We start from the raw sequence: 56,646 nt of genomic DNA, 5'->3' as shown, positions 1-56,646 counted from the left end.
CGGTGCTGTTCTGGTTCCTGTTGCTGGGCCCGGCGGGCGCGCTGGGTTACCGGCTGCTGGCATTGATGGCGGAGAGCCCGATGCGTGCACGCGTGCCGGTGGAGCCGCTGGCGCTGGCGCAGCGCCTGCTGGGCTGGATCGAGTGGCCGGTGGCGCAGCTGATGGCGTTTTCGATGGCGCTGGTGGGCAACTTCGATACGGCGTGGAAGGCCTGGCGCCAGGCCCATGGCGAACGCCTGGCGGGCAACATCGGATTCCTGGGCGCGGTGGCGCGGGCCAGCGTCAACGCCGAGCTGCGCGAGGATGCGCACGATTACACCGAGGCGGGGTTGCTGCCGGTGTGGCAGCGGCTGCCGGACCTGCGCGATGCGATGAGCCTGGTGTGGCGGATGTTGCTGCTGTGGCTGGCGATCCTGGCCCTGCTGGTGATTGCAGGCTGGGTGACGTAGTTGTATTGCAGGGCTTGCAGCCCTGCACCTGCAGAGGCAACAGCAACAGCAGCTCTGGATTGCTGAGGGTTGGGTGGGGCGGTGTGGGGTTGCAGGACACGCCGTAAACCCGTCCCTGGGGGCTCGATGGCGCCATCCTTGGCGCCAACGGTCCTGCAGCCCCACACCGCCCCACCCGCGACAGATTTCCGGTGACGGTGGGTGAACTGCGATTGCCGGTAGGTGTCGACCTTGGTCGACACGGTAGATCCACGCCATGCGTGGATGCAGAGCGAAGCGATCCGCTTCCGCTTTTGATCTTCTCTTTCTTTTCCGTGGTGGACGCGCACGGAAACTGTCCGTGGCCGGGTGGGATGGGTTTGCGGGGGTGTCCGCGGCATGGATGCCGCGGCCAAGCCTCCATGGACGGATTCACGGCGTCCCCCGCAAATCCATCCCGCCCGGCCAACCCCCAGGCTTCTGCCTTCAGATACGGACCCACCACGAGGGGCCGCGCCGTTGGCTGGAAACCTAGATCGGTGCCAGCGCGGTGAACGGTGCCCACGGCAGGTTGCGCAGCAGCGCATACCCGGGCAGCACCCAGAGCCAGAACGTGGGATTGGCCAATACCCGCATCAGCGGGTCGAGCACGCGCGGACGGATGCCGGCGACGTTCAGCAGCATCAGCAGCAGGAAGGGCAGGCTGATGACCAGCAGCGGGTTCATCGCCATCGCGCCGGGCAGGTCGAAATGGACCAGCGAATACAGGCAGCGGGTGCTGCCACAACCCGGGCAGTACAGGCCGGTCAGCGCGTACAGCGGGCAGCTCGGCAAGGGATTGCCGGCGACATACGGATTGACGTTGCGCAGCACCACCGCGGCACCAGCGGCCAGGCCGGTGGCGGCCAGCAGCGGTGCCCAGCGGGCGAATCGGGAGCGGGCGGGAAGTGCGGACATTGCAGCAACGGATCCGGCGCGGGCGCCGGATCCGTCCACGCGGATCAGTAGCCGCTGTTGTTCATTGCACCCATGCCGCCGACAGCGACGATCAGGATGCCGTACAGCACGCCGACCACGACGGCGGCGATGGCCGACCAGATGGCCCACTTCTTGGCCTTGGCGGCGGAGTCCTGGGCACCGGCGATGTCGCCAGCGGCCAGCTTGCCGTTGACCTGGGCGGCGTAGACGATCGACACGATGCCGGCCGGCAGGCAGCAGAACAGGGTGCTCAGGATGGCCCAGACCAGATTGTTCGGGACCTGCGGAGTGGCGGTGTTCATGGGTTCAAGCTCCTTGATGGGTGGTGGTGGTGAATCATTGGTCGGAAAGCGCGCCCAGTACGGCCAAGCCGCCGAACAGCCCGAACCACAACAGCAACAGGACCGGCAGGGCCACGGCCGAAGCCACCGCCCACCAGCCCGCCTTGCGCGACGCGCTGTAGGCCCCCGGCAGGTCGCCGGCGGCGCGGCGGCCATCGACCTGGGAGGCATAGACGATCGACACCACGCCCAACGGCAGGCAGCAGAACAGCGTCGTCAGGATCGCCCAGACCAGATGGTTGGGGATGTAGACCGGACGGCTGAGCGGTGGCGGTTGATTCAAAGCGAGACTCCGTTCCTTGGTGGCTGGCCCCTGGTGCATTGGCCGAACCTCCCCCCTGTGGGTGCGTAATCTACCTCAACCCGCGCTGCATGTATGCGGTTACAGCCAGATACTGGCGTGTATGGCCATTGATCTGACGCATCTGACAGGCCTCTGTGATGAAACAGAGGCCGTCCTTCCAAGGGGATGGGGCTGTCGCTTGGACGCTTTAGCCGCGGCCGTGCGGTCGATCAGGCGTGATCACCACGCAGGGCCCGCACCTGGGCCTCCAGCACCGGGGCGCTGGTGGTGTGGCCATCCACGGCCGGCGCTGCCACCACCTCGACCGTGGCGCGGAAACGGCGCGGCACGCGCATGCGGCCGAGGCGGCTGTCGCGGCGGCTCCACATGCTCGACCACATGCCGCGCAGCGCCATCGGCACCACCGGCACCGGCCGTCGCTCGAGGATCTTCTCGACGCCGGACTTGAACGGCGCCATCTGCCCGTCGCGGGTCAGGGCGCCCTCGGGGAAGATGCAGACCAGTTCACCTTCGGCCAGCGCGGCGTCGATCTCATCGAACGCACGCTGCATCAGCGCCGGGTCTTCGCGCGCCCCGGCAATCGGGATCGCCTTGGCGGTCCGGAAGATCCAGCGCATCACCGGGATGTTGAAGATCTTGTAGTACATGACGAAGCGCACCGGGCGCGGGATGGTCGCCGACAGGATCAGTGCGTCCATGTAGCTGACGTGGTTGCAGACCAGCAGTGCGGCGCCTTCGTCCGGCACGTTGGCCTCGATGCCGTGCGGGCGCAGCCGGTACAGGGTGCGCACCATCAGCCAGCTGAGGAAGCGCATCAGGAATTCGGGGACGATGGTGAAGATGTAGATCGCCACCAGTGCGTTGGCGATGGCCAGCGCCAGGAACTGCTGCGGAATGGTCCAGTGCAGCAGCTTGTGGGCGGCCAGCGACAGCAGCGCCGCAGCGACGATGAAACCCGAGTTCTGGATGTTCAGTGCGGCGAACACGCGCGACATCTGCGCCTTCGGCGTGCGGCTCTGGATCAGCGCGAACAGCGGCACCACGAAGATGCCGGTGAAGAGGCCGATGCCGATCAGGTCGATGACGATGCGGATGCTGCCGGGCTGCTGCAGGAACGGCCCGATGGTCAGCCCGTGCACCGTCGCTTCGCCGCTGCGGGCAAAGTACAGGTCGAGCAGGAACGCAGTCATGCCGAACGCACCCAGCGGTACCAGGCCGATTTCCACCGTGCGGGCCGACAGCTTCTCGCACAACAGCGAGCCGACGCCGGTGCCGACCGAGAACAGGGCCAGCGCAAAGATGTACAGGGTCGGCTGGCCACCCAGGTTGGTCACCGCGTAGGCCGGCAGCTGCGAGGTCAGCACGGTGCCGACGAACCAGAACCAGGACACGCCCAGGATCGAGTTGCGCACGGCCTTCTGCTGGCGCGCCATGCGCAGCACCACCAGCGATTCCGGCAACGGATTCCAGTTGATCTTCAGGTTCGGGTCGCCGGCATCGACCTTGGGAATCAGGCGGGCGGCGATGTTGCCGCAGATCGCCAGGGCGATGATCGCGCACGCAGCCACCACTGTGCCGTGGCTGCCGGCCACGGTGAACACCAGGCCGCCGACGATCATGCCGGAGAGGATCGACATCGAAGTGCCCATCTCGACCAGGCCATTGCCGCCGGTCAGCTCTTCGGGCCTGAGCACCGACGGCAGCACCGAATACTTCACCGGCCCAAACAGGGTCGACTGCATGCCGGTACAGAACAGTGCGACCAGCAGCACCGGCAGGCTCTGGGTGAGGAAGCCGGTGGCCGCCAGCGACATGATCACGATCTCCATGGTGGTGGTGATCACGATCAGCCGCGATTTTTCCAGTTTGTCGGCGATCTGCCCGGCCAGCGCCGAGAACAGGAAGTACGGCAGGATGAAGATGGCCGGCGCCAGCGTGGCATACAGCCCCAGTTCTTCCTCCGGCACGGCCATGAACAGCAACATGCTGATGATCGCCTGCCGGTACACGTTGTCGTTGAACGCACCGAGCGCCTGGACCACGAAGAACGGCAGGAAACGGCGCTGGCGCAGCAGGGCGAACTGGTTGTGACCGGACATGGAACCTCCTTGACCGGCGCAGCCTAGCATTCCTGCCCACCCGTCGGGACCATGGCGGGATGCATCCACGCATGGCGTGGATCTACTGAAGCCCCACGACTGTGGGTGCGGACGGTTGGTCCGCACACCTGTCGGCACTCTCAGACGATATCGTCGACCACGCCGCCATCCACGCGCAGCGCAGCACCCGAGGTCGCCGAGGCCTGTGGCGAGGCCAGGTACACCACCATGTTGGCCACTTCTTCGACCGTGGCAGTGCGCTGGATCACCGAGGACGGCCGGTGCGCCATCACGAACTCGCGGCCGATCTGCTCCAGCGGCTTGCCGCTGCGCTGGCGTTCATCCTCGAACATCGCCGCGAAACCATCGGAGAGGGTCGGGCCGGGCAGCACCGCGTTGACGGTGACGCCACTGCCGGCCACGCGCTTGGCCAGGCCGCGCGACAACGACAGCTGCGCGGTCTTGCTGACCCCGTAATGGATCATGTCGGCGGGGATGTTGCGTGCCGATTCGGAGGAAATGAACAGCACGCGGCCCCAGCCGGCATCGACCATCGCCGGCAGCAGCGCACGCGACAGGCGCACGCCGGACATCACGTTGGTCTGCCAGTAGCGCTCCCAGGTCGCGTCATCGGTTTCGAAGAAGTCCTGTGGGCCGAAGATGCCGGCGTTGTTGACCAGGATGTCGACCTTGGGCAGGCCGGCCAACAGTGTTTCGACACCGGCTCCCTCAGAGAGGTCGGCGGCGATGCCGAGCACGTCGGCTCCCGGCACGGCGGCGAGCAGGTGCTGGCGGCCGCGCTCGACGCTGTCGGTGCTGCGGCCATTGAGAATGACGCGCGCACCTGCGGCAGCCAGGCCCTGGGCGATGGCCAGGCCGATGCCGGCGGTGGAGGCGGTCACCAGCGCGGTGCGACCGCTGAGTTCGATTTTCATGGCGATGATCCGGAGCGGGGGATTGCCCAGTATCCGCGTGGCCGCGTGATCGAACTGCAGCGCTGGATGCAATGCGCCGTTGCACACGGCGCAGCGGATCCACGCCATGCATGGATGGCGTGCCCGATTCAGCGATGAGGGATCAGGTCAGGCTGGTCACCGCTTCATTGGCCGCTGCCCGCACCTTCGGCAGCATCCGCAGCACCAGCGCCATCTGCGTGCGGATCAGCTGCAGCTTCGGCGGCATTGCCTCGTCGATCTGCTCCAGCTCGGCGGCCACTGCGCGGTCGGCGTCATTGTCATCTTCCGCGACCGGTTGCCGCGCGGTCAGGGCCGAAGCCAGCTGCTGCAGTGCCTTGCGCACGCGCTCGCCGGCCGCCAATGCCAGCGGGTCGCCAGCATAGCTGTCCACCTGGTCGCGATGCGCGCCCAATGCCGACAGATGGCCGAGCAGCGTGTTGGACAGCGCCAGGAAGTGGAAGCCGGCATCCAGATTGCGGCGCACATGGCCGGGTTCACGCAGCATGTTCGACAGTGCGGTGGACAGCGCGGCATCCGCGTTGTGCATGTCGCGCCGCGCGATGCGGTAGGCCAGGTCGTCTCGCATGCCGCTGCGGTACTGGCCCAGCACCGAATCCAGGTAGCGAGCCGCAGTGTCCAGCACGCGCGCCAGGACGAGATGCAGCTGCCGGCCCTGCCAGTCAGGCAGGATCAGGAATGCTGCCGCCGCTGCGATCGCGCAGCCCAGCACCGTATCGACCATGCGCGGCACGATCAGCACGAAGCCATCGCCGATCAGGTTGAAGCAGGTCAGTGCCATCACGGTGATCGCCGCCGACGCCACCAGGTAGCGGTCGGTGCGGGTGAAGAAGAACAGCAGCGCAGAGAGCAGGGCGATCAGCAGCTGCACGTGCAGCTGCGGGAACAGCTGCAGCAGCGCCCAGGTCAGTACCAGGCCGGCCAGGGTGCCGACGATGCGTTGTGCCAGGCGCTGGCGGGTCGCGCCGAAGTTGGGCCGGCACACGAACACGATGGTCAGCAGCACCCACGAACCGTTCTGCGCATTAAACAGGCGGATCGCTGCAAAGCCGGCGATCAGCGCCAGCGCCATGCGCAGGCCGTGGCGGAACAGCACCGAACCGGGCGTGAGCTGCTGGCGGATGCGCACGCCCATCTCGCGCAGGGTGTGCGGGTTGCTGTCGCGCAGGCGGGTATCGACGTTGTCCAGGCTCGCTTCGGAGCGTTCGGCATCCAGCAGGCGCCGTTCGATGCTGCGCAGGTTGTGCACCAGCAGGTCCAGCGAGCCCAGCAGGCGCTGCCATTGCGGCCGCTGCTGGTCGCGCAGGTAGGCCAGCGCATCGGCCAGGTCGCGCCCGGCCTGCTGGTTGCTTTCGCCGTATACGAACGGACGGCGCAGGCGGATCGCCTCGCCCAGGCGGGCACAGGCCTGCCCCTGCAGGTCGAGCAGGCGCTGGCAGCGATACAGCACGTCGCTGTGGAAGAACGCGTCCACCAGCGCGCCATACGGGTAGTGCGAAGAACTGGCGCGTTCGTGGAAATCCTGCGCCATGTAGTACAGGCGCAGGTACAGGCCGGAGTTCACGCCGGGGCGGCCGGAGCGGCCGAAGCGGGCCAGGATCGCGGTCTTGGCCTCGTTCAGTGCACCGACCACACGACGGTTCTGTTCGGCAAGATCAAGCTGGCGACGTTGCAGGTCGGCTTCGCGCACCGGCTCGAACAGCGCGGCCTTCAGCTGCAGGTAGCGGCCCAGTTCCTGGTAGAGCCGCGCCACGCGCTCACGTACCGGCCGGTTGGCGAACAGCGCGGTCCACAGGATCGACAGCAGGCCATACCAGACTGCGCCGGCCAGCAGGTGGCTGACCGCGTCCAGCGCGCTGTGCAGGTCGCTGGCACCGTGCTGTTCCAGGCCGATCATGGTGTAGATCGCCAGGGTCACCGTGGCCTGGGCAATGGACGCATAGCGCTCGCCGAGCGCGCCAAGCAGGGTCAGCCCGAAGGTGGACAATGCCAGCGCGCCGATGAAGATCCACGGCCACGGGAACAGCCAGATCACCGAGGCCGCAGCAATGCAGAAGCACAGCAGCGACAGCGCCACGGCCTTGGTCCGGCCCCACCAGTTGTCGTCGGTCTCGGCGATGGCGCTGGCGATGATGCCGAGGAACACGCCGGGCAGGGCGGTCAGCGCATCGAACTGCCAGCACACGGCAACGGCCGTGGCCAGCGCGATGAACACGCGCAGGCCGTAGCTGGCCTTCTCGTGGGCCCAGAGGCGGCTGAGGCGGGATTGTCGGGCGGGCATGCAGGCTCGGTGGAGGGACCTCCGACCATTATTGCGGGCTGCGCGTGAAATATGGAGGGCGGACCACCACGGTAGTGCCGGCCGCTGGCCGGCAGATTCGTTGTACGGAGGAAGCCGGCCAGCGGCCGGCTCTACCGAAGTTAGGCCCGCTGCGCGCGCTTGAGCAACTTCGCCTCGCGCCTGCGTGCGCGGCGTGCCCGCCAGCGTTCGGCCAGGCACGAGAAGATCACGTACAGCGCCGGCGTGCTGAGCAGGGTCAGGCTCTGCGAGAACAGCAGGCCGCCGATCATCGCGATGCCCAGCGGTCGGCGCAGTTCGGACCCTTCACCCAGGCCGATCGCCAGCGGCACCGCCGCCAGGATGGCCACCATCGTGGTCATCATGATCGGGCGGAAGCGCACGATGCTGGCCTCGCGCGCGGCGTCGCGCGGTGCCAGCCCATGCTCGCGCTGCGCCACCAGTGCGAAGTCGATCATCATGATCGCGTTCTTCTTGACGATGCCGATCAGCAGTACCAGCGCGATCATCGAGATCACCGACAGCTCGGTGTTGGTGCCGAACAGCGCCAGCAGCGCACCGACGCCCGCCGCCGGCAGCGTGGACAGGATGGTGACCGGGTGGATCAGGCTCTCGTAGAGCATGCCCAGCACCAGGTACACGGTCAGGATCGCGGCCAGCACCAGGATCAGCATGTCGCTGGGATCGGAATTGAAGCCGAAGCCCGCATCGTCGGCCAGGCGGATGTCGCCGGGCATGCGCATGCCGGCCACGGTGGCATCGATGATCGCCTTGGCCTCACCCATGCTCACGTTCGGAGCCAGGTTGTAGCTGAGGTCCATCGTCGTGTACTGGTTTTCGTGGGTGATCTGCGACGGAGCCAGGCCGGGCATCTGCGTGGCTACCGCGGTGATTGGCACCATGTCGCCGTTGCGCGCACGCACGTACACCTCATCCAGCGCCGCCGGGGTGGCGGTCTGCGAGGGCAGTGCATTGACCACCACGCTGTACTGGTTGATGTCCGAATAGATGGTGGAGATCTGGCGCTGGCCGAACGCACCGTACAGCGCGCCGTCGATGGCACCCACGGTGATGCCCAGGCGCGCGGCCTTGGCACGGTCGATCTGGATGTTCTGGCGCAGCCCGGCATTGTCCACGTCGGTACCGACGTCGCGCAGCTTCGGGTTCTTCTTCAGTTCCGCCTGCAGCTTGGGCAGCCATTCCTGCAGTGCGGCCAGGTCGTTGCCCTGCAGGGAAATGCGGTACTGCGCGCCCTGGCTGGAACCGCCGCCATCGTTGCTGGGCAGGTCCTGGATCGCGCGCAGGCGCAGCTGCAGGTCCGGGTAGCGATCGGCCTTGGCACTGAGTCGCGCCAACGCATGTGCGGTGGTTTCGCGGCGGCCGTCGCTGCGTGACTTCAGCTCGATGTTGAACTGTGCGCTGGAGCCCTGGCGGCCGCTACCCAGGCGGACACCCACGGTCTTCACTGCCGGGTCGGCCATCAGCATGTCGGTGATGCGGCGCTGGCGGGCGACCATGTCCTCGAAGGAGACGGTGGCGCTGGAGTTGGCGCGGCCCCAGATCAGGCCGGTGTCCTGCGGCGGGAACGCACCCTTCTTCACCGCCCCGAACAGGAACACGGTGACGCCGATCAGGATCAACGGGGTGAGCGACATCAGCAGCGCGTGGCGCAGCGAGAAATCGAGGAACACGGTGTAGATGCGCAGCATGCGCTCGTGGCCGGCATCCAGCCAGCGGCCGAAGCGCGACGGTGGCGCGCTGTGGTCGTGCGCACTGAGGAAGCGGCTGCACAGCGCCGGGGTCAGCGTCAGCGAGACGATCATCGAGACCACAATGGCCGCGACCAGGGTGACGGTGAACTCGCGGAAGAACGCGCCCATCATGCCGCTGGCGAACAGCAGCGGGATGAACACCGCCACCAGCGAGGCAGTGATCGAGACGATGGTGAAGCCGATCTCGCGGGCGCCGGTCAGTGCCGCCTGCATGCGCGGCATGCCTTCGTCGAGGTGGCGCATGATGTTCTCGATCACCACGATCGCATCGTCCACCACGAAGCCGATCGCGATCACCAGCGCCAGCAGGCTCAGGTTGTTCAGGGTGAAGCCCATCACGTACATCACCAGCGCGGCACCGGCCAGCGACAGCGGCACGGTCACCGCGGCGATCAGCGTCGGTGCCAGCCGGCGCAGGAACAGCGCCATGGTCAGCACCACCATCGCCAGGCTGATCAGCAGGGTGATCTGCACTTCATGCAGCGACGAACGGATGGTCGGCGTACGGTCGAAGTACGGCGTCATCGTGGTGCCCGGCTGCAGGTAGTCGCGCAGGGTCGGGATCTGTGCCTTGACCCGGTCCACGGTCTCCACGATGTTGGCGCCGGCACGGGTGAACACGTACATCACCACCGCCGGTTTGTGGTCGAACCATGCGGCCTGGTAGGCATCCTGCTGGCCGTCGTAGACGTTGGCGATGTCCTTCAGGCGGATCACCCGGCCGTCGCCCTGGGTCTTGACCACCAGGTCGGCGAAGTCGGCGGCACGCGCGACCGAGTCGTTGGCGATGATCGCGGTGGTGGTGTTGCCATCGCTGAGGAAACCGGTGGGCGAGGTCACGTTGGCCGCGCGTACGGCGTTGCGCAGGTCATCGGCGGTCAGGCCCAGCGCGTTCATCAGGCGCAGGTTGACGTCCACGCGCACCGCCGGCGTCGAAGCGCCAGCGATGTCGACCGAAGCAACGCCGCTGATCTGGCGGATGCGCTGTGCCAGCAGCGAATCGGCGACGTTGTACAGCTCGTCGGCGGACTGCGTCTGCGAGGTCAACGCGATGGCGATCACCGGGTCGTCGTTCGGGTTCGCCTTCTGGTACATCGGCGAGCCCATGCCCGAGGGCAGGTCGGCCTGTGCCGAGTTGATCGCCGTCTGTACGTCCAGCGCCGCCGAATCGATGTTGTGGCCGCTCTGGAAGATCATGAACACCAGCGAGCTGCCTTCCGAGCTCGACGAGCGCATGCGGTCGATGCCCGGCAGCTGGCCGAGATGGCGTTCCAGCGGCGCGGTGACCGTGGAGGCCATGGTCGCCGCGTCGGCGCCGGACTGGCTGGCATGCACGAAGATCACCGGGATCTCGATGTTCGGCAGTGCCGACACGCCCAGCCGCAGGTAGCAGATCAGGCCGACCATGAACAGGCCGATGGCCAGCAGCGCGGTGCCGATCGGGCGGCGGATGAAGGGGCCGGACAGGTTCATCGTGCGGCCCCCCGCAGCAGCGGGGCGTGGATCATGCCTGCGGCTCCTGCAGCGAACCGTTGCGCAGCGCACGCTGTTCGCGGCGGCGGGCAAGCCACTCGGAGAAGCGTTCCATGTACAGGTAGATCACCGGCGTGGTGTACAGGGTCACCAGCTGCGACAGCAGCAGGCCGCCGACGATGGCGATGCCCAGCGGGCGGCGCAGCTCCGATCCGATGCCGGTGCCCAGTGCCAGCGGCAGCGCACCGAGCATGGCCGCGGCGGTGGTCATCATGATCGGGCGGAAACGCAGCAGGCAGGCACGGCGGATCGCCTCGTGCGCGTTGGCACCGGCGCGGCGCGCCTCGATCGCGAAGTCGACCATCATGATGCCGTTCTTCTTGACGATGCCGATCAGCAGCACGATGCCGACGATGCCGTCCACCGACAGGCTCAGGCCGCACAGCATCAGCGCCAGCAGCGCGCCGACACCGGCCGGCGGCAGCGTGGAGATGATCGTGATCGGGTGGATGTAGCTCTCGTACAGCACGCCCAGCACGATGTAGATCACCACCAGCGAGGCCAGCAGCAGCCACACCACATCGGTCTGGCTGCCGGTGAATTCGGCGGCCTTGCCGATGAACTCGGCATGCAGGTGGGTCGGCATGTCCAGGCTGTCCTTGGTCTCCTGGATCGCACGCACGGCCTCGGACAGCGAATAGCCCGGCGCCACGTTGAACGACACCGTCACCGCCGGCAGCTGCTGCTGGTGGCTGACCACCAGCGGCGCACTGCTGACCTTGCCTTCGGCCAGCGCCGACAGCGGGATGATGTTGCCGGCGCCGACGGTGATGCCGGTGTTCTGCGCGCCGATGCCGGTGGCGGTCGACGAGTTCGACGAGGTGACCTGGCCGAAGCTGGTGGCATTGGTGCCGGTCAGTGCGCCGGCACCGTTGGAGGCCACGGCCAGCTGTTCCATCAGCGCGGTGCTGGTGCGGAACTCCGGCGCCACTTCCAGCACCACGCGATACTGGTTGAGCTCGGTGAAGATGGTCGAGATCTGCCGCTGGCCGAACGCATCGTAGAGCGTGTCATCGATGGTCTGCATCGGCACGCCCAGCACGCTGGCCTTGTCGCGGTCGATGTTCAGCTCCAGGGCGCGGCCCTGGTTGGACAGGTTGTTGTCGACGTCCGCCAGTTCCGGGCGCTTGCGCAGCGCTTCGGTCAGGCGCGTGGCCTGGGTGGCCACCGTCGCCGAATCCACGTCCGACAGCGAGTACTGGTACTCGGTAGCGGCCACGCGGGTATCCAGGGTCACGTCCTGCACCGGCTTCAGGTACAGCGCCACGCCCGGAATGCCGGCCACTGCCCTCTGCAGGCGCGGCAGGATCTCGTCCAGGCCATCGCGCTGGCTGCGCTCCTTCAGCACGATCGACAGCTGGCCCTGGTTGAGCGTGGGGTTCATGCTGCCGGCACCGATGAACGCCGATACGCCGGTCACATCCGGATCGTGCCGCAGTGCCTCGGCCACCTGCTTGGTGCGCTGTTCCATCTGCGGGAAGGCGATGTTCTGGTCGGCCTGGACCACGCCGGTGATCAGGCCGGTGTCCTGCTCGGGCAGCAGGCCCTTGGGAATCAGCACGTACAGCAGGACGGTCAGCACCAGTGCGCCGCCGGCCACCGCCAGGGTCAGGCGCTGGTGGCCCAGCACCCAGTCCAGGCTGTGTTCGTACAGGCCGACGGTGCGCGTCCACAGGTTCTGCTTGCCGGCCGCCGCCGCACGCTCATGCGCGTCCTCGCCCTCGGGCAGGGCGTCGGGCTTGAGCAGGTAGGCGCACATCATCGGGGTGAGCGTCAGCGAGATCAGCATCGACAGCACCACGGCGATGCTCAGCACCCACGCGAACTCGTGGAACAGGCGGCCGGTGACGCCGGGCATCAGCAGCAGCGGCAGGAACACCGCCACCAGCGAGACCGTCAGCGACAGCACAGTGAAGCCGATCTGGCGCGCGCCGATCTCGGCCGCTTCCTTGCCACTCTTGCCCTGCTCGATGTAGCGCACGATGTTCTCGATCATCACGATCGCATCGTCGACCACGAAGCCGGTGGCCACCACCAGCGCCATCAGCGAGAGGTTGTCCAGCGACATGCCGGCGAAGGCCATCACCGCGAAGGTGCCGGCCAGCGACAACGGCACCGCCACTGACGGAATGATCGTGGCCCACAACCGGCGCAGGAACACGAAGATCACCGCCACCACCAGGCCGATGGTGAGGATCAGGGTGAACTGCACTTCATGCACCGACGCGCGGATGGTCTCGGTGCGGTCGTTGAAGATCTCCAGGTGCACGTCGGCCGGCAGCACGCCCTGCAGCTGCGGCAGGATCGCGCGGATGCGCTCGACGGTCTGCACGATGTTGGCACCGGGCTGGCGGCGCACTTCCAGCAGTACCGCCGGCTTGCCGTCGGCCCAGGCGGCCAGCTGGTCATTCTCCACGCCATCGATCACCTCGGCCACGTCCGACAGCCGCACCGGGCGGCCGTTCTTGTAGCTGATGATGGTGTCGCGGTACTCGGCGGCGCTGGCCAGCTGGTCGTTGGTGCCGATGCTGTAGGACTGCGTCTTGCCGTTCAACGAACCCTTCGGCGCATTGACGTTGGCCTGGGTCAGCGCGCTGCGCAGCTGCTCAAGGGTCAGGCCCATGTTCGACAGCTGCGCCGGGTTGACCTGGATGCGCACGGCCGGTCGCACATTGCCGGCGATCGAGACCAGACCCACGCCCTGCACCTGCGACAGGCGCTGGGCCAGGATGGAATCGGCGTAATTGTTGACGTCGCGCAGCGGGCGCGTGTCAGAGGTCAGTTTCAGGGTGACGATGGCCGCGTCGGCCGGGTTCACCCGGTTGTAGACCGGCTGGTAGGGCAGCGACGAGGGCAGGGTGGCCTGGCGGATCGCCGCCTGCACGTCCTGCGCGGCGATGTCGATGTCGCGGTCCATCGAGAACTGCAGGATGATCGTGGACAACCCGGCCGACGAATCGGAGGTCATCAGCTCCAGCCCGGAAATCTGCCCGAACTGGCGCTCCAGCGGCGTGGTGACCAGCGAGGCCATGGTGGTGGCGTTGGCGCCGGGGTACTGGGTGGTGACCACCAGGCTGGGCGCATCGATTTCCGGCAGTGCCGACACCGGCAGCTTGCGGTAACCGAGGATGCCCAGCAGCAACAGGCCCGCCATCAACAGCGAGGTGGCGATCGGGCGGCGGATGAAGATCGTCGAAAAGCCCACGGACTGATCCTTGCTGGCACTTCAATGTCGGCGCCGGCAGGGTCGCCGGCGCGAGGGAGATCAGTGGCCTGCGCTCAGCGCGGGCCACCACCGCGACGGCCACCGCCGCCTGCGTTCTTCTGCTCGGCCGCCTTCAGTTCGGCCTCGGTCGGTGCGGCCGGGGTCTCGCCCGGCTTCAGCGCGGTGACCTTGCTGCCTGGCTTCAGGCGGAACTGGCCTTCACTGACCACCCGCTCGCCGCCCTTCAGGCCTTCGGCGATCTGCACCTGGCTGTCGCCCACTTCCACGCCGCTGCGCACGGTCTGCATCTTTACCGTGTTGTCGCCCTGCACGATGTAGACGTACTCGCCGTCCGGGCCACGCAGCACCGCCTGGGTGGGGATGACCACGCCACCGCCGATCGTGCGCAGCTGCATGCGCACGTTGACGAACTGGCCCGGCCACAGGCCGTTGTCGGTGTTGTCGAACAGGGCACGCGCCTTGAAGGTGCCGCTGTCGGCACTGATCAGGTTGTCGACCACGTCGAGCTTGCCGTCGCCGGACAACACGTGCGAATCGGCACGGTCCAGCGCGGCCACCGGCACCGTACCGGCGGCCTGCGCCTGGCGCACGTCGCCGAGCTGGCGCTCGGGCAGGTTGAACAGTACGTGGATCGGATGGATCTGGGTCAGCGTGACCAGTGCGGTGCCGGCGTTGACCACGTTGCCCGCATCGACCGCACGGATGCCGGCGATGCCGGTGATCGGTGCGGTGACCTTGGTGTACTGCAGCTGCACCTGTGCCGAGCGCATGCTGGCCTCGTTCGCTGCGACCGCGCTTTCGTACTGTGCCACTTGGTTTCGCTGTGTATCCAGATCGGTCTTGGCGACGTACTGGCGATACTCCGGCGCGTTCGAGCGCTGGAAGTTGGAGCGCGCGGTGGCCAGCAGGGCTTCGTTCTGGCGCTTGGCCGCGGCGGCCTGGTCATAGCTGGCCTGGGCCGTGCGCGGATCGATCACCGCCAGCACATCGCCCTGCTTCACTTCCTGGCCTTCGCGGAAATTCAGGCTCATCAGCTGGCCGCCGACCTGCGGGCTGACGGTAACGGTGTTCATCGCGGTCACCGTGCCCAGCGCGCTGGCATACACCGGCACGTCCTGGCGCGTGGCATCCACCACGGTCACCGGTACGGGACCGGCATTCGGATCCTCGCCGCCCTGGCGCGCCCCCGCAGCCGCACCACCGGCCTTGTCCTTGCCCCCGCCCATGACGCGCAGGCCGACCACGGCCAGCACCAGCACTGCCACGACCAGCAGCACGATCTTCCAAACACGTGACATTACGAGGACTCCGAGAGGGCTGGACCAGGCGGGACGCCGGGGCAATGCGCAAAGCATACCTGTGCCACATCACGTTTCCTGCATGACGGATGGGACGGGCGCTAAGACCGGATCCAGCGCCGGAGGTTCCCGTGGCGGCGGTGTTGCCCTACATTCAGCTGGAACCCTTCTGCTGTGGAGATTGCGATGCGCCGTTCGCTGCTGCTGTCCGCCCTGCTGCTGGCCCTGCCGGCCCTTGCCTACGCCCAGGACGGGCAGCGCCCGGAGGTGACCGCCGCCGCGCAGCGGCTGCAGGCCAAGGTGGTCGAATGGCGCCGGGACTTCCATCAGCATCCTGAGTTGTCCAACCGCGAGGCGCGCACCTCGGCCGAGGTCGCCAAGCGCCTGCGCGCGATGGGCCTGAAGCCGAAGACCGGCATCGCCCATCACGGCGTGGTGGCGATCATCGAGGGCGGCAGGCCAGGCCCGAAGATCGCGCTGCGCGCCGACATGGACGCGTTGCCGGTGACCGAGCAGACCGGCCTGCCGTTCGCCTCGAAGGCCACTGACCAGTACCGCGGTCAGACCGTGGGCGTGATGCATGCCTGCGGCCATGACGCGCATACCGCCACCCTGCTCGGCGTGGCCGAAGCACTGGTGGCGATGAAGAAGGACCTGCCGGGTCAGGTGATGCTGATCTTCCAGCCGGCCGAGGAGGGCGCACCGCCGCCGGAGGAGGGTGGTGCCGCGTTGATGCTCAAGGAAGGCCTGTTCGCTGATTTCAAGCCGGAAGCGGTGTTCGGCCTGCACGTGTTCTCCAGCGTGCAGGTAGGGCAGATCGCCGTGCGCGGCGGCCCGTTGATGGCCGCCTCGGACCGGTTCGGGATCAAGGTGATCGGGCGCCAGACGCACGGCTCGGCGCCGTGGAACGGTGTCGATCCGATCGTCGCCACCGCCGATCTGGTCGGCACCGCGCAGACCATCGTCAGCCGCCGCGCCAACCTGTCCAAGCAGCCGGCGGTGCTGACCTTCGGCGCGATCAACGGTGGCATCCGCTACAACATCATTCCCGATGAAGTGGAGATGGTCGGCACCATCCGCACCTTCGACGAAGGCATGCGCCAGCAGATCTTCGCCGACCTGCGCAACGTGGCCGAGCACACCGCTGCCGCGCACGGCGCGAAGGCGGTGACCGAGATCTACGAGGCCGATGGCAACCCGGCCACGGTGAACAACCCGGCACTGACCGCGAAGATGCTGCCGAGCCTGCAGGCGGTGGTGGGCAAGGACAACGTGTACGAGCCGCCGTTGCAGATGGGCGCGGAGGATTTCTCGCTGTACGCGAAGGAAGTGCCGGGCATGTTCTTCTTCGTCGGGTCCACCAGCGTTGGGATCGACCCGGCGACGGCGCCGGCCAACCATTCGCCGAAGTTCCTGCTGGATGAGAAGGCGTTGGATGTTGGATTCCGCGCGCTGCTGCAGGTGAGCCTGGATTACTTGAACGGTGCCGGCACTCCTGCTGGCTGAGGGTTTCCGGCAGGACTGCGCCCTGCACCCGCTTGAATCAACGGCAACGGCAACGTCAAAAGTGGGCATTCCTTGGGATGGCGGGGTGGGTCCGGTTGAGGGGGACGCCGTAAACCCATCCCTGGGGGCTTGGCCGCGGCATCCATGCCGCGGACACCCCCTCAACCGGACCCACCCCGCCTTCGACAGTTTCCCGCGGCTGTTGGTGCCCGCTGCTGTTGGTGGGTGCCGACCGTTGGTCGGCACGGCGGACGTCATGAACGTCTGAAGGATCGGATTCTGATTTTGATTTTCTGATCTTTCCCGTGGTGGCGGCCGCGTGCAGGGAACTGTCAGGGGCCGGGTGGGTAGGCGGGGCGGGGGTGTCTGATCTGGCCCCCCGTCCGCGGACGCCAAGAGGCGATACTTTGATCGCACTTGGAGGTCCCCTTATGTCCCGTATCACCCGTCGTAGCTACACCGATGAGTTCAAGCACCAAGCCGTGGAGTTGGCCGAGTCGCTCGGGCCTGCCGCAGCGGCCCGTCAGCTGGAGATGTCGGTCAAGACGCTGGCAAATTGGATTGACGCGGTCCGTGCTGGCCGGTCGTTGACCTCTGAGGCCCGCAGGCCGGCCACTGACCTGGAAAGCGAGATCAGCCGCCTTCGGGCCGAGAACGCCAATCTGAAGATGGAGCGGGAAATCCTAAAAAAAGCGGCGGCGTTCTTTGCCAGAGAGTCCAAGTGAGGTACGCCTTCGTCGCCAGTCAAAGGACTCGCTACCCGACCAGGTTGCTGTGTCGGCTTTTTGGGGTTTCTGTCTCTGGATTCCATGACTACCTGCGCCGCCAGTGTGCCCAAACGTGCGATGTCGATTCGGCCCTCCGTACCGAGCTTCGGGCCATCCATGTGGCCAGCAAACGCAGTTATGGGCGGCGTCGGCTGGTCAGGGCCTTACGAGCCAGGAATCATCCAGTTGGCCACAAGCGCGTGGCACGGTTAATGGCCGAGGAGCGAATCCAGGGCAAGACCAAAGGCCGATTCCGGCCCAAATCCTCCGGCGGCTCATCTCAGCTCGCCCCCAACCTGCTGGATCGGCAATTTGCCCCCGGAACCGGACCGACGGCGTGGGTCGGAGATATCACGTATGTCCCCACCCGCCAGGGATGGCTGCATCTGGCCGTGGTCATCAGCGTCCAGACCCGGCAGGTGCTGGGCTACAGCGTTTCCAGGCGCCTGACTGAAGAACTGGTAGTGAAAGCATTCGCCAATGCCTGGGCTCTGCATCCACAACGACCTGGCCTGATCTTCCATTCCGATCGTGGCGGGCAGTACTGGGGGAACGAGTTTCGCCAGCTGCTGCAGTCCCATGACGTGGTCCAAAGCATGAGCCGGCCTGGCAATTGCTGGGACAACGCCGTGGTCGAGAGCTTCTTTGCGACGCTCAAGACAGAAGAGGCTGCCGAGCCTTACGCCAGTAAGGAACAAGCCAGCCAGTCCATCGCTGCTTACATCCACGGCTTCTACAATCCAGCCCGGCTACACTCGGCGCTGGGCTACCACTCGCCTAACAACTACGCCCGGCAGCTCCGGGCTGCCGCCTGAAACGGCTTCATGGCGTCCGTTTTCAGGGGGCCAGATCAGTCCGCGGCATGGATGCCGCGGCCAAGCCCCCAGGGACGGGTTTACGGCGTCCCCCGACCCGCCTACCCACCCGGCCAAGCCGATAGACCGCCTTCCACGACCAACCAACAAAACCACCACGGAGGGGCTCCGCCGTTGGCCGGCCCGGCCGAAGGCCCGCCCTTCGCGCGATACAATGACCCCCATGAACACCCCACAGGATTCCAGCCTCGGTCGCGAGGTCAGTTACCCGTCGCAGTACGATCCCGGCCTGCTGTTCCCCATCCCGCGCATCGGCGCCCGCGCCGAGATCGGCCTCGATGACGCCGCGCTGCCGTTCGTCGGCCACGACCGCTGGCATGCCTTCGAGCTGAGCTGGCTCGACCCGCGTGGCAAGCCGCAGGTGGCCGTCGCCACCGTGCAGGTGCCGTGCACCTCGCCGCGGCTGATCGAGTCGAAGTCGTTCAAGCTGTACCTCAACTCCCTCAACAGCACCCGCATCGACAGCGCCGAGGCACTGCGCGAGCGTCTGGTGGCTGACCTGTCAGCCTGCGCCGGTGCGCCTGTCCAGGTCGAGTTCGGTCTGCCGGGCCTGCGCGAGACGCCGCTCGGTGAATCCGTCGACGGGCTGGATGTGGAGATCGACTGCTACGGTCCGCCGCAGGCGGACTTCCTCACCGCCGATGCGCATGAAGTGGTAGAGGAGACCCTGGTCTCGGCGCTGCTGAAGTCCAACTGCCCGGTCACCGGCCAGCCGGACTGGGCGACGGTCAGCCTGCGTTACCGCGGGCCGAAGATCGACCGTGCGGGCCTGCTGCGCTACCTGGTCAGCTACCGCGAGCACGCCGAGTTCCACGAGCAGTGCGTTGAGCGGATCTTCAGCGAAGTGTCCGCCCGCTGCCAGCCGCAGTGGCTGGAAGTGGAGGCCCGCTATACCCGCCGTGGTGGCCTGGATATCAATCCCTGGCGGGCCAGCCCCGGCATCGTTGCACCGGCTGCGACCTACCGCGAACTGCGGCAATAAATAACCGCCGCAGGCGGTTACGGGCAGTGCCGGCTGCTGGCCGGCAACTGCAGGGAACCCGCATCCAGGGCAAGGGCAGGCCGGCCAGCGGCCGGCACTACCGGGCACCGGCTCTCCCGATTGTTCAGCCGCCCCCGGGGGCGGCTTCACATCTGCACCATCCCCATTTAACAACCGCCATGGCAACGTGCGAACCACGTAGTCATGCAGACGGGAGTTGTGGATGAGTACCGAGAAGAAAGCCGATTTCTCCGGCGTCAGTGGCAGCGTCGACAGTACCGCCGAGCAGGTGCCGAAGGCGGACTTCTCAGGCGTCAGCGCTTCGGTGGACAGCACCGCCGACGTTGTGAGCGGCGGCACCTACACCGTGCAGAAGGGTGACTCGCTGTCGAAGATCGCCAAGCAGCATCTGGGCGACGCCAATGCCTGGAAGAAGATCTTCGAAGCCAACCGCGATGTGCTTGATGACCCGGACAAGATCTTCCCGGGCCAGACCCTGAAACTGCCGCCGAAGTAAGCCGGCGATCGAACGCCGTCCGACAATCCCTGGGAGGAACCCCGAATGATCAAGACCACCCCGCTCCAGACCGCCCTGATCGCCGCCCTGCTGGGCAGCGTTGCCCTGGTCGGTTGCAAGAAGAAGGAAGAGTCGACCGACAGCAACGCCGCACCGGCAGCCACTGCCCCGGCCGAGCCGGCGGCACCGGCCCCGATGACCGGCGCACCGCCGCCGATGGCCGAAGCCGCTGCAGTCAGCGTCTCGGCGGTCACCGTGGGCAAGACCGCAGCCGCCGACAAGTCGGTTGCGACGACAGCATTGTTCGCACCTAAGGATGACGTCATCGTCTCGGTCAAGACCGACGGCGCTGCCAACAACGTCACCGTTGGCGCGAAGCTGACCTACCAGGACGGCCAGGTGGCCGGCGAACAGAACGCGACCCTGAACACCAGCGGCGCGGAAACCACCAACGTCACGTTCAAGAATGCAAAGGGCTGGCCGGCCGGCAAGTACCGCGCCGAGGTCACCGTCGATGGCAAGGCGGCTGGAACGCCGCAGGAGTTCGAGGTCAAGTAAGTCCTGCCGACTCTCTCCCGGCAGGGCTCACGATGGACGCAGCCGCGAGGCTGCGTCCTTTTTTATTGGGTGGCGGTTGGCCTCATCACGCATGGCGTGGATCTAGTCACAACCGGGCCGCGCTTCATCCACACCGGGCGTGGATGGATCACAGCGTTGCCGGCATGCAGTACCGCCGCGTATGGCGCGGCTTTGCCCCGCGCGGCTGAAAACGCGACAATGCAGGGGTTTCCCCGCCGCGCGCCCACCCTGACGGCGACGGGGGAAAGCGCGGGGCCCGGCCCCGCGCGCGACACGGTTGCACGTGGCCCGGCGTTGGCGCCGGCCTTCCCCTGAGCATCGCTACAGAGTCCAAGTCCCCCATGTCCAAGATCCTCTACACGCTGACCGACGAAGCACCGTTCCTGGCCACCCAGTCGCTGCTGCCGATCGTTGGTGCCTACACCGCCACTGCCGGCATCGTGGTGGAAACCCGTGACATCTCGCTGTCCGGCCGCATCCTGTCGCTGTTCCCGGAACTGCTCAGCGACGCGCAGAAGGTCAGCGACGACCTGGCCGAGCTGGGCCAGCTGGCGACCACCCCGGACGCCAACATCATCAAGCTGCCGAACATCTCCGCCTCGGTGCCGCAGCTGAAGGCGGCCATCAAGGAACTGCAGGACCAGGGCTATCCGCTGCCGGATTACCCGGAAACCCCGGCCGACGACCAGCAGCGCGACTACAAGGCGCGCTATGACAAGGTCAAGGGCAGTGCGGTGAACCCGGTGCTGCGCGAAGGCAACTCCGACCGCCGCGCACCGCTGTCGGTGAAGAACTATGCGCGCAAGCACCCGCACCGCATGGGCGCCTGGGCGTCGGATTCGAAGTCGCACGTCGCGCACATGGCCGCCGGTGATTTCTACGGCAGCGAAAAGTCGGCCACCCTGGCCAACGCCGGTGCGCTGAAGATCACCTTCCACGGCAAGGACGGCAGCACCGTCGTGCTGAAGGAAAAGACCGCAGTGAAGGCCGGCGAGATCGTCGATGCCGCGGTGATGAGCCGCAAGGCACTGGCCGCCTTCATCAGCGAGCAGATCGCCGATGCCAAGGCCCAGGGCGTGCTGTTCTCGCTGCACCTGAAGGCGACCATGATGAAGGTCTCCGACCCGATCATGTTCGGCGTGGCGGTCAACGAGTTCTACAAGGACGTGCTGGCCAAGCACGCCGACGTGCTCAAGCAGGCCGGTTTCGATGCCAACAACGGCATCGGTGACCTGGCCGCACGCCTGCCGTCGCTGCCCGAGGCCACCCGTGCGGCGATCGAAGCCGACCTGGCTGCCGAGTACGCGCAGCGTCCGGGCGTGGCCATGGTCAACTCGGACAAGGGCATCACCAACCTGCACGTGCCGAGCGACGTGATCGTCGATGCCTCGATGCCGGCGATGATCCGTGACTCCGGCAAGATGTGGAACGCCGAAGGCAAGCTGCAGGACACCAAGGCGGTCATTCCGGATCGCTGCTACGCCGGTGTGTACCAGGCCGTCATCGACGACTGCAAGGCGCACGGCGCTTTCGACCCGGCCACCATGGGTTCGGTGCCGAACGTCGGCCTGATGGCGCAGAAGGCCGAAGAGTACGGCTCGCACGACAAGACCTTCCAGATCGCTGCCGATGGCGTGGTCAAGGTCACCGACGATGCCGGCACCGTGGTGTTCGAGCACGCCGTGGAAGCCGGTGACATCTGGCGCATGTGCCAGACCAAGGACGCGCCGATCCAGGACTGGGTGAAGCTGGCCGTCGAACGCGCCCGCCTGAGCAGCACCCCGGCCGTGTTCTGGCTGGATGCCGCCCGCGCCCACGACGCGCAGGTCATCGCCAAGGTCGAAACCTACCTGAAGAACCACGACACCAACGGCCTGGATATCCGCATCCTGCCGCCGGTGGAAGCCACCGCATTCTCGCTGGACCGCATCCGCAAGGGCGAGGACACCATCTCGGTGACCGGCAACGTGCTGCGCGATTATCTGACCGACCTGTTCCCGATCATGGAGCTGGGCACCAGCGCCAAGATGCTGTCGATCGTGCCGCTGATGGCCGGCGGTGGCCTGTTCGAGACCGGCGCCGGTGGTTCGGCCCCGAAGCACGTGCAGCAGTTCGTCGAAGAGGACTACCTGCGTTGGGATTCGCTGGGCGAATTCCTGGCCCTGGCAGCGTCGCTGGAACACCTGGGCAACCGCTACGACAACGCCGCAGCCCGCGTGCTGGCCAAGGCGCTGGATGAGGCCAACGGCCAGTTCCTGGACAACGACAAGTCGCCGTCGCGCAAGCTGGGTGGCATCGACAACCGCGGCAGCCACTTCTACATCGCGCTGTACTGGGCCCAGGCCCTGGCCGCGCAGAATGAAGATGCCGCGCTGAAGGCACGCTTCGCCCCGCTGGCCAAGGCACTGACCGACAACGAGCAGAAGATCGTCGAAGAGCTGATCGCGGTGCAGGGCAAGGCGGTGGACATCGGCGGCTACTACCGCCCGGACGTGGCCAAGGCCAGCAAGGCGATGCGCCCGAGCGCGACCTTCAACGCCGCGCTGGAGCAGCTGCGCGGCTGATCCAGCGCCGCTCGGCCGTGACACCGGAACCCGCGCTTCGGCGCGGGTTTCTTTTTTTGCGGCCTTCGGGGTCAGATCCCTTTTGCATGGCAGAAGGGATCTGACCCCGAAGGATGAAACCGTGACATCCGTCGGCTGTCGGAATGCCGTCAAAGGGGCATGAAACTTGCCCGCGATGGCCGTCGCAGAACCGATAGGAGGCGGACTGCAGCCGCCCTCAATCTGAGCAGTCGATCACGACGGCCCTCGTCGGCAATGCCCTAGCCTTGGCGACGCGAGACCACCGGGGAGGTGGTCGCTCGGGGAACACGGATGGCACGCGTGCTGGTAGTGGGAACCGATATCCAGGGCGAGCAGGCCCTGCTGCAACGGTTGCGCCTGGCCTCGGCACTGCCGGATGGCCAGGTCCGCCGCAGCCAGGATCTGGACGATTGCGACCTGCTGGTCATCCGCGATACCCCGGCGCTGCGCAACGCCGCCCAGCGCATGCGGCAGCAACGACCGCGCCTGCAGTGCTGGATCGAGGACATCGGCGGCCAGCTGCGTGATGGCGACGGGCATCAGGACGTGCTTGATGACGGTGCCATCGGTCGCGCGCTGCGCCGCATGCAGTTGGCACCGGAGCCCCTGGCCATGCAGACACCTGCACCGATCCGCCTGGCAGATGGCGCGCACGCCATCACCCGCCTGCTGCGCGAGCGGCTGCCGCTGCGACAGGGCCAGGCACTGCTGGGTGATGCGGGTGAGCCTCTGCTGCTGATGGATCTGGAGCACGATCAGGCCGTGCTGTTGCAGGAGCCGGCTGCGGCGCTGGTGGAGCGCCTGGCCGATGCTTTTGAGCGCCTGCAGCTGGATGCGCTGACACCCGCGCGCCTGCAGGCCCTGGCCGGCGAGCGGCCACGCCAGCCGCTGCGGCCGCTGCTCTGGCAATGTGCGCAACGCAGCCGCCATTGGCAGGCGCTGGACGAGCGCCTGCGCGGCGCCTCGGTGAAGCTGCTGCGCTGGCCGGATTTCCGCGTGCTGGGCCATGACCACGATGGCTTCCGCCTGTGCTCATTGCTGCTCAAGCGCGCGTGCACGGTTGAAGAATGCGCGATGCTGCTCGAACTGCCGGCGGCGGCCGTTCGCGATTTCATCCATGCCGCCTACCTGTGTGGCTACGCGCAGCTGCAGGCCGCCCCGGCGGCGCCGATGATGGCGACAGGTGGCACCCGCACCGACAACGGATTGCTTGCCCGCCTGTGGCGGCACCTGCGCGGGAGCGAGCGCAATGCGTGAGCACAAGGTGGTCGTGCTGGGCGGCATGGGCAGCGGCAAGTCGACCCTGGTACGCAGCATCGCGGCTGGCGCGGTGGTCGACACGGATGTGGCCAACAGTGATCGCCTCGGCGCCGACAAGGCTTCCACCACCGTGGCGCTGGACTACGCAGACATCGACCTGCCCAACGGCGAACGCCTGCGGCTGTACGGAACACCCGGCCAGCAGCGTTTCGATTTCCTGTGGCCGATCCTGCTGCAGGGCGCGCGTGGCGCGGTGCTGCTGCTGGATGCGCGCCGCGCCGGCCTGGCCAGCGAGCTGGAAGGCTACCTGCAGGTGCTGCAGCCGTTCGCATCATCCCTGGCACTGGTCGTGGCGGTCACCCACCTGGACCAGGCGCCACAGGCCGCGCTGGATGACTGGGCCGCCCGTGCCTGCCTCGATGACCAGCCGCTGCCGCTGCTGGCCGTGGATGCCCGTGACCGCGAACAGGGACTGCTGCTGATGGATGTACTGATGAGCGAAATGGAAGCGCACGCACTGGTGGCTGCACATGGCTGACGGGCAGATGTCGGTACTGCCCGATGCCGGTCAGCGTGAGCGCCTGCAGCCCCTGCTGCAGGACCTGCAGCAGCGGGTCGAAGGCGTGCGCACGGTAGTGCTGGCCAGCGTCGATGGCTTTGCCCTGGTCAGCGCCGGCGCCGAAGGGCGCGGCGAACGGCTCGCGGCGATGACCAGCGCGATGCTGGCGCTGGCCGCAGCGGTCGGGCGTGAACTGGTACTGGGCGATCTGCAGACACTGATGCTGGAAGCGGCGGGCGGCAAGGTGCTGATGCTGGCGATCCAGGCCGAAGGGCGCGCACCGCTGCTGCTGATGGCGGCCTGCGACCAGCGCAGCGTGATCGGCCAGGTGCTGTGGCAGAGCAGGGAATGTGGCCAGGCGATCCTGGCCGAACTCGGCGGATCGTGAGCCCGGCCGCAGGGGAACGAGGGGCTCGAACCAACATCGACAAGAGGTGCGACGTGGCTGGATTGAATGAATCGTTGAACGCACTGATGGGCATCGACGGCGCGCAGGCAGTGGCGCTGGTCGACTATGAAAGCGGCATGCTGCTGGGCGAAGCCGGTGCCGGCATGGACATGGAAGTGGCCGCCGCCGGCAACACCGAAGTGATCCGCGCCAAGATGAAGACCGCCGCGTCGTTGAACCTCAACGACAGCATCGAGGACATCCTGATCTCGCTGGGCAAGGCGTACCACATCATGCGCCCGGTGGCGAAGAAGAAGGGCCTGTTCTTCTACATCGTGCTGGACCGTACCAAGTCCAACCTGGCATTGGCCCGGCGCAAGGTACAGGACGTGGAGGCTGAACTGGCGATCTGAGCCATCGGTTCCAGTAGAGCCGAGCCATGCTCGGCTGCTTTCAGCCGAAGCAGCCGAGCACGTTCGGCGCTGCTTTCACTGCGGTGGAAGCAGCAGCGTGGTCACGAACGAAAGCGCTTTGTTGTCGCGCTTGGCGAAGTACGCCGGCGCCTTCTCAGGCAACCACACTTCGTTGAAGTGGCGGCGGAAGTCTTCGTAGAGCTCGTTGGGATACAGCTTGGCCTGCACCGTGCGCCCATCCGGGTAGGAGTGGTCATACGTGGGCAGTGCATCGGTGTTGATACCCCGATGATCCCTCAGCCATTTGCAGAACAGGCGGCCTTCGGAGATGTCCGGCACCAGCGCCTGCGGGAGCGTGTAGCCTGCCTGCTCGAGCGGCGCGATCAGGTTCAGGGTCAGCTCGTTGAGCATCGAAAAGTGGGTATAGGGCACCTTGGCGCGGTTCTGCATGTAGCGGTCGATGTGCGCTGGCATCACCGCGTTGGCGCGACCCTGCTGCCATTCCACCACCCACTGCGAGACCTTCACTGAGAACTTGCGCGACAGCCACTGGCCGAGGTGGATGGCGAGGTACGGGTGGATCCAGGTGCCCTGCATCGCCGGGTTTCCACCGGATACCACGTGGATCAGCTCATTCTCGGACAGCTTCGTCTGCGCCATGAGCTCCTGCAGGAACTCCTCCGTCGATTTCAACGCCCGGTAATCGGACCAGCGCTTGCCGACGGACTGGCAGAGGGCGGTGGCGCTGATGTAGCCGTCGCGGGCGCGCTGGGGGATTACGTTGCCTTCCTCCACGCGTGGAATAAAGGTCATTTGCTGCATGCGTCACCTCGTGCCGTTGTTGGGCCTGAAAGGGTAGGCAGCGGGGAGGCATCGGGTCTGTAGGAATCGTTGCGTTTGTCGCGGCACGCAGTGGCCCTACACAAGCCACCCCACGCCAGCGTATGGTGAAGCCGGTCCTCCCGGGTGAGTCCTGCATGTCCGAGCCTGACATCGCTGCCGAGCTGGCGTCGCGCATCGCCTGCGCCATCCACGCCGGCTTCGAGCAGTATCACGCCCGCTTTGCGGCGATCACCGCCCGTGCGCGGCAGCGCTTCGAGCAGCGCGACTGGGCGGGCGCGCGCCAGGATGCAGTCGAACGCATCGCGTTGTACGACCTGTGCATCGCCGAACAGATGGATGCGCTGCGGCGTCTCGCCGGCGAAGCGATCGGGGAGCGCGCGCTGTGGCTGCAGGTGCATGCGCGCTACAGCGCACTGCTGCGGGGGCTGATCGACGCCGAACTGTACAAGACCTTCTACAACACGCTGTCGCGGCGCTTGTTCTCCACCCGTGGCGTGGACCCGGAACTGGAGTTCATCGCCTTCGATGTCGAGCCATCCGATGCGATCACCCACCCGGTCGCACGGCATACCTATGCGGTCTCGCCGACGCGGCCGGTGGAGGCCCTGCAGCGTGTGCTGGCCGATTACCGCTTCGACATTCCCTATGCGCACCAGCTGCGCTGCGCGGCGGCCATCGCCGTGCGCCTGCAGGATGATCTGGCCCACTGGGGCGATACGCCGGTGCGCAGCATCGAGCTGCTCGACACCGTGTTCTATCGCGAGCGCCGCGCCTATCTGGTGGGGCGCGTGTTCGGCGAGCACCGCTTCTCACCGTGCGTGATTGCCCTGGTCAACGATGGCCAGGGCCTGCGTGCCGATGCGGTGCTGACCCGGCGCCGCGACGTCGCCCACCTGTTCGGCGTGTCGCGCAGTTATTTCCAGGCCGACCTTGCCACGGTCGGCGATGCGGTGGTGTTCCTGCGCAGCCTGCTGCCAGGCAAGCCCATCGATGAGATCTACACCGTTCTGGGCCGGGCCAAGCAGGGCAAGACCGAGCGCTACCGGACCTTCTTCCGCCACTTCAACGAACATCCGCAGGAGCGGCTGGTGCCCGCCGAAGGTACGCCGGGCATGGTCATGGCGGTGTTCACCCTGCCCAGCTATCCGCTGGTGTTCAAGCTGATCCGCGACCGCTTCGCCTGGCCCAAGGCGATGTCGCGGCAGCAGGTGGAAGAGAAGTACGCGCTGGTGTTCAATCTCGACCGGGTCGGCCGCCTGCTGGATGCGCAGCCGTACCGCCATCTGCGTTTCCCACGCGACCGCTTCGCACCGGCCTTGCTGGAAGAGCTGCTCGAGCAGTGCGCGCAGAGCGTGCGCGTCGATGGCGACCAGGTGGAAGTCGCACTGTGCTACGTGCAGCGTCGCTTCCGTCCATTGAACCTGTACCTGCGCGAGCAGGGCGGCGAGGCGGTGCGCGCGGCGGTACTCGACTACGCGCAGGCGATCACCGACATGGCGCGCAACAACATCTTCCCCGGCGACATGCTGCCGAAGAACTTCGGCGTATCGCGGCATGGTCGGGCCGTGTTCTACGACTATGACGAGCTGTGCCTGGTCAGCGACTGCGTGTTCCGCGCCTGGCCGCAGCCGCGTACGCCGGAGGAAGCCATGGCCGACGAACCCTGGTTCCATGTCGGGCCACGCGATGTGTTTCCCGAGCGTTTCGGCCCGTTCATGGGCCTGCCGGCGGGCGAGCTGTCCGCGGTGCGCGAACATTATCGGCACCTGTTCGATCCCGCGTGGTGGCAGGGCCTGCAGGCGCGCTTCGCCGGCGGTGACTATCCGGATACGCCGCCCTACGCGGTGGCCCATCGCCTGGCCTGAACGGATTGGCGTGAATCGCCTGCCGGTCCCGTCCAGACTGGGGTACGCTCTGGGTTCACCTCATCACCATGGATCCGGCAATGATGCGCTCCCCCCTGTTCCTTGCCCTGGCCCTGGCGTTTACCGCCGGCGCTCCCCTGCTGCCGGCCGATGCCGTTGCCCAGAACGCGCGCGCCGTGCGCGCCACTGCCGAGATGAGCATGGCGCTGTCGGGCAGTATCGATGTGGCGGCCGACGGATCGGTCAGCAAGCTGACCCTGGACCAGCAGGCGATGCTCGCACCGGGCATCGCATCGTTCGTGGAAGGCACTATCCGTGGCTGGCAGTTCGAGCCGACGCTGCGCGACGGCAAGCCGGTGGCCACCCACGCGCCGCTGCGGGTACGCCTGCGTGGCAAGGAGCAGGACGACGGCAGCTACCAGATCAGCATGACCAGTGTCGATTTCAGTGAATATGATCCGAAGGCTACCGATTCGGTCACCCGGAAGAACATGCCGCCACCGCGCTACCCCGAGGATGCCTTCCGCAATGGTGGGCAGGGTGACGTGCTGCTGCTGGTCCAGGTAGCGCGCGACGGCACCGTCGCCGATGTCGTTGCCGAACAGGTGAACATGACGGTGGTCGCACCGGAACGGACCATGTCCAAGATGCGCGACATCCTCGCCAAGGCCAGTATCAGTGCGGCCCGCAAGTGGACCTTCGTGCCGCCGACCACCGGCGAGGACAGTACGCGTGACTCCTGGACCGTGCGCGTGCCGGTCACCTTCGCCCTGAACAACAGCGACAACGGCCAGCCGGAACGCTATGGCCGCTGGCGTGCCTTCATCCCCGGCCCGCGCCAGGCCGCACCGTGGCGCAAGCCGGACGCTGCCGAGCAGGTGGGCAGTGATCTGCTGCCCGCCGGCGGCGTGTACATGGTCGATGGCACCCAGCGCGGCCTGCGCCTGCTGACGCCGCTGGCCCAGCGCTGAGCCCGGCGCGGTGAGGCGGTTGGCCAGGCCGGCCGCTTCTCAGTCCGCGTACGGGTAGACCACCACCCGGTTGCGGCCCTGTTCCTTGGCCATGTACAGGGCCTTGTCGGCCAGCCGCAGCGCCTGCTCGGCATCGACATGGAAGCTGGGGAAGTGGGCCACGCCCAGCGACACGGTGATGGTGCCCACCGGCTCGAATGGATGATCGGCGATGTGCTGGCGCAGGCGCTCGCCGGCCTGGCGTGCCGAGTCGGTACTGATGCCCGGCAACAGCAGCAGGAACTCCTCGCCACCGGCGCGGCAGAGGATGTCGCTGTCGCGCGAGTAGCGGCGCATCTGGTCGGCGATATGGACGATGGCGGCATCGCCGACGTCATGGCCGTGGCTGTCGTTGATCGATTTGAAGCGATCGATGTCCAGCGCCAGGATCGCGAACGGGATGCCCTGCACCTGCAGCGCATCCAGCGCCTGCTGCAGGCCGCGGCGATTGAGCAGGCCGGTCAGCGGATCGGTGCGGTTGGCGCGGTTGAGCGTACCGATGCGGTCCTGCAGGGCGTTGAAGCTGTGCAGGACCGCCTGCTTCAGCTGGGCAACCTCGAAGTACCACGCACGGATGCCGCTGACGTGGTTGATCGCGTTGCCGGTGTCCTCGCCGCCCTGTACGTTGCGCGCCAGCTGCCACAGCGGCATCGAGATGCGCCGGGCGAACCACCAGGTGATCAGCAGTGACAGCAGGCCGAGCGGGATCGCGTTCCAGATCACCGCAGTCATCAACCGCGACAGCGGCTGCAACGTGGCCTCGGTCGGCCGCTGGGCGATGATGCCCCAGCCGGTGGCCGGTACCGGCGCATAACCGGCCAGCATCGACACGCCCAGATTGTTGCGGACCTGCTGCGCGCCGCGTTCGCCGCGCACCACCGCCTTCACCGCCGGGTTGCCGACCACGTAGTCGCCGACCCGCTTGCCGTCGGCGTGGTACAGCAGGCGGCCATGGCGGTCGACCACGTACAGGTAGGAGCCGTCGCGATAGTAGTGCTTGCCCAGCAGCGTATGCAGCGCGCTGCGCTGGCGCAGGTACAGGGTGCCGCTGACGTAGCCGCGATAGCGGCCCTGGCGGTCGAAGATCGGGTGCGACAGCGAGACCAGCAGCTTGCCCGTGGCCGACTGGTAGGGATCGCTGATCATCGGCTGGCGCGCGGCCAGTGCGGCGTTGTTGCCGACGCTGTGCAGGATCTCGCCCTGCAGCTGCAGGGTCTGCGGCGAGGTGGCGATCACCAGGCCGTCGGCGTCGACCACCAGCGAGGAGTTGAAGCTGTTGGTCTGCAGCTGCAGGCGGCTGGCTTCATCCTGGGCCTGCTTCGGATCCAGGTCGCTCTGGCCGAGCCGGGTGGCGGCGTAGGCCAGCTCCTGCTGTGCGGCCAGCAGGAAGTTCTGGGTGGTCTCGGCCAGCTTGGTGGCATAGACGCGGTTGGCTTCCAGGGTATTGCCGACCAGCTGGTCGCGCTGCACGCGGTAGCTGGCCAGCAGGGTGTTGGCCAGGGCGATGATGGCGCTGAGCAGGGCCAGGGCGAGGATCAGCTTGCCCAGGTTGAGGCGGGGGGACAGCGTTCGCATGCGTCGACGGATCCGGCAGGAGGCTGGACCCGACCGGTTCTCCGGAAGGGGCGACAGCGGGAATCGGTGGCCACGCCCGCAGGGCCGGGCAGGGTATCGGGCGAATTATCGCCAAAAGTCGGCGGCGGCAAAGTGAAGTGGGTCGCCCTGCAGGCAAAAAAAAACCTGCCGCAGCGAGCGGCAGGTTCTTTTCGATGCAATGCCGTGGATCAGCGCTTCATCGAACCGAAGAACTCGTCGTTGGACTTGGTGTTCTTCATCTTGTCCAGCAGGAACTCCATCGCGGCCATTTCATCCATCGGATGCAGCAGCTTGCGCAGGATCCAGATCTTCTGCAGCAGCTCCGGCTCGATCAGCAGGTCTTCGCGGCGGGTGCCGGAACGGTTGATGTCGATGGCCGGGAACACGCGCTTTTCAGCGATACGACGGCTCAGGTGCACTTCGCTGTTGCCGGTGCCCTTGAACTCTTCGTAGATCACCTCGTCCATCTTCGAGCCGGTGTCGACCAGCGCGGTGGCGATGATGGTCAGGCTGCCGCCTTCTTCCACGTTGCGCGCGGCACCGAAGAAGCGCTTCGGGCGGTGCAGGGCGTTGGCGTCCACACCACCGGTCAGCACCTTGCCCGAGCTCGGCACCACGTTGTTGTAGGCGCGGGCCAGGCGGGTGATCGAGTCCAGCAGGATCACCACGTCCTTCTTGTGCTCGACCAGGCGCTTGGCGCGCTCGATGACCATTTCGGCCACCTGCACGTGGCGCGCGGCGGGCTCGTCGAAGGTCGAGCTGATGACCTCGCCGCGCACGGTGCGCTGCATTTCGGTCACTTCTTCCGGGCGCTCATCGATCAGCAGCACGATCAGGTGCACGTCCGGGTGGTTGGTGGTGATGGCCGTGGCGACCTGCTGCATCATCATCGTCTTGCCGGCCTTCGGCTGGGACACGATGAGCGAACGCTGGCCCTTGCCCTGCGGCGCCATCAGATCGAGGATGCGGCCGGTGATGTCTTCCGACGAACCGTTGCCACGCTCCAGGGTGAAGCGGCGGCGCGGGAACAGCGCGGTCAGGTTCTCGAACAGCACCTTGTTCTTCGACGCTTCGATCGGCTCGCCGTTGATGGTGTCGACGATGTTCAGCGCGAAGTAGCGCTCGCCGTCCTTCGGGAAGCGGATGCGGCCGGAGATGTGGTCGCCGGTGCGCAGGTTGAAGCGGCGGATCTGGCTGGGCGAGATGTAGGTGTCGTCCGGGCCGGCCAGGTAGCTGGCTTCGGCCGCGCGCAGGAAGCCGAAGCCGTCCGGCAGGATTTCCAGCACGCCATCGGCGGCGACGCCGTCGCCGTGGCGGGTCAGCACCTTCAGCAGGGCGAAGATCACGTCCTGCTTGCGGGCGCGGGCCACGCCTTCGGAGATCTGCAGCTGCTCGGCGATTTCCAGCAGCTTCTGTGCCGGCATGCGCTTGAGGTCGCTCAGCGAGTAGACCGGGAAGCCTTCCGGCACGTTGGCGTGCGGGCGCGGCACGAAGGGCTGCTGCTCGCCGCCGTCCTGCGGCATGCCGTCATCACGGCCACCGCGGTTGCGGTCACGGTCGCGACGATTGCGGAAACGGTCGCGGCGATTGCCCTGGCCCTGCTGGCCGTTCTGGTTGTAGGGGTTGTTGTTCTGACCCTGGCCCTGGTTCTGGCCACCGCCCTGGTGGTTCTGCTGGCGCTGTCCGGATTCGCGGCCTTCGCCACCCTCACCGCCGCCGGAGGCGGGGGTTTCAGTGGCAGGCGCGCTCGGCGCGGGGGCGGCTGCAGCCGGTGCCGGCGCTTCGGGCGCGGCTGCCAGCGGCAGGGTCGGTTGCGCCGGAACGGCGCTGGTTTCGGCGGCTGCCGGAGCGGCGGCCTTGCTCACGCGGGGCTTGCGCACGCGCTTTTCGGCGGGCGCATCGGCGCTGCCGGTTTCGGAAGTGTTATCGGACAAGAGCGTTATTCCTCGCTTGAAGGTGCGAGCGCCCGGCTGGGGCGGCGAACGTTGGGAATGGGTCTGGAAGAAACTGCGTCCAGAGGGTGCGGCACGCGAACGCGGCCGGATATGCCGACACTATCATCGGCCTGCGGCGGCTTGCAAGGGTCGCCGGGAACAGCATTCATGATGGACGCTGGGCGCCCGCCGGCAGCCGCGGGCGGCGGCTGCCGGGAACAACGGGATCAGGCCAGGGCCTTGTCCAGCAGGCCGGCCAGCTGGGCCTTGCCCACCGCACCGATCTGCTCGCCGACCTTCTCGCCGTCCTTGAACACGACCAGGTACGGAATCGAACGCACGTGGTACTTGGCGGCCAGCGCGCGGTTGTGGTCGACGTTGACCTTGGCGATCTTGGCGCGGCCCTGGTAGGCATCGGCCAGTTCGTCCAGCGCCGGGGCGATCATCTTGCAGGGGCCACACCACTCGGCCCAGAAATCGACCAGCACCGGTTCCTTGGAGTTCAGCACTGCGCTATCAAAGTCGGCGTCGCCGACATGTACAACCTTGTCGCTCATCTTGGTTTCTCGTCTTGGATTGCACCCGGCCATGCCGGAGGTGGGTGAACTGGGCCATGCCCGGTGGCGCGACCCTCGTCGTTGCCTCGCGGCGCACTGCCGCGGTGCGTTCGGCGGGATGCCTGGACGCTCACGGCCGGCAGTGTACCCCTATCGCAGGGCAGGGACAGGCGCCGGCTGGAACCCAGCGTATCGTGATCGCTTCGATGGCCGGTATGTGTCGGATTTCACTGTCTTCCTGTACATGGGGCTGGCAGTGGGCAACACCAGCGACCCCGGGCAGGCCGTTCAAGTCCGGTGTGGCTGGGTGAAGGGCGCCGTCTCTTGACTTTATGAGACGGGTCATTCCGGTTTGCCTGCCCGAGTGCGTTAAACTGGGGCATTGTGCGGCGCGCGGACCGGGTGGTCCCAGCCTGCCAACCCGCCGCAGGGGCCGCAGTTTGCGACGGTGCCCCTAGACGATGAAGTGCCAGCCGCCCCACGGGCCGGCGGCCATACCAAGACGGACTCATGAGCGACAAACCGCTGACCGATTTGACCTTCTCCTCCTTCGAGCTGCATCCGGCCCTGCAGGCCGGCCTTGAAGGAGCCGGATTCACCCGCTGCACCCCGATCCAGGCGCTGACCCTGCCGGTCGCGCTGCCCGGTGGTGATGTTGCCGGCCAGGCCCAGACCGGCACCGGCAAGACCCTGGCCTTCCTGGTCGCTGTCGTGAACCGCCTGCTGACCCGCCCGGCCCTGGCCGACCGCAAGCCGGAAGATCCGCGCGCGCTGATCCTTGCCCCGACCCGCGAACTGGCCATCCAGATCCACAAGGATGCGGTGAAGTTCGGTTCCGACCTGGGCCTGCGTTTCGCGCTGGTCTACGGCGGCGTGGATTACGACAAGCAGCGCGAGCTGCTGCAGCAGGGCGTGGACGTGATCATCGCCACCCCGGGCCGCCTGATCGACTACGTCAAGCAGCACAAGGTGGTTTCGCTGCACGCCTGCGAGATCTGCGTGCTGGACGAAGCCGACCGCATGTTCGATCTGGGCTTCATCAAGGACATCCGCTTCCTGCTGCGCCGCATGCCGGAACGCACCATCCGCCAGACCCTGCTGTTCAGCGCCACCCTCAGCCATCGCGTGCTGGAGCTGGCCTACGAGCACATGAACGAGCCGCAGAAGCTGGTGGTCGAAGCCGAGACCATCACCGCTGCCCGCGTGCGCCAGCGCATCTACTTCCCGGCCGACGACGAGAAGATCCCGCTGCTGCTGGGCCTGCTGTCGCGCAGCGAAGGCGCGCGCACCATGGTGTTCGTCAATACCAAGGTGTTCGTCGAGCGCGTCGCCCGTTCGCTGGAAAAGGCCGGCTACCGCGTCGGCGTGCTGTCCGGCGACGTGCCGCAGAAGAAGCGCGAGAGCCTGCTCAACCGCTTCCAGAAGGGCCAGCTGGAGATCCTGGTGGCCACCGACGTCGCCGCGCGCGGCCTGCATATCGACGGCATCAAGTACGTCTACAACTACGACCTGCCGTTCGACGCCGAAGATTACGTGCACCGCATCGGTCGTACCGCGCGCCTGGGCGAAGAGGGTGATGCGATCAGCTTCGCCTGCGAACGCTACGCCATGGGCCTGCCGGACATCGAGGCCTACATCGAGCAGAAGATCCCGTCCGAGCCGGTCACCAAGGAACTGCTGACCCCGCTGCCGCGCCCGGAACGCCCGGCCCCGGCCGCTGGCGAGGAAGGTGAGGAGAACGAGAGCGTCGGCCAGATCTTCCGTGAAGCGCGCGAAGCCCGTGCCGCCGAAGAAGAGCGTCGTGGTGGTGGTCGCAGTGGTGGCCGCTCCGGCGGCGGCCGTGGCGAGCGTCGCGACGGTGAGCGCAGCGGCGAGCGCCGTTCGCGTGGCCCGCGCAAGCCGCGCGTGGAAGGCGAGCAGGCCGCAGCTGCCCCGGCCGAAGGTGCCGAAGCCGCTGTCGCCCAGGCCCCGCGTCCGCCGCGCCCGCCGCGTGCCGAGGGGGCACCGGAAGGTGCCGTGGATGGCGAGCGCAAGCCGCGCAAGCGCCGTCGTCGTCGCCACGGCCGTCCGGTCGAGGGTGGCGAGGGCGTGCAGGCCAACGCCGGCAACGGCGCCAGCCCGGTGACCCCGGTGCAGGTGGTGGCCAAGCCGGTGCGTACGGCCGCCGATACCGGCGATTCGTTCCTGACCCGCATCGGCCGCAAGATCCGCCGGATGCTGTCGGGCAACTAAGCCGCCGATGGTGGGTGCGGACCTTGATCCGCACTGCCCCATGGGGTGGGGTAGTGCCGGCCGCTGGCCGGCAACCCACACAGCTGCCGGCCAGCGGCCGGCACTACCGATCGCGCGACCGTCTCCACGACGTCGCGCCGCTCCTGCATAATCGGGGCATGAGTGTCCTGCGCTTCGACAATGTCAGCAAACAGTACGCCGGTGGCCACGAGGCACTGACCGATGTCAGCTTCGAGGTCGCGCCGGGCGAGATGCTGTTCGTCACCGGCCATTCCGGTGCGGGCAAAAGCACCCTGCTCAAGTTGATCCACCTGGACGAGCGGCCCAGCCGCGGCGCGGTGGTGTTCGACGAGCGCAACCTGCTGAAGGTGCGCGGCGGCGACGTGCCCCGCCACCGACGCGCGGTGGGGGCGGTCTACCAGGACCACCGCCTGCTGATGGACCGTTCGATCGCCGAGAACGTGGCGCTGCCGCTGATCCTGCGCGGTACCCGCCGTGGCGACATCAACAAGCGCGTGCGCTCGGTGCTGGAACGGATGGGCCTGGGCCACCGCGAGAAGGCGCTGCCTTCGCAGCTGTCGGCCGGCGAGCAGCAGCGCGTCGGCATCGCCCGCGCGATCGTTGGTGAGCCCAAGTTGCTGGTGGCCGATGAGCCGACCGGCAACCTCGACCCTACCCTGGCGGCGGAGATCATGGCCCTGTTCGCCGAGCTGCCCTCGCGCGGCACCAGCGTGCTGGTGGTCAGTCACGACCTGCCGCTGCTGCGCCGCATGCGCAAGCGCGTGCTGATCCTCGACCACGGCCGGCTGGTGGATGACATCTCGCCGCAGGACCTGGCGGAGTAACCGATGGCGAAGAACGAAAACAGCGAAGCCGCCGCCCCCTCGCGTGTGGGTGTCTGGTTCCAGCACCACGTGCACAGCGTGGTGTTCAGCCTGGGCCGCGCCTGCCGCAAGCCGTGGGCGACCCTGCTGACGGTGATGGTCATGGCGCTGGCACTGGCCCTGCCGCTGGGGCTGTCGATCGCGCTGGACAACCTCAAGCAGTTCGCCGGCAGCGTGCAGCAGTCGCGCGACATCAACGTGTTCCTGAAGGGCAACGTCGATGGGCCCGGCGCGCTGCGCCTGGCGGGCCAGCTGCGCGACCGCGACGACGTGGCCGAAGTGAACGTGCGCACGCCCGAGCAGGGCCTGCAGGAACTGCGCGATGCCGGCCTCGGTGAGGCCATCGACGCACTCAACGACAATCCGCTGCCCTCGCTGCTGGTGATCACCCCCGGCCAGGGCAAGGACGATGCACGCCTGGCGCGCGCGCTGGAAAGCCTGCCCGAGGCCGACCTGGTGCAGCACGATGCGCTGTGGCGCCAGCGCCTGGATGCCTGGCTGGCCTTCGGTGCGCGGCTGGTGCAGGTGCTGTCGGTGCTGCTCGGCGTGGGTGCCGCGCTGGTGGTCGGCAACACGGTACGCCTGGACATCCAGGCCCGCCGCGAAGAGATCGGCGTGCTGCAGCTGCTCGGCGCCAGCGATGGCTTCATCCGTCGCCCGTTCCTGTACCTGGGCGCGTGGTACGGCCTGGGCGCCGGCGCGGTGGCGCTGGCCCTGATCGGCGCCGCCGGTGCCGCCCTGCGCATGCCGCTGGCCGAACTCTCGCGCAGCTACGGCAGCCCGTTCGTACTGCACGGCCTGGACCTGCTGCATGGCGGCCTGGTCCTGCTCGGCACGCTGCTGCTGGGTTGGCTGGGCGCCTGGCTGGTCACCGGCCACTTCCTCCGCCAGACCCGCCCGACCGACACCTGAGACCGGCATGCAACCGCAAGCGCTGAAGCACCTTGAAGGGCCCGCGACGCGGGTGATGGTGGTCGATGGTTCGAAGCTGGTGCGCAAGCTGATCGCCGACGTCCTGCAGCGTGACCTGCCCGGCGTGGAGGTGATCGGCTGCGACAGCATCGAGGATGCGCAGCAGGCGCTGGCGCAGGGCCCGGTGGACCTGGTGACGACCTCGCTGACCCTGCGCGATGGCGACGGCCTGGCGCTGGCGCGGATGGTGCGCGAAGCGGCCGGCCAGGCCTATGTGCCGGTGATCGTGGTCTCCGGCGATGCCCAGCAGCACCTGGAGCAGCGCCGCTTCACCGAGTACGTCACCGACTATTTCGACAAGGCGCTGGGCCACGAGGCACTGGCGACCTTCATCCGCGGCTACGTGCAGCCGCAGACCATTCCCGGCGCCACCATCCTCTATATCGAGGACAGCCGCGTGGTGGCCGAGGCCACCAAGCGCATGCTGGAACGCCAGCAGTTGAACGTGCTGCACGTGGTCAGTGCCGAAGAAGCGTTCACCCTGCTCACCGCCGAGTCGCTGGGCCGCAGTCGCCACCGCATCGACCTGGTGCTGACCGACGTCACCCTGAAGGGCGAACTGAGCGGTCGCGACGTGGTGCAGCGCGTGCGCGTGGACTTCGGTTACGGCAAGCGCCGCCTGCCGGTGCTGGTGATGACCGGCGATGGCAATCCGCACAACCAGACCGGGCTGCTGCAGTCCGGTGCCAACGACCTGGTGCTCAAGCCGATCGAAGAACGGCTGCTGGTCACCAAGGTGCTGTTCCAGCTGCGGCTGGCCCGATTGAACGATGGACCCCTGTTGCGATGATGGATGAAGTAGCCGACACCCCGACGATCCAGCTGGAACCGAGCTGGAAGCAGCATGTCGGCGATTACCTGTTGCAGCCGCAGATGCGCGAGCTGTCCAGCTTCCTGCGCCAGCGCAAGGCCAGTGGCGCGGCGGTGTTCCCGCCCGGCCCGCAGATCTTCGCCGCGTTCGACGCCACGCCGTTCGAGCAGGTGAAGGTGGTCATTCTCGGGCAGGACCCGTACCACGGCCGCGGGCAGGCGCATGGCCTGAGTTTCTCGGTGCCGCCGGGCGTGCCGGTGCCGCCGTCGCTGCTGAACATCTACAAGGAGATCGAGAGCGATCTCGGTATCCCGCGTCCGGACCACGGCTGCCTGATCCCGTGGGCGCAGCGTGGCGTGCTGCTGCTCAATGCGGTGCTGACGGTGGAGGAGGGCAAGGCCGGTGCGCACCAGGGGCGTGGCTGGGAAGGCTTCACCGACCACGTGGTGGACGTGCTCAACCGCGAGCGCGAAGGGCTGGTGTTCATGCTCTGGGGCGCCTATGCGCAGCAGAAGGGCAAGGTCATCGATACCCGCCGCCATCGCGTGCTGAAGTCGCCGCATCCGTCGCCGCTGTCGGCCCACCGTGGCTTCCTCGGCTGCCGGCATTTCTCGATGGCCAACGAGTACCTGCAGCGCCGCGGCCAGGCCCCGATCGACTGGTCGCTGCCGCCCCGCTCGGCGCTCTGACCGTCGGTGGGTGACCGGGGCTGAACGCCGGGCAACGTTTCCGGGCCTGAATGGGTCCTGCGGACGGCCCGTTCAGCTCCGCTTGACCGGAATTGGCCGGTTTCCAGTAGGTAATTGCTTGAATTCCAAGGGATTGTGAATCCCGAAAAGCATGCTCGCCACTGTCATCAAATCGCGCTACGGTAGGGCTCTGTTTGGGACCAGTGTTGCATCAATGGGACGCTGGAACTTTTTCCTCCTTTAGCAGTCCAAATGCCGGACTGCTAAGATGGGTGCCTATGAGCCAGAACACCTCTACTGCCCTTGTGGCAAACAATCTCCCGATTCCCAGTGCGCTCGGTTCGCTGGACGCCTACATCGGTGCCGTGCACCAGATCCCGGTGCTGTCGGTCGATGACGAACAGGACCTGGCCCGTCGCTTCCGCGACGGTAACGATCTGGACGCCGCCCGCGAGCTGGTGCATTCGCACCTGCGCTTCGTGGTGCACGTGGCCCGCGGCTACAACGGCTACGGCCTTGCGCTGGGCGATCTGATCCAGGAAGGCAACATCGGCCTGATGAAGGCGGTCAAGCGCTTCGACCCGGACATGGGCGTGCGCCTGGTCTCCTTCGCCGTGCACTGGATCCGTGCCGAGATGCACGAGTTCATCCTGAAGAACTGGCGCATCGTGAAGGTCGCCACCACCAAGGCGCAGCGCAAGCTGTTCTTCAACCTGCGCAAGTCGAAGACGCGCCTGGGCTGGATGAACGCGGCTGAGGTGAGCGCGGTGGCCAAGGACCTGAACGTGTCCGAGCGCGAGGTCATGGAAATGGAGTCGCGCCTGTCCGGTCGCGATATCGGTTTCGATGCGCCGACCGACGAGGACAACGAGCACGCGCCGCCGTCGCCGGCTGCGTTCCTGGTCGCCAACGATGAAGACCCGTCGATGGCCTACGAACGTGCCGACAGCGAAGACAACCAGATGCAGCTGCTGCGCGAAGGCCTGGCCGAGCTGGACGCCCGCTCGCGCGACATCATCCGCCGTCGCTGGCTGGACGCGGACAGCAAGGTGACGCTGCAGGAGCTGGCCGACGAGTACGGCGTGTCGGCCGAGCGCATCCGCCAGGTTGAAGCGAATGCGCTGAAGAAGATGAAGGCGCTGTTCACCGCGTAAGCGGGGTGGCGTTGAAGCGATGAAAAGGCCCGGCATTGCCGGGCTTTTTCTTTTTGGTGGCGTTCTCATCCACGCATGGCGTGGCTCTAGTCTGACGCCAAAGCGGTGATTGCGCCGACCGGATCATGTGCTGGATGCTGATGTTCACGCCGTACCACGCAGTGGCACGGTATGATCATGCCACGCGTCTTCCGCACACGAAGTTTCAATCGCAGCATGCGCAGGACCACCCTGTCCGACGCTGCGCTGTACCGGTCGGTACGTGAAATGGAAGGGGGTCTGGTGGATGCTGATCTTGGCGGCGGAATCTTCAAGAAGCGCGTTGCCTTGCCGGGGCGAGGAAAGCGTGGGAGCGTCCGAACCATCGTCGCCACACAGCGAGGCGGGCATTGGTTCTTCCTTTTCGGCTACGAGAAGAATGAACGTGCTGCAATCACGAATGCGGAACGCGATGCGCTGCAGCTGTACGCATCGGAGTTCTTGAAAATGAGTACGGCGCAGCTGAATCGTGCCGTGCAGTACGGGGATCTACAGGAGATCAGCCATGACGAAGTCCCCTGAGCGACGGCGCGCGAAAAGTGCGCTTCTTGAGGCGGTGCATGATGCGGCTGTGAGTCTGCACGCACATGGCTTCATCGATAAACGTCGATTGAGCAGCTACGAAGCGCTTTGCCTTGAGCCGGTCCCTGAATACAGCAGTGCCCAGATCCGTGCCCTGCGTGCGTCATTGCAGCTCAGTCAGCCGGTCTTTGCTGGAGTTCTCAATACCAGCGTTTCCACCGTACGCAGCTGGGAACAGGGCGAGAAGAAGCCCAGCGGACCATCACTGAAGTTGCTGAACCTGATTGATCGGAAGGGACTCGAAGCAGTCCTGTAAAGCAAAGGCCCGGTTCTGCCGGGCCTTTGCTTTTCCGAGGTGTTCAATCCACGCGTGGCGTGGATCTACCCCGGCGGTGTGGCGCCTGTAGAGCCACGCCATGCGTGGCTGCGGCGCCGGACCTCAGCCCTCGCGTGCGATCGCGCGCCAGCCGATGTCGGTGCGGTGGAATTCGTTGGCCCAGGTCACCTTGGCCACGCCGGCATAGGCCTTTGCCTGCGCATCGCGCACGCTGTAGCCAAGCGCCGCCACGCACAGCACGCGGCCGCCGGCACTGACCACCTGGCCCTGCGCGTCCAGCGCGGTGCCGGCATGGAACACCTTGGCACTGGCCGGCACGTCGTCCAGGCCGGAAATCACGTCGCCGGTGATCGGCGCTTCCGGGTAGGGCTTCGCGGCCAGCACCACGCCCAGCGACGGGCGTGCATCCCACTGTGCTTCTACCTGGTCCAGGCGGCCGTCGATGGCGGCTTCCACCAGCTCCACCAGGTCCGACTGCAGGCGCAGCATCACCGGCTGGGTTTCCGGGTCGCCGAAGCGCACGTTGAACTCGATGACCTTCGGTGCGCCGCTGGCGTCGATCATCAGGCCGGCATAGAGGAAGCCGGTGAACGGGATGCCGTCGGCGATCATGCCCTGCACGGTGGGGTTCACCACCTCACGCATCACGCGTGCATGCACCTCCGGCGTCACCACCGGGGCCGGCGAATAGGCGCCCATGCCGCCGGTGTTCGGGCCGGTATCGCCGTCGCTGACGCGCTTGTGGTCCTGCGAGGTGGCCATCGGCAGCGCATGCACACCGTCCACCATCGAAATGAAGCTGGCTTCCTCGCCGTCGAGGAATTCCTCGATCACCACGCGTGCGCCGGCATCGCCGAACGCGTTGCCGGAGAGCATGTCTCGCACCGCGTCTTCGGCTTCGGTCAACGTCATTGCGACGATCACGCCCTTGCCGGCGGCGAGGCCATCGGCCTTGACCACGATCGGTGCGCCCTTCTCGCGCACGTAGGCCAGCGCAGCGTCCACGTCGCTGTGCACGGCGTAGAACGCGGTAGGGATGTTGTGGCGGGCCAGGAAGTCCTTGGCGTAGGCCTTGCTGCCTTCCAGCTGCGCGGCAGCGGCGGTCGGCCCGAAGATGCGCAGGCCGGCGGCGCGGAAGCGGTCGACCACGCCGGCCACCAGCGGTACTTCCGGGCCGACCACGGTCAGCGCCACGCCTTCAGCCTGGGCCAGCGCCAGCAGACCGTCGATATCGGTGACCTTGACCGCCACGTTGCGGCACTTGTCTTCGCTGGCGGTGCCGGCGTTGCCGGGCGCCACGATCACTTCGGTGACACGGGAGGACTGGGCCAGCTTCCATGCCAGGGCGTGTTCGCGGCCGCCAGAGCCGATGACAAGTACGTTCATCACGAGATTCCAGATTGCGTGGGAAGGGAGGATCGATATCCCCGGCGGCGCGCGTGGTTCACTCGCAGCCTTCGCGTCGCAGCGATTCGGGGAAGGAGTAGGCCCAGGTCTTCGGGTCCAGGGTAAAGCGGTGCTGCTGCCGGACCTGCTTGCCACCACAGGTGATTCCGGTTTCCTCGATCAGCAGTGGCCAGACCCGCGCGCTGCGGTCGCTGTCGTCGAAACGCAGGGCGAAATCGATGCTGAAGCGGCGGGTGCGGCAGTCGTTGGTCGTGTCGGGGTCGGTGCTGGCATCGACCGTGTCGCACTCGTACTGGGCGTCATTGTCGATATGGCTACGCACGCTGCCACTGGCCACCAGGCCGTTCGGGCCCGGCAGGATCAGCGACTGCGAGAGCAACGAGAAACCCTGCCCGAACCAGCCGTCCTCGACGCGGAAACCATAGAAGTCGCTGCCGGCGCGGATGATGCTGGCGGTGCCGGGCTGGCCGCCGCTGCCGAAGCGCTGGCCGGTCAGTTCGCTGGCCACTTCAAAGCCCTCGCCATTCGGGCGCAGCACGAAGAACTCGATGGTTCCCGGGTCGATGTGCGCGCCATCGACCAGCGCACCGCACACGGCCAGCAGCTGTTGCCAGCTGTCACCGCTCACCACCGGTTGTTCCGCGCAGACCTGCCAGTCCATCGCATGGGTGTCGCCATCGTCGGTCCAGCTGCCGCGCCATTCACCGGAGAGCTTGGCGTTGCTGCCGTAGCGCTGGACCAGGAAGGCCTGCAGCCGTGCGGTGCGGCTGACATGCTGCGCCGGTGAGGCGGGGGCCACCGGCGGCGCATCTGCCTTCGGGCCCGTGCTGGGCTCGGCAGCAGGCTTGCAGCCCGCCAGCACGGCCGCACCCGCGAGGGCGAGGGCGGCCAGCGATTTCATCGAAACTGTGGACATCCGTGTCGCTCCAGGATCAATGGCGGAAGTGGCGCACGCCGGTGAACACCATGGCCAGACCATGTTCGTCGGCGGCGGCAATCACTTCGGCATCGCGCATCGAACCGCCCGGCTGGATGACCGCCTTGATGCCGGCGGCAGCGGCGGCGTCGATGCCGTCGCGGAACGGGAAGAACGCGTCGGAGGCCATCACCGAGCCCTCGACTACCAGGTTCGCATCGGCGGCCTTGATGCCGGCGATGCGGGCCGAGTACACGCGGCTCATCTGGCCGGCACCGACACCGATGGTGCGGTTGTCCTTGGCATAGACGATCGCGTTGGACTTCACGAACTTGGCCACCTTCCAGGCGAACAGCAGGTCGGTGAACTGCTTGTCGGTCGGCGCCAGCTTGCTGACCACCTTCAGTTCATCACGGGTCATGCCGCGGTTGTCCGACGACTGCAGCAGCAGGCCCGAGCCGACGCGCTTGCTGTCGAAGTTGTTCAGGCCATCGCCGTGCGGGATGCGCAGCACGCGCACGTTGGCCTTCTTCTGCGCGTATTCCAGCGCAGCCGGCTCGTAGTCCGGGGCAATCAGCACTTCGACGAACTGGCGGTCCAGGATCACCTTGGCAGTGGCGGCGTCCAGCGGTTTGTTGAAGGCGATGATGCCGCCGAAGGCGCTGGTCGGGTCGGTGGCGTAGGCCAGCTCGTAGGCATCGCCGTTGCCAGCACCGACGGCCACGCCGCATGGGTTGGCGTGCTTGACGATGACGCAGGCCGGCGCATCGAACTGGCGTACGCATTCCCACGCCGCATCGGCATCGGCCAGGTTGTTGTAGCTCAGTTCCTTGCCCTGCAGCTGCTGGAAGGTGGCCAGCGTGCCCGGCACCGGGTACAGGTCGCGGTAGAACGCGCCGCTCTGGTGCGGGTTCTCGCCGTAGCGCAGGTCCATCACCTTCACGAAGGTGGAATTCATCTGCGCCGGGTACTCGGCACGGGCCGGCACCGCGGCGTCGGTGGCGGTGACCGCCGACAGGTAGTTGCTGATCGCCGCATCGTACTGGGCGACGCGGTTGAACGCGGCCACCGAGAACGCGAAGCGGGTGGCAGCCGTCAGCTGGCCGTTGTTGGCCTCCAGCGAGGCCAGCAGCTCGGCGTACTGCGACGGGTCGGTGGCCACTGCCACGCGGGCAAAGTTCTTGGCCGCCGAGCGCAGCATGGCCGGGCCGCCGATGTCGATGTTCTCGACCGCGTCGGCCAGGGTGCAGTCGGCCTTGGCGGTGACCGACTCGAACGGGTACAGGTTCAGCACCAGCAGGTCGATGGCACCGATGCCGTGCTCGGCCATCACTGCATCATCCAGGCCCGAACGGCCCAGCAGGCCGCCATGCACCATCGGGTGCAGGGTCTTGACCCGGCCGTCCATCATTTCCGGGAATCCGGTGACCTCGGCCACGTCCTTCACGGCCAGGCCCGCATCGCGGATCGCCTTGGCGGTGCCGCCGGTGGACAGCAGCTCCACGCCGCGTGCCGCCAGCGCAGTGGCCAGCTCGACCAGGCCGGTCTTGTCGGAAACGGAGAGGAGGGCCCGGCGGACGGGCAACAGATCAGCAGTCATGGGACAGAATCGGCAGCGGAGCGGGGCCGATATTGTAGGCGGTGGGGGCCGGTGGCGGGCGCTGGAAGGGGTAATTGGCCTCGGCAATCGGTGCATGGCCGCGTCAGGCACATCGATCCGACCGGATCCGGTGGCGGGGCTGCGGGCCGGAGCCGGGTTGCCGGAATCTGTCGACGATGGGGTAGGCTGTGCCCGCACTGCCAAGGATTAGCGGGTACAGATCGTGTCGATCTATGCATTGAAAGGACGTTTCCAGGACCTGTTGCGTCCGGCCGTACGCGGTCTGTACCGCATGGGAATCACCGCCAACGCGGTGACCGTGGCCGCCGCCGTGGTCTCGCTGCTGGTGGCCGCCGCCGTCTGGTGCTGCGCGCCGGCCCAGCCCCTGCTGTACCTGCTGCTGCCGCTGTGGATGCTGCTGCGCATGGCGCTCAACGCCGTGGACGGCATGCTGGCCCGCGAGTTCGGCCAGCAGTCGCGGCTGGGCGCCTACCTGAACGAGCTGTGCGATGTGATCGCCGACGCGGCGCTGTACCTGAGCCTGCTCAGCGTGCCGGGCGTACGCCCGGAGGCGCTGTGGCTGCTGGCCTGGACGGCGGCCCTGAGCGAGTACGCCGGCGTGCTGGGGCTGATGGTCGCTGCCAGCCGCCGCTATGACGGCCCGATGGGCAAGAGCGACCGCGCGTTCGTGATCGGTGCGCTGGGCCTGCTGCTGGCGTTTGAGTGGGTTGGCGCGATGACGGTCACTGGCGTGGCCGCGGCCATGGCGGCGCTGTGCATGCTGACCATGATCAACCGGGTCCGTCGCGGACTGCGGGAATCGGCGGTTTCGCCGAATTAATCAAGCAGATACAAAAAGACAATCAGGAGATTGCATGCGTCAGGCGCAGGAACGGGAATTCCACAGCTTCGACCAGGTACCGCTGTTCTACCGGTACTGGGCGGGCACCACCGCAACGCCGGCCACCAAGGCCATCGTGCTGCTGCACCGCGGCCACGAGCACTCCGGGCGTGTCACCCACCTGGTCGATGAGCTGGACCTGCCCGACACCGCCTTCTTCGCCTGGGATGCGCGCGGCAATGGCCGTTCGCCGGGTGCGCGTGGCGATGCACCGGGCTTCCCGGCGCTGGTGCGCGACCTGGACAGCTTCATCGCCCATATCGGCGCCGAGCATGGCATCGCGGTGGAAGACATCGTGGTGATCGCGCAGAGCGTGGGGGCGGTGGTCGCCGCGACCTGGGTGCACGATTACGCGCCGCGCCTGCGTGCGCTGGTGATGGCTTCGCCGGCGTTCAAGGTGAAGCTGTACGTGCCGTTCGCGCGGCCGGGCCTGGCCTTGATGCAGAAGCTGCGTGGCAACTTCTTCGTCAACAGCTACGTCAAGCCGCAGTGGCTGACCCATGATCCGGCGCGGGTGGAAAGCTACCGCACCGACCCGCTGATCACGCGGCCGATCTCGGTGCGCGTGTTGCTGGGCCTGTACGAAGCGGCTGACCGCATCGTTGCCGATGCGCAGGCGATCAGCGTGCCGGTGCAGCTGCTGGTGTCCGGCTCGGACTTCGTCGTGCACCGTGGCCCGCAGGACCGCTTCTACGAGCGCCTGTCCAGCCCGATCAAGGAGCGCGTGCACCTGCCGGGCTTCTTCCACGACACGCTGGGCGAGCGCGATCGGGCGCCTGCGCTGGCACGCATCCGCAGTTTCATCCAGGCGCGTTTCGCCGAGCCGCTGCGCGAGCTGTCACGGCGCGACGCGCACCGCCATGGGCCGACCTTCGAGGAATCGGAGATCCTGGCGTGGCCACCGGAGCGTAACAGCCTGGCCGACCTGCGCTGGCGCGTGGTACGTGGCGGCCTGCGTTTCGGCGGTACGTTGTCCGAAGGCATCGCGCTGGGACTGCAGACCGGTTTCGATTCGGGCAGCACGCTGGACTACATCTATCGCAACGAAGCGCGTGGCAAGGGCCCGCTGGGGCGGATGGTCGACCGCAACTATCTGGATGCGATCGGCTGGCGCGGCATCCGCATTCGCGGCCAGCACCTGCAGGAACTGCTGCGCGACGCTGCCCAGCGCCTGCGCGGGCAGGGCACGCCGGTGCGCGTGCTGGATGTGGCTGCCGGCCATGGCCGCTATGTGCTGGAAGCGCTGGGCCAGGGCGAGCAGCGCGCCGACCGCATCGTGCTGCGCGACTTCAGTGATCTGAACGTGACCCAGGGCCAGGCGTTGATCGAGCGCCTCGGTGCGGCCGACATCGCACGCTTCGAGCAGGGCGATGCGTTCGATCCGTCGCAGTTGGCCAAGGTCGATCCGTCGCCCACGCTGGCGGTGGTGTCCGGCCTGTACGAACTGTTCCCCGACAACGACGCCGTGCTGCGCTCGCTGCAGGGCATCGCCGCAACGGTGCCGGTGGGTGGCTACCTGGCCTACACCGGCCAGCCCTGGCACCCGCAGCTGGAGTTCATCGCGCGCGCATTGACCAGCCACCGGGGTGGCGCAGCGTGGGTGATGCGCCGCCGTACCCAGCAGGAAATGGATGAGCTGGTGCGCCTGGCCGGGTTCGAGAAGGTGGCGCAGCGCATCGATGACTTCGGCATCTTCACCGTGTCGCTGGCTCGCCGGACCGCGTGATGGCGACGCTCGCTGCAACCCCGCTGGCCGCGGAAGGGCGCCCCTGGCGGCGCGCCCTGCTGTGGCTGGCGCTGCTGGGCCCGTTCTTCTTCGCCAGCTATGGCTTCGCCAACTGGATGGCCGGCCGCCATGCCGAACTGCCGGTGATGGCGTTCGGATGGGAAACGCAGATTCCGTTCGTGCCCTGGACGATCGTGCCGTACTGGTCGATCGACCTGTTCTACGCGATCTCGTTCTTCCTGTGCCGGCGTCGGCTGGAACTGGACCGGCACGCGCTGCGGCTGTTCAGTGCACAGCTGATCGCCGTGAGCTGCTTCCTGCTGTGGCCGTTGCGCTTCAGCTTCGAGCGGCCGGAGATCGGCGGCGTGTTCGGTTGGCTGTTCGATGTGCTGCTGGGCTTCGACAAGCCGTTCAATCAGGCGCCGTCGCTGCACATCGTGCTGCTGATCGTGTTGTGGGTGAAATTCGCGCAGTACCTGCAGGGTGCCTGGCGTTGGGTGCTGCATGTGTGGGCGCTGCTGATCGGTGTCTCGGTGCTGACCACGTTCCAGCATCATTTCATTGATATCCCGACCGGCCTGCTGGCCGGTTGGCTGTGCGTCTGGCTGTGGCCGGAGCAGGGCACGCCGCCATTGCGCGCCTGGCGCACCGTGCGTGATGCCAAACGTTGGCGATTGGCAGCGCTGTACCTGCTGGGGGCCGCTGTATTGCTGGTACCGGTGGTGCTTCTGCGTGGCGCGGCGTTGTGGCTGCTGTGGCCGGTGGTGTCGCTGCTGCTGGTAGCGCTGGCCTATGCCGGGCTGGGCACGGTGGTGTTCCAGAAGCGCGCTGATGGGCGCCTGACCATGGCGGCGCGCTGGTTGCTGGCGCCGTACCTGGGCGCGGCATGGATCAATTCGCGGCTGTGGACGCGGCGTGCGCCACAGCCGGTGCCGGTGATGGATGGCGTGTGGCTGGGGCGCATTCCCTGTGCTGCGTTGCCAGCCCCCTTGGTCGGCGTGGTCGATGCCTGTGCTGAACTGTCCTGTCGTGCACCGGGCGCGGCGTATGCCAGCGTGCCGATGCTGGACCTGGTAGTGCCCACGCCGGAACAGCTGCGCGCGGCGACCGAGGCGATCGAGCGCCTGCGCATGCAGGGGCCGCTGCTGGTGTGTTGCGCGCTGGGCTATTCGCGCAGTGCTGCCAGTGTGGCGGCCTGGCTGCTGCGCAGTGGTCGTGCCGCCGATACCGATGCCGCGGTGGCGATCGTGCGCGCGGCACGTCCCGGTATCGTGCTGGGCGCGGCGCATCTGCATGCCATCACTGCTGCAGCGGGAGCACGCACGTGAGTACGGTTCCCGATCTGGCGACCATGCAGCTGCTGCTGCGGCAGGGCCGTTGGCCGGCGTTGCTGTCGTTGGGCCTGTTGCTGGTGGCGTTGCTGCTGCTTGGCACCGAGCCGGACCTGGCGATGGTTGCTGCCGGCCTGCTGCTGGTCAGCGTCGTCGTCGGGCTCGCACAGGCCTACCACGCATGGCGGGTCGGGCTGGATGCCAGCCTGCTGCAGCTGCTGCGCGATGAAGGCCTGGAGGGTGACGCCGCTGCGCGCCGTACCGACCAGCTGCTGCACGACAGTGGCCTGCGCCGCGCCGCGCCCGACGCGCCGCTACGCGGTTGGGACCTGCGCTGGGCCGGCATGCGCCGCCTGCTGCTGCGCCAGTACCTGCTGACAGCGGTGCAGGTGGTGCTGCTGGTGCTGGCCGTGGTGTGGCCGCAGACGTGAACGGGAGGAGCTGATGTTCGCCGAACTGATTGCCCGCGCCTGCAGTGGCGCGATCCATGTGGTGACCGGTGCGCGCGCGCTGTGGATCGGCTGCGCGCCGTCCAGCGAGCGCCGCGTGTATTACGGCAACCACGCCAGCCATGGTGACTTCGTACTGATCTGGTCGTCGATGCCACCGGCATTGCGGCGCCAGGTGCGCCCGGTTGCCGCAGCCGAGTACTGGCAGCGCGACGGCCTGCGCCGCTACCTGATCGATGCGGTGTTCAACGGTGTGCTGGTCGAGCGCGAGGCCGGTCATCGCCAGCAGGACCCGTTGCAGGTACTGCGCGATGCGGTGGATGAAGACTGCTCGCTGATCCTGTTCCCGGAAGGCACGCGCAATGTCGGCGATGAACCGCTGTTGCCGTTCAAGAGCGGCATCTACCACCTGGCGCGGCAACGGCCGGAACTGGAGTTCGTGCCGGTGTGGATCGACAACCTGAAGCGGGTGATGCCGAAGGGCCGGTTCCTGCCGCTGCCGCTGCTGTGCACGGCCACCTTCGGCACGCCGCTGCGGTTGCAGGCCGACGAGGATAAGGCTGCGTTCCTTGCGCGCAGCCGGCAGGCGCTGCTGGACCTGGCGCCTAATGGAGGGCGCGCATGAGTTATCTGATGGATGTGTCCGGCGACCTGGCAGCGCGCAGCGTGGGCCAGCAGACCGGCCTGCTGTTCGCCGGTGTCGGCGCGGTGCTGGTGCTGGCCACGCTGGTGGCCGAGACCCTGCGCTGGCGCCAGCGTGGGCGGCCCAGCGCGGTGATCGCAAACCTGGTCTCGCGCATCCGCGCGTGGTGGGTGATGGCGATCGTGGTCGGGCTGGCGCTGTTCTTCGGCCGTGCCGGGGTGATCGTGCTGTTTGCGATCATCTCGCTGTTCGCGCTGCGCGAGTTCATCACCCTGGCGCCGACCCGTTCCGGCGACTACTACGCGCTGCTGGCCGCGTTCTACATCGTGCTGCCCTGGCAGTACTACCTGGTGTGGATCGACTGGTACGGCATGTACACGCTGCTGATCCCGGTCTATGCGTTCCTGTTCCTGCCGATCCTGTCGACCATTGGTGGCGATACCACGCACTACCTGGAGCGCACGGCGAAGGTGCAGTGGGGGTTGATGATCTGCGTGTTCTGCATCTCGCACGTGCCGCTGCTGCTGAACCTGCACGTGCCCGGCCATGACCCGTCGCGCAACGTGTTGCTGTTCGCCTTCCTGGTGATCGTGGTGCAGTCCTCGGACGTGCTGCAGTACATCTGGGGCAAGCTGCTGGGCAAGCACCTGATCGCGCCGAAGCTGTCGCCGTCGAAGACGGTGGAGGGCTTCGTGGGTGGCGTGCTGAGCGCCAGCGCGCTGGGGGCGGCGCTGTGGTGGATCACCCCGTTCACGCCGCTGCAGGCGTTCGGCCTGTCGCTGCTGATCAACCTGATGGGATTCTGGGGCGGCCTGGTGATGTCGGCGATCAAGCGCGACCGCGGCATCAAGGACTGGGGCCACATGATCGAGGGGCATGGCGGCATGCTCGACCGGCTGGATTCGGTGTGCTTCGCCGCGCCGGTGTTCTTCCATGTGGTGCGGTACTACTGGAAGGCGGGCGGCGGCGGCTGATTCCGCGGGGGCTGCATCCACGCATGGCGTGGATCTACTGGACGGGGCGGGGCGGTTGATCGCCGGGGTGGCATCCACGCATGGCGTGGATCTACTGGAGCCGGTAGTGCCGGCCGCTGGCCGGCAACGGCAACATCCTGCCATCGTTCATGGGGTTGCCGGCCAGCGGCCGGCACTACCCGCGCGCGCTTACGCGCTGATGCCGTATTCCTTCAGCTTCTTGCGCAGGGTGGCGCGGTGGATGCCCAGCATCGCGGCGGCACGGCTCTGGTTGCCTTCGCAGTGGTTGAGCACTTCCACGAACAACGGGATTTCCATCTCGCGCAGAACGATCTCGTAGACATCGTCCGCGTCGCAGCCATCGAGGTCACGCAGGTAGCGGCGCACGGACTGGGCGACGTGTTCACGCAGCGGTGGCCGGGGAGCGCCACGACTGTTGTCAGGACGAGAGAGGACAGCGTTCAAGGGGGTTCCCGATCTGGTTGGCCCGTGCGCGCGGAGCGCGCGGCCGGACGAGGTGGTGGCGGCCAGTCTAGCGCGAGCGTGCCCGACCTGCCACGGCTGGTCGCCTCTACCCTGGTCAGAGGAAGTCGAAGGTGAATGCGACGGTGGACGCGGCAGGCTCCTGCACGCGGAACGCGATGCGCGCACTCTGGCCTGGTTCCAGCAGGGCCGCGCCGGGGGCCTCGCCGAGGTACTGCGCCGGTGCGAACACGCCGCTGCCGATCACCCGGCCATCGGCATCGGACAGCGACAGGCGCAGGTCCGGCCAGGCCTGTGCCCAGCGCGCATCGTTGCGGATGCTGGCCTGCACCTGCAGCACGCCGGCCTGGCCCGGCAGCGGTCGGATTTCGCGGCTGGTCATGGTGAACGCGGTGGGCTCGTGCCAGGCCGGCAGGCTGCAGCGCAGTGCGCCGCACAACGCGCCCAGCCAGGCGCGGTTGCCGGCGTCGGCGGCCAGTCGCGCACGATCGGCCAGCACGCTCTGCAGTACCAGCAACAGTGCCAGCCCGGCGACCAGCACCCAGTGCCAGCGCGGCGTCGGCAGCGTGCGCGGCCGCGAAGTGCCCAGGAAGCTCGGCGCATCGCCGGCCACGGCCTGCGCGGCCGGGACGGGTTCGATCACGGCCGCTTTGTCGAGGATGACGGTGTCATCGATCTGTCGCGTCTCCGCCATTGGCGGCAACGCCGCGTCGATCGGATCGCCCGGATCGCCGCTCTCCGCGGCAGGGATGTCATGCACCGCCGGGTCGGGCGTGTGCGCATCGGTCGCAGGTGCGGCCTCGCCTTCCGACGTGGGGCGCAGGAAGGTGGCCAAAGGGCGGCGCGGCGGGTTCGGCTCGGACATGCTCAGGGCGCGGGCTCGGATCCAGCAGTCATTCAATCACGATCAGGCGCGGCGTACGCCGGTGATGCGCATCCAGTCGCCATCCTGGGTGGCCTGCAGATCGTCGAACCACGCGGCATAGCGCTGCAGCAGTTCGCCTTCCTGGCCATGCAGGATGCCCGACAGGGCGATGCGACCGCCGGCGGCGACGCGTGCGGCCAGCAGTTCGGCCAGCGCATCCAGCGCCGAGGCGAGGATGTTGGCGACCACGATCGGATAGGTGGCGACCGGTTCGTCCTGCGGCAGGTACACATGCATGCGGGCCTGCTCGCCATTGCGCTCGGCATTGTCGGCGGTGGCGACCAACGCTTGCGGGTCGTTGTCCACGCCGATCGCTTCGGCGGCGCCCAGCTTCAGTGCGGCCAGCGCGAGGATGCCCGAGCCGCAGCCGAAGTCGAGCACGCGCTGGCCCTGCAGTTGGCCCTCCACGGCCAGCTGGTCCAGCCAGCGCAGGCACAGGGCGGTGGTCGGGTGGGTGCCCGAGCCGAAGGCCAGGCCCGGGTCCAGCCGCACCACGGCGGCATCGGCGGCCTGCGCGGCGTCCGGCAGTTCATGGTTCCACGGCACGATCCAGGTACGGCTGCCGAAATCCATCGGCTGGAACTGGTCCAGCCAGGCGCGTTCCCAGTCTTCGTCTTCGACCGCGCGGAAGCTGCCATTGCTCCAGTCCAGCTCCGGGTCGAAGGATTCCAGTGCGGCCAGCAGCAGCAGCGCATTGCTGTCGGCGGGGAACAGCGCGCTCAGCACCAGAGTGTCCCACAGCGGCGTTTCACCCACGCCGGGTTCGAGGATGGCCTGTTCGTTGCTGGTGTCGGCTTCGGCATCGAGCAGGGTCACGGCCAGTGCGCCGACGTCCTCCAGCGCATTTTCATAGCGGGGCTGGGTGGCTTCGGTGCAGCGCAGGGTCAGTTCCAGGAACGGCATGGCGGTGGGGACAGTCGCGGGAAAGGGGGCCATGCTAGACCATCGGGGCGTCTCCGTATTGCCTGAGATGCTGCCTTGAGATGAACGGGGGCAGTTCAGACAGGCCTGTCAGGCCTTGCTAAACTCGGCGCTTTCCTGTGTGCCGTGAACGCTCACACCCGCCGATGGCCTTCGCTCCGACCCTGAAAACCTGGTTGCTCGTACTGCCGGCGGTGGCCGTGCTGGGCGTGGCCGGGTATCGGGCCAGCGGCCATGCTGCGGGCGAGGCATCGCCGTCGGCGTCGCCGGACCTGCCGCTGGCCGTGGCCAGCCATGACAGCGGAGCGCCGCTGCCGGCGGTGCCGGAAGCACTGGCGCGGCGGCTTGCGGCCTTCGAGCGCGGCAACACGCTGCCGTCGGGCCTGCCGCTGGACCTGCGCGCCGACATCGAAGATGCCAGCGACCTGTATGCCTACGCCCAGCGCCTGCGCGCACAGGCCGACAACGGCAATCACGAGGCGCGCTGGATGCTCAGCCGCGTCTATGACTATTGCGCGCAGTACGCACTCGATCCGGGCGGCTACCGCCTGGACAACAACGTACTGAGTGGGTTGGGCCTGACGGCGGCGCCGGCGATGATCGAGGCGCGTGAGCGCGTGGCGCAGCGCTGCGGCGGATTCGTGCCGGGCGACAAGCTGGGTGCGGCGCTGGTGCTGTCCGAGCGCCGCAAAGCGGCCGCACAGGGCAACCTGGCCGCGGAAGCAGCGCTGTTCGCCGAAGGTGAGCCGCTGAAAGACAGTGCCGAATACCGTCGCGACCTGGTCGAGCGCGTGCGCACCTCGCGCGACCCGGAGGCCTACATGGCCATCGCGCCGGCCATGGGCGTGCGTGCTGCCGGTGACCGCGCGCTTGACGGCCTGGTGGCGGGCGAGCAGCTCAGTGAACTTGCATGGCGGCTTGCGGCCTGTGAACTCGGTCTAGCCTGTGGAGCGGACAGCGTGCTGGTCAACAATTTTTGTGCGAACGGAGGGATCTGTTCGCAGGATGGAGCGCAGGATTTCCGGGATTTCGTGTATGACGCTGCGGTATCGCGGCAAGGTGCTGGGAAAATGAAGGAATGGATCAAGCGATTGGTTGGAAAGAGGGACGGGCGATGAATTACCGTCGATTCCTGCATGGGGCCAAGTTCTGGTTCTGGGTGGCGCTGTTCGTGGCCTACTCGGCCGGCGCGGTCGGCCTGCTGATGATCGATACCTACGAGGACCGCTACCGGCATCTGTCGAAGGTGGAGCTGACCACGGTGAAGGCGCAGGAAGACGTGCGCCGTGCCGGTGCCAGCCAGGTCGCTGCGGTCTATCGCGCGCAGAGTGGCATGCCATTCGCTTCACTGCCGGCCGGCAGCACCTTCCAGGTGGTGTGGCCCGATGGTTCCACCGAAACCATGGTGATCGTCGACCCCACCTCGCCCAATGGCGTGCGGCCGCTGGCCAACTCGCAGATCCCGGCGACGGCGGCGGACGCGCGCTGAGCCTGTCTGGGTAGAGCCGGGCAGGCCCCGGCTGTGCTTTCCGGCAAGCCGAGCATGGGCTCGGCTCTACAGAAACAGAAAAGGGCGGGGAGATCCCCGCCCTTTTCATGTCCAGCACCTGGCGCCGATCAGGTCAGTGCGATCGGCTTGTTCTTGCGCTCGGCAAGGCGCTTTTCCAGGTAGTGGATGTTCTGGCCACCGGCCTGGAAGCCCTTGTCACGCATGATCCGCTGCTGCAGGGCGATGTTGGTCTTGATGCCATCGACCACCATTTCGCTCAGTGCCACCCGCATGCGGGCGATGGCGGTTTCGCGGTCCGGGCCGTGCACGATCAGCTTGCCGATCATCGAGTCGTAGTTCGACGGCACGCGGTAGCCACTGTAGATGTGGGTATCCACGCGCACGCCGGGGCCACCCGGCGGATGGAAGCCGGTGATGGTGCCCGGGCTCGGCACGAAGGTCTCGGCGTCTTCGGCGTTGATGCGGCATTCGATGGCATGGCCGGTCAGCACCACGTCGCTCTGCTTGATCGACAGCTTCTGGCCGGCGGCGATCTTCAGCTGCTCGGCCACCAGGTCGATGCCGGTGACCATTTCGGTGACCGGATGCTCCACCTGGATGCGGGTGTTCATTTCGATGAAGTAGAAGCGGCCGTCCTCGTACAGGAACTCGAACGTGCCGGCACCGCGGTAACCGATGCGCACGCAGGCTTCGGTGCACACCTTGCCGATCTGCTCGCGCTGCTCGGCGCTGATGCCCGGTGCCGGTGCTTCTTCCACCACCTTCTGGTGGCGGCGCTGCATCGAGCAGTCACGCTCACCCAGGTGGATGGCGTTGCCCTGGCCGTCGGCCAGCACCTGGATCTCCACGTGGCGCGGATTTTCCAGGAACTTTTCCATGTAGACCTCGCCATTGCCGAACGCGGCCTTGGCCTCGCTCTTGGTGGTTTCGATCGAGGTCTTCAGCGAGGCTTCGGCGTGCACCACGCGCATGCCGCGGCCACCGCCGCCACCGGCCGCCTTGATGATGACCGGGTAGCCGATCTCACGGGCGATCTTGGTGTTGGCGACGATGTCCTCGCCCAGCGGGCCGCCCGAGCCGGGCACGCACGGTACGCCGGCGGACTTCATCGCGCGGATGGCTTCGACCTTGTCACCCATCATGCGGATGGTGTCGGCCTTGGGGCCGATGAAGATGAAGCCGGACTCTTCCACACGCTCGGCGAAGTCGGCGTTCTCCGACAGGAAGCCGTAACCCGGGTGGATGGCCTGGGCGTCGGTGACTTCCGCCGCGGCGATCAGTGCCGGGATGTTGAGGTAGCTCTGCGGCGACGGCGCCGGACCGATGCAGACCGACTCATCGGCCATGGCCACGTGCTTGAGGTTGCGGTCGACCGTGGAGTGCACGGCCACCGTGCGGATGCCGAGGGTATGGCACGCGCGCAGGATGCGCAGCGCGATTTCCCCTCGGTTGGCGATGACGACTTTGTCGAGCATGGCGTGCCCCTCAGCCGATCACGAACAGCGGCTGGTCGAATTCCACCGGCTGGCCGTTCTCGCCGAGGATGGCGACGATGGTGCCGGACTTGTCGGCTTCGATCGGGTTGAACATCTTCATCGCTTCGATGATGGCCAGGGTTTCGCCTTCCTTGACCTGCTGGCCAACGGTGACGAAGGCCGGCTTGTCCGGGGCGGACGAGGCGTAGAAGGTGCCGACCATCGGCGAGCGCAGCACGTGGCCTTCCGGCAGCGCC

The 56,646-nt window shown here is 67.1% G+C and carries 51 protein-coding genes (2 of these 51 running past the window's edge); 30 read left to right on the top strand and 21 right to left on the bottom strand.

Annotated elements, in window-relative coordinates; translation table 11 throughout:
- Positions 1 to 449, top strand: partial view of a regulatory signaling modulator protein AmpE gene (gene ampE, locus ACZK1G_RS20315; RefSeq protein WP_101766187.1) — the 3' portion only. The gene continues 439 nt to the left of window position 1, outside the view; the window shows 449 of its 888 coding nt (coding positions 440-888); its start codon lies off the left edge, out of view; it ends in the stop codon at positions 447 to 449.
- Between the two features lie 510 nt (positions 450 to 959).
- Here the strand turns inward: ampE and ACZK1G_RS20310 are convergent.
- The 9 genes from ACZK1G_RS20310 to ACZK1G_RS20270 all read right to left on the bottom strand — a co-directional run bounded on the left by ACZK1G_RS20310 (position 960) and on the right by ACZK1G_RS20270 (position 15,252).
- Entirely contained in the window at positions 960 to 1,385 is a 426-nt protein-coding gene (locus tag ACZK1G_RS20310) for a DUF2752 domain-containing protein (protein ID WP_014038725.1), read from the bottom strand.
- A 44-nt stretch (positions 1,386 to 1,429) separates the two neighbouring features.
- Entirely contained in the window at positions 1,430 to 1,708 is a 279-nt protein-coding gene (locus ACZK1G_RS20305; RefSeq protein ID WP_014648653.1) for a CD225/dispanin family protein, read from the bottom strand.
- A gap of 34 nt (positions 1,709 to 1,742) precedes the next feature.
- The gene (locus ACZK1G_RS20300; protein ID WP_005419784.1) at positions 1,743 to 2,030 is read right to left on the bottom strand and encodes a CD225/dispanin family protein; all 288 of its coding nucleotides are present in this window, start codon (positions 2,028 to 2,030) and stop codon (positions 1,743 to 1,745) included.
- Between the two features lie 230 nt (positions 2,031 to 2,260).
- A complete protein-coding gene (locus tag ACZK1G_RS20295; protein ID WP_101766186.1) occupies positions 2,261 to 4,150 on the bottom strand; it encodes an MFS transporter in 1,890 nt (629 codons plus the stop codon).
- A 140-nt stretch (positions 4,151 to 4,290) separates the two neighbouring features.
- Positions 4,291 to 5,085, bottom strand: a complete 795-nt coding sequence (locus tag ACZK1G_RS20290; protein ID WP_101766452.1) for an SDR family NAD(P)-dependent oxidoreductase — start codon at positions 5,083 to 5,085, stop codon at positions 4,291 to 4,293.
- Positions 5,086 to 5,227: 142 nt separating this feature from the next.
- Positions 5,228 to 7,405 carry a YccS family putative transporter gene (gene yccS / locus ACZK1G_RS20285; protein WP_101766185.1) on the bottom strand — a complete coding sequence of 726 codons (2,178 nt, stop codon included), beginning with the start codon at positions 7,403 to 7,405 and terminating at the stop codon, positions 5,228 to 5,230.
- Positions 7,406 to 7,545: 140 nt separating this feature from the next.
- Positions 7,546 to 10,668, bottom strand: coding sequence for an efflux RND transporter permease subunit (locus ACZK1G_RS20280; protein WP_014038720.1), 3,123 nt, complete (start codon positions 10,666 to 10,668; stop codon positions 7,546 to 7,548).
- Between the two features lie 31 nt (positions 10,669 to 10,699).
- Positions 10,700 to 13,933 (bottom strand): efflux RND transporter permease subunit, encoded by a 3,234-nt coding sequence (locus tag ACZK1G_RS20275; RefSeq protein ID WP_049447276.1) that lies wholly within the window; start codon positions 13,931 to 13,933, stop codon positions 10,700 to 10,702.
- A 74-nt stretch (positions 13,934 to 14,007) separates the two neighbouring features.
- Entirely contained in the window at positions 14,008 to 15,252 is a 1,245-nt protein-coding gene (locus tag ACZK1G_RS20270) for an efflux RND transporter periplasmic adaptor subunit (protein ID WP_049447277.1), read from the bottom strand.
- Between the two features lie 186 nt (positions 15,253 to 15,438).
- Between ACZK1G_RS20270 and ACZK1G_RS20265 the strand changes: the two genes are divergently transcribed.
- The 11 genes from ACZK1G_RS20265 to ACZK1G_RS20215 all read left to right on the top strand — a co-directional run bounded on the left by ACZK1G_RS20265 (position 15,439) and on the right by ACZK1G_RS20215 (position 25,683).
- Positions 15,439 to 16,758 carry a M20 family metallopeptidase gene (locus ACZK1G_RS20265; RefSeq protein ID WP_049447280.1) on the top strand — a complete coding sequence of 440 codons (1,320 nt, stop codon included), beginning with the start codon at positions 15,439 to 15,441 and terminating at the stop codon, positions 16,756 to 16,758.
- A 431-nt stretch (positions 16,759 to 17,189) separates the two neighbouring features.
- Positions 17,190 to 17,483, top strand: a complete 294-nt coding sequence (locus ACZK1G_RS20260) for a transposase (RefSeq protein WP_087921478.1) — start codon at positions 17,190 to 17,192, stop codon at positions 17,481 to 17,483.
- Positions 17,480 to 18,340 carry an IS3 family transposase gene (locus tag ACZK1G_RS20255; protein ID WP_101764920.1) on the top strand — a complete coding sequence of 287 codons (861 nt, stop codon included), beginning with the start codon at positions 17,480 to 17,482 and terminating at the stop codon, positions 18,338 to 18,340. Before ACZK1G_RS20260 ends, ACZK1G_RS20255 begins: the two co-directional genes overlap by 4 nt.
- A gap of 223 nt (positions 18,341 to 18,563) precedes the next feature.
- Positions 18,564 to 19,382 carry an NADPH-dependent 7-cyano-7-deazaguanine reductase QueF gene (gene queF / locus ACZK1G_RS20250; RefSeq protein ID WP_049447282.1) on the top strand — a complete coding sequence of 273 codons (819 nt, stop codon included), beginning with the start codon at positions 18,564 to 18,566 and terminating at the stop codon, positions 19,380 to 19,382.
- Between the two features lie 223 nt (positions 19,383 to 19,605).
- On the top strand, positions 19,606 to 19,899 hold the full coding sequence (locus tag ACZK1G_RS20245) for a LysM peptidoglycan-binding domain-containing protein (protein ID WP_005419771.1): 294 nt from the start codon (positions 19,606 to 19,608) through the stop codon (positions 19,897 to 19,899).
- Positions 19,900 to 19,944: 45 nt separating this feature from the next.
- Entirely contained in the window at positions 19,945 to 20,457 is a 513-nt protein-coding gene (locus ACZK1G_RS20240; RefSeq protein WP_032130280.1) for a hypothetical protein, read from the top strand.
- A gap of 362 nt (positions 20,458 to 20,819) precedes the next feature.
- On the top strand, positions 20,820 to 23,042 hold the full coding sequence (locus tag ACZK1G_RS20235) for an NADP-dependent isocitrate dehydrogenase (RefSeq protein WP_049447286.1): 2,223 nt from the start codon (positions 20,820 to 20,822) through the stop codon (positions 23,040 to 23,042).
- A gap of 312 nt (positions 23,043 to 23,354) precedes the next feature.
- The gene (locus ACZK1G_RS20230) at positions 23,355 to 24,320 is read left to right on the top strand and encodes a hypothetical protein (RefSeq protein WP_101766184.1); all 966 of its coding nucleotides are present in this window, start codon (positions 23,355 to 23,357) and stop codon (positions 24,318 to 24,320) included.
- Positions 24,313 to 24,861: a GTP-binding protein gene (locus tag ACZK1G_RS20225; protein ID WP_075676018.1), complete on the top strand. Its 549-nt coding sequence runs from the start codon at positions 24,313 to 24,315 to the stop codon at positions 24,859 to 24,861. The genes ACZK1G_RS20230 and ACZK1G_RS20225 overlap by 8 nt, the downstream gene beginning before the upstream one ends.
- A complete protein-coding gene (locus ACZK1G_RS20220; RefSeq protein WP_101766183.1) occupies positions 24,854 to 25,270 on the top strand; it encodes a roadblock/LC7 domain-containing protein in 417 nt (138 codons plus the stop codon). The genes ACZK1G_RS20225 and ACZK1G_RS20220 overlap by 8 nt, the downstream gene beginning before the upstream one ends.
- Positions 25,271 to 25,323: 53 nt before the next feature.
- Positions 25,324 to 25,683 (top strand): hypothetical protein, encoded by a 360-nt coding sequence (locus tag ACZK1G_RS20215; protein WP_005419760.1) that lies wholly within the window; start codon positions 25,324 to 25,326, stop codon positions 25,681 to 25,683.
- Positions 25,684 to 25,758: 75 nt separating this feature from the next.
- Here the strand turns inward: ACZK1G_RS20215 and ACZK1G_RS20210 are convergent, their stop codons facing one another.
- The gene (locus ACZK1G_RS20210) at positions 25,759 to 26,505 is read right to left on the bottom strand and encodes a KilA-N domain-containing protein (RefSeq protein ID WP_101766182.1); all 747 of its coding nucleotides are present in this window, start codon (positions 26,503 to 26,505) and stop codon (positions 25,759 to 25,761) included.
- A gap of 155 nt (positions 26,506 to 26,660) precedes the next feature.
- On the opposite strand from ACZK1G_RS20210, the gene aceK reads away from it, so the two are divergent.
- Positions 26,661 to 28,391: a bifunctional isocitrate dehydrogenase kinase/phosphatase gene (gene aceK, locus ACZK1G_RS20205; protein WP_101766181.1), complete on the top strand. Its 1,731-nt coding sequence runs from the start codon at positions 26,661 to 26,663 to the stop codon at positions 28,389 to 28,391.
- 80 nt (positions 28,392 to 28,471) lie between these two features.
- Positions 28,472 to 29,362, top strand: coding sequence for an energy transducer TonB (locus tag ACZK1G_RS20200; protein WP_101766180.1), 891 nt, complete (start codon positions 28,472 to 28,474; stop codon positions 29,360 to 29,362).
- 39 nt (positions 29,363 to 29,401) lie between these two features.
- Here ACZK1G_RS20200 and ACZK1G_RS20195 read toward each other — a convergent pair whose 3' ends face one another.
- The 3 genes from ACZK1G_RS20195 to trxA form a co-directional block, all read right to left on the bottom strand.
- Positions 29,402 to 30,976, bottom strand: a complete 1,575-nt coding sequence (locus ACZK1G_RS20195) for a sensor domain-containing diguanylate cyclase (protein ID WP_075676022.1) — start codon at positions 30,974 to 30,976, stop codon at positions 29,402 to 29,404.
- 209 nt (positions 30,977 to 31,185) lie between these two features.
- A complete protein-coding gene (gene rho, locus ACZK1G_RS20190; protein WP_101766179.1) occupies positions 31,186 to 32,931 on the bottom strand; it encodes a transcription termination factor Rho in 1,746 nt (581 codons plus the stop codon).
- Positions 32,932 to 33,158: 227 nt separating this feature from the next.
- On the bottom strand, positions 33,159 to 33,488 hold the full coding sequence (trxA, locus tag ACZK1G_RS20185; protein ID WP_005411275.1) for a thioredoxin: 330 nt from the start codon (positions 33,486 to 33,488) through the stop codon (positions 33,159 to 33,161).
- A gap of 510 nt (positions 33,489 to 33,998) precedes the next feature.
- Between trxA and rhlB the strand changes: the two genes are divergently transcribed.
- The 8 genes from rhlB to ACZK1G_RS20145 all read left to right on the top strand — a co-directional run bounded on the left by rhlB (position 33,999) and on the right by ACZK1G_RS20145 (position 41,107).
- Complete coding sequence (gene rhlB / locus ACZK1G_RS20180; RefSeq protein WP_049447301.1) at positions 33,999 to 35,720, top strand: ATP-dependent RNA helicase RhlB; 1,722 nt, start codon at positions 33,999 to 34,001, stop codon at positions 35,718 to 35,720.
- Between the two features lie 158 nt (positions 35,721 to 35,878).
- Positions 35,879 to 36,565 (top strand): cell division ATP-binding protein FtsE, encoded by a 687-nt coding sequence (gene ftsE / locus ACZK1G_RS20175; RefSeq protein WP_005419728.1) that lies wholly within the window; start codon positions 35,879 to 35,881, stop codon positions 36,563 to 36,565.
- 3 nt (positions 36,566 to 36,568) lie between these two features.
- A complete protein-coding gene (ftsX, locus tag ACZK1G_RS20170) occupies positions 36,569 to 37,516 on the top strand; it encodes a permease-like cell division protein FtsX (protein ID WP_014038703.1) in 948 nt (315 codons plus the stop codon).
- A gap of 7 nt (positions 37,517 to 37,523) precedes the next feature.
- A complete protein-coding gene (locus ACZK1G_RS20165) occupies positions 37,524 to 38,366 on the top strand; it encodes a response regulator (protein ID WP_049424094.1) in 843 nt (280 codons plus the stop codon).
- Entirely contained in the window at positions 38,363 to 39,076 is a 714-nt protein-coding gene (gene ung / locus ACZK1G_RS20160; protein ID WP_005419723.1) for a uracil-DNA glycosylase, read from the top strand. Before ACZK1G_RS20165 ends, ung begins: the two co-directional genes overlap by 4 nt.
- 278 nt (positions 39,077 to 39,354) lie before the next feature.
- The gene (gene rpoH / locus ACZK1G_RS20155) at positions 39,355 to 40,230 is read left to right on the top strand and encodes an RNA polymerase sigma factor RpoH (protein WP_006473441.1); all 876 of its coding nucleotides are present in this window, start codon (positions 39,355 to 39,357) and stop codon (positions 40,228 to 40,230) included.
- A 171-nt stretch (positions 40,231 to 40,401) separates the two neighbouring features.
- Complete coding sequence (locus ACZK1G_RS20150; protein WP_101766178.1) at positions 40,402 to 40,791, top strand: type II toxin-antitoxin system RelE/ParE family toxin; 390 nt, start codon at positions 40,402 to 40,404, stop codon at positions 40,789 to 40,791.
- Positions 40,775 to 41,107: a helix-turn-helix domain-containing protein gene (locus tag ACZK1G_RS20145; protein ID WP_101766177.1), complete on the top strand. Its 333-nt coding sequence runs from the start codon at positions 40,775 to 40,777 to the stop codon at positions 41,105 to 41,107. The genes ACZK1G_RS20150 and ACZK1G_RS20145 overlap by 17 nt, the downstream gene beginning before the upstream one ends.
- Before the next feature lie 123 nt (positions 41,108 to 41,230).
- Here the strand turns inward: ACZK1G_RS20145 and purD are convergent, their stop codons facing one another.
- The 3 genes from purD to purH are packed head-to-tail and all read right to left on the bottom strand — an operon-like array spanning position 41,231 to position 45,051.
- Complete coding sequence (gene purD, locus ACZK1G_RS20140) at positions 41,231 to 42,514, bottom strand: phosphoribosylamine--glycine ligase (RefSeq protein ID WP_049446501.1); 1,284 nt, start codon at positions 42,512 to 42,514, stop codon at positions 41,231 to 41,233.
- Between the two features lie 58 nt (positions 42,515 to 42,572).
- A complete protein-coding gene (locus tag ACZK1G_RS20135; protein ID WP_049446503.1) occupies positions 42,573 to 43,451 on the bottom strand; it encodes a hypothetical protein in 879 nt (292 codons plus the stop codon).
- Between the two features lie 16 nt (positions 43,452 to 43,467).
- A complete protein-coding gene (purH, locus tag ACZK1G_RS20130) occupies positions 43,468 to 45,051 on the bottom strand; it encodes a bifunctional phosphoribosylaminoimidazolecarboxamide formyltransferase/IMP cyclohydrolase (protein ID WP_049446506.1) in 1,584 nt (527 codons plus the stop codon).
- Positions 45,052 to 45,274: 223 nt separating this feature from the next.
- Between purH and ACZK1G_RS20125 the strand changes: the two genes are divergently transcribed.
- The 6 genes from ACZK1G_RS20125 to ACZK1G_RS20100 are packed head-to-tail and all read left to right on the top strand — an operon-like array spanning position 45,275 to position 51,075.
- Positions 45,275 to 45,892, top strand: a complete 618-nt coding sequence (locus ACZK1G_RS20125; RefSeq protein ID WP_049446509.1) for a CDP-alcohol phosphatidyltransferase family protein — start codon at positions 45,275 to 45,277, stop codon at positions 45,890 to 45,892.
- 34 nt (positions 45,893 to 45,926) lie between these two features.
- Positions 45,927 to 47,678: a bifunctional alpha/beta hydrolase/class I SAM-dependent methyltransferase gene (locus tag ACZK1G_RS20120; protein ID WP_101766176.1), complete on the top strand. Its 1,752-nt coding sequence runs from the start codon at positions 45,927 to 45,929 to the stop codon at positions 47,676 to 47,678.
- A gap of 23 nt (positions 47,679 to 47,701) precedes the next feature.
- Positions 47,702 to 49,006, top strand: coding sequence for a phosphatase PAP2/dual specificity phosphatase family protein (locus ACZK1G_RS20115; protein WP_197622209.1), 1,305 nt, complete (start codon positions 47,702 to 47,704; stop codon positions 49,004 to 49,006).
- Positions 49,003 to 49,440, top strand: coding sequence for a hypothetical protein (locus tag ACZK1G_RS20110; protein WP_101766174.1), 438 nt, complete (start codon positions 49,003 to 49,005; stop codon positions 49,438 to 49,440). Before ACZK1G_RS20115 ends, ACZK1G_RS20110 begins: the two co-directional genes overlap by 4 nt.
- 13 nt (positions 49,441 to 49,453) lie before the next feature.
- Complete coding sequence (locus ACZK1G_RS20105; RefSeq protein ID WP_014038692.1) at positions 49,454 to 50,083, top strand: lysophospholipid acyltransferase family protein; 630 nt, start codon at positions 49,454 to 49,456, stop codon at positions 50,081 to 50,083.
- Positions 50,080 to 51,075: a phosphatidate cytidylyltransferase gene (locus tag ACZK1G_RS20100; RefSeq protein WP_049446524.1), complete on the top strand. Its 996-nt coding sequence runs from the start codon at positions 50,080 to 50,082 to the stop codon at positions 51,073 to 51,075. Before ACZK1G_RS20105 ends, ACZK1G_RS20100 begins: the two co-directional genes overlap by 4 nt.
- Positions 51,076 to 51,264: 189 nt before the next feature.
- Here the strand turns inward: ACZK1G_RS20100 and fis are convergent, their stop codons facing one another.
- The 3 genes from fis to prmA all read right to left on the bottom strand — a co-directional run bounded on the left by fis (position 51,265) and on the right by prmA (position 53,386).
- Complete coding sequence (gene fis / locus ACZK1G_RS20095; RefSeq protein ID WP_005419706.1) at positions 51,265 to 51,540, bottom strand: DNA-binding transcriptional regulator Fis; 276 nt, start codon at positions 51,538 to 51,540, stop codon at positions 51,265 to 51,267.
- 115 nt (positions 51,541 to 51,655) lie between these two features.
- Complete coding sequence (locus ACZK1G_RS20090) at positions 51,656 to 52,423, bottom strand: DUF3426 domain-containing protein (RefSeq protein WP_049443245.1); 768 nt, start codon at positions 52,421 to 52,423, stop codon at positions 51,656 to 51,658.
- A gap of 42 nt (positions 52,424 to 52,465) precedes the next feature.
- Positions 52,466 to 53,386, bottom strand: a complete 921-nt coding sequence (prmA, locus tag ACZK1G_RS20085; protein WP_049443246.1) for a 50S ribosomal protein L11 methyltransferase — start codon at positions 53,384 to 53,386, stop codon at positions 52,466 to 52,468.
- Positions 53,387 to 53,550: 164 nt separating this feature from the next.
- On the opposite strand from prmA, the gene ACZK1G_RS20080 reads away from it, so the two are divergent.
- Both ACZK1G_RS20080 and ACZK1G_RS20075 read left to right on the top strand, forming a co-directional pair.
- Positions 53,551 to 54,522, top strand: a complete 972-nt coding sequence (locus ACZK1G_RS20080) for a hypothetical protein (protein WP_049443247.1) — start codon at positions 53,551 to 53,553, stop codon at positions 54,520 to 54,522.
- Positions 54,519 to 54,893 (top strand): hypothetical protein, encoded by a 375-nt coding sequence (locus tag ACZK1G_RS20075; RefSeq protein WP_014038687.1) that lies wholly within the window; start codon positions 54,519 to 54,521, stop codon positions 54,891 to 54,893. The genes ACZK1G_RS20080 and ACZK1G_RS20075 overlap by 4 nt, the downstream gene beginning before the upstream one ends.
- Before the next feature lie 128 nt (positions 54,894 to 55,021).
- Here the strand turns inward: ACZK1G_RS20075 and accC are convergent, their stop codons facing one another.
- Together accC and accB are read right to left on the bottom strand one after the other, a co-directional pair.
- Positions 55,022 to 56,389: an acetyl-CoA carboxylase biotin carboxylase subunit gene (gene accC / locus ACZK1G_RS20070; RefSeq protein ID WP_006473295.1), complete on the bottom strand. Its 1,368-nt coding sequence runs from the start codon at positions 56,387 to 56,389 to the stop codon at positions 55,022 to 55,024.
- A 10-nt stretch (positions 56,390 to 56,399) separates the two neighbouring features.
- Positions 56,400 to 56,646, bottom strand: partial view of an acetyl-CoA carboxylase biotin carboxyl carrier protein gene (gene accB / locus ACZK1G_RS20065; RefSeq protein ID WP_049443248.1) — the 3' portion only. Its footprint extends 233 nt past the window's final position; 247 of the gene's 480 nt are visible here — the last part of the coding sequence; its start codon lies beyond the right edge, outside the window; the stop codon is at positions 56,400 to 56,402.

The sequence above is a fragment of the Stenotrophomonas sp. 109824_Sma genome (assembly GCF_056480025.1).
The sequence above is the reverse complement of the archived record's forward strand: the minus strand, read 5'-3'. Positions and strand labels throughout refer to the sequence as shown.

Excerpts from the sequence above, each read along its gene's own strand:
- ACZK1G_RS20310 (WP_014038725.1), bottom strand. The coding sequence starts at position 1,385 with ATGTCCGCACTTCCCGCCCGCTCCCGATTCGCCCGCTGGGCACCGCTG.
- ACZK1G_RS20305 (WP_014648653.1), bottom strand. The coding sequence starts at position 1,708 with ATGAACACCGCCACTCCGCAGGTCCCGAACAATCTGGTCTGGGCCATC.
- ACZK1G_RS20295 (WP_101766186.1), bottom strand. The coding sequence starts at position 4,150 with ATGTCCGGTCACAACCAGTTCGCCCTGCTGCGCCAGCGCCGTTTCCTG.
- ACZK1G_RS20290 (WP_101766452.1), bottom strand. The coding sequence starts at position 5,085 with ATGAAAATCGAACTCAGCGGTCGCACCGCGCTGGTGACCGCCTCCACC.
- yccS (WP_101766185.1), bottom strand. The coding sequence starts at position 7,405 with ATGCCCGCCCGACAATCCCGCCTCAGCCGCCTCTGGGCCCACGAGAAG.
- ACZK1G_RS20280 (WP_014038720.1), bottom strand. The coding sequence starts at position 10,668 with ATGAACCTGTCCGGCCCCTTCATCCGCCGCCCGATCGGCACCGCGCTG.
- ACZK1G_RS20270 (WP_049447277.1), bottom strand. The coding sequence starts at position 15,252 with ATGTCACGTGTTTGGAAGATCGTGCTGCTGGTCGTGGCAGTGCTGGTG.
- ACZK1G_RS20265 (WP_049447280.1), top strand. The coding sequence starts at position 15,439 with ATGCGCCGTTCGCTGCTGCTGTCCGCCCTGCTGCTGGCCCTGCCGGCC.
- ACZK1G_RS20260 (WP_087921478.1), top strand. The coding sequence starts at position 17,190 with ATGTCCCGTATCACCCGTCGTAGCTACACCGATGAGTTCAAGCACCAA.
- queF (WP_049447282.1), top strand. The coding sequence starts at position 18,564 with ATGAACACCCCACAGGATTCCAGCCTCGGTCGCGAGGTCAGTTACCCG.
- ACZK1G_RS20245 (WP_005419771.1), top strand. The coding sequence starts at position 19,606 with ATGAGTACCGAGAAGAAAGCCGATTTCTCCGGCGTCAGTGGCAGCGTC.
- ACZK1G_RS20240 (WP_032130280.1), top strand. The coding sequence starts at position 19,945 with ATGATCAAGACCACCCCGCTCCAGACCGCCCTGATCGCCGCCCTGCTG.
- ACZK1G_RS20235 (WP_049447286.1), top strand. The coding sequence starts at position 20,820 with ATGTCCAAGATCCTCTACACGCTGACCGACGAAGCACCGTTCCTGGCC.
- ACZK1G_RS20230 (WP_101766184.1), top strand. The coding sequence starts at position 23,355 with ATGGCACGCGTGCTGGTAGTGGGAACCGATATCCAGGGCGAGCAGGCC.
- ACZK1G_RS20225 (WP_075676018.1), top strand. The coding sequence starts at position 24,313 with ATGCGTGAGCACAAGGTGGTCGTGCTGGGCGGCATGGGCAGCGGCAAG.
- ACZK1G_RS20220 (WP_101766183.1), top strand. The coding sequence starts at position 24,854 with ATGGCTGACGGGCAGATGTCGGTACTGCCCGATGCCGGTCAGCGTGAG.
- ACZK1G_RS20210 (WP_101766182.1), bottom strand. The coding sequence starts at position 26,505 with ATGCAGCAAATGACCTTTATTCCACGCGTGGAGGAAGGCAACGTAATC.
- aceK (WP_101766181.1), top strand. The coding sequence starts at position 26,661 with ATGTCCGAGCCTGACATCGCTGCCGAGCTGGCGTCGCGCATCGCCTGC.
- ACZK1G_RS20200 (WP_101766180.1), top strand. The coding sequence starts at position 28,472 with ATGATGCGCTCCCCCCTGTTCCTTGCCCTGGCCCTGGCGTTTACCGCC.
- ACZK1G_RS20195 (WP_075676022.1), bottom strand. The coding sequence starts at position 30,976 with ATGCGAACGCTGTCCCCCCGCCTCAACCTGGGCAAGCTGATCCTCGCC.
- trxA (WP_005411275.1), bottom strand. The coding sequence starts at position 33,488 with ATGAGCGACAAGGTTGTACATGTCGGCGACGCCGACTTTGATAGCGCA.
- rhlB (WP_049447301.1), top strand. The coding sequence starts at position 33,999 with ATGAGCGACAAACCGCTGACCGATTTGACCTTCTCCTCCTTCGAGCTG.
- ftsE (WP_005419728.1), top strand. The coding sequence starts at position 35,879 with ATGAGTGTCCTGCGCTTCGACAATGTCAGCAAACAGTACGCCGGTGGC.
- ftsX (WP_014038703.1), top strand. The coding sequence starts at position 36,569 with ATGGCGAAGAACGAAAACAGCGAAGCCGCCGCCCCCTCGCGTGTGGGT.
- ACZK1G_RS20165 (WP_049424094.1), top strand. The coding sequence starts at position 37,524 with ATGCAACCGCAAGCGCTGAAGCACCTTGAAGGGCCCGCGACGCGGGTG.
- ung (WP_005419723.1), top strand. The coding sequence starts at position 38,363 with ATGATGGATGAAGTAGCCGACACCCCGACGATCCAGCTGGAACCGAGC.
- rpoH (WP_006473441.1), top strand. The coding sequence starts at position 39,355 with ATGAGCCAGAACACCTCTACTGCCCTTGTGGCAAACAATCTCCCGATT.
- ACZK1G_RS20150 (WP_101766178.1), top strand. The coding sequence starts at position 40,402 with ATGATCATGCCACGCGTCTTCCGCACACGAAGTTTCAATCGCAGCATG.
- ACZK1G_RS20145 (WP_101766177.1), top strand. The coding sequence starts at position 40,775 with ATGACGAAGTCCCCTGAGCGACGGCGCGCGAAAAGTGCGCTTCTTGAG.
- purD (WP_049446501.1), bottom strand. The coding sequence starts at position 42,514 with ATGAACGTACTTGTCATCGGCTCTGGCGGCCGCGAACACGCCCTGGCA.
- ACZK1G_RS20135 (WP_049446503.1), bottom strand. The coding sequence starts at position 43,451 with ATGTCCACAGTTTCGATGAAATCGCTGGCCGCCCTCGCCCTCGCGGGT.
- purH (WP_049446506.1), bottom strand. The coding sequence starts at position 45,051 with ATGACTGCTGATCTGTTGCCCGTCCGCCGGGCCCTCCTCTCCGTTTCC.
- ACZK1G_RS20120 (WP_101766176.1), top strand. The coding sequence starts at position 45,927 with ATGCGTCAGGCGCAGGAACGGGAATTCCACAGCTTCGACCAGGTACCG.
- ACZK1G_RS20105 (WP_014038692.1), top strand. The coding sequence starts at position 49,454 with ATGTTCGCCGAACTGATTGCCCGCGCCTGCAGTGGCGCGATCCATGTG.
- ACZK1G_RS20100 (WP_049446524.1), top strand. The coding sequence starts at position 50,080 with ATGAGTTATCTGATGGATGTGTCCGGCGACCTGGCAGCGCGCAGCGTG.
- ACZK1G_RS20090 (WP_049443245.1), bottom strand. The coding sequence starts at position 52,423 with ATGTCCGAGCCGAACCCGCCGCGCCGCCCTTTGGCCACCTTCCTGCGC.
- prmA (WP_049443246.1), bottom strand. The coding sequence starts at position 53,386 with ATGCCGTTCCTGGAACTGACCCTGCGCTGCACCGAAGCCACCCAGCCC.
- ACZK1G_RS20080 (WP_049443247.1), top strand. The coding sequence starts at position 53,551 with ATGGCCTTCGCTCCGACCCTGAAAACCTGGTTGCTCGTACTGCCGGCG.
- ACZK1G_RS20075 (WP_014038687.1), top strand. The coding sequence starts at position 54,519 with ATGAATTACCGTCGATTCCTGCATGGGGCCAAGTTCTGGTTCTGGGTG.
- accC (WP_006473295.1), bottom strand. The coding sequence starts at position 56,389 with ATGCTCGACAAAGTCGTCATCGCCAACCGAGGGGAAATCGCGCTGCGC.